The following is a 56651-nucleotide window of genomic DNA, read 5'->3' on the forward strand; positions in this document are numbered from 1 at the left end:
CCGCCCCTGCCCGCGCCGGCCCGCCCCCGGCGCCTCCCGCCCCTGCCCGCGCCGGCCCGCCCCAAGATTTAGGGATTGTTGTCGCGTACGCCCGCGGATTTATGCGGCATTTACGGCCCGGTTTCTACCATCGACACAACGCGCGACACCGTCACCCCTCCCAGTGTCCGGGAGGGAGCAGTGATCGCGCGGAGGTTCAGCCGCGGGATTCGGCTGGGCAGCAACAAGCGTTCGCGGTCGGCCCGACCTGGCGCCCTTGGAAGGGCCGGCCGCGATCCGCACAACGAGGCGGAGTGGGGGCGGCTCCCAGAGCTGCGCCCGGCAACCCAACGCGGGGGTTCGGGAATGTGTCCCCGCGATCACCCCGGCAGGCGAGCGTCGCGATTCGGCGTGACGAAGTCCCGGCCTGGTGAACGGATGCCCGGGCCGGCCGCCCCCCTCCGCCTTCGGCGCGCGCTCCGCAACTGCGTCCGCCCGCTCCGCCCCGCCCACCTGCTCCACCCCGAGCCCACCGCCCGGGGCCGAGCCCGCCACCCGGGGGTTCGCGCAGCCGCACCTCGGTAGGGTAGTTGCGGTCGCATCACCAGCGCCGCCCGTCACCGCTCCCTCGAAAGGTCCTGATGACAAGCCTTCCCCGCCTGCTCGCGTTCGACCTCGACGACACCCTCGCGCCCTCCAAGTCGCCGATCCCCGCGCCGATCGCCGCGCTCCTCACCCGGGCGACGAGCGTCACCGAGGTGTGCATCATCTCCGGCGGCGACATCAGCCAGTTCACCGCCCAGGTCATCAGCCGCCTCGACGCGGCGACGGATGACCAGCTCTCGCACCTCCACCTCATGCCCACCTGCGGCACCCGCTACTACCGCCACCGCGACGGCGAGTGGGCCCAGATCTACGCGCAGGACCTGACCGACGACGAGAAGTCGCGCGCGCTCGCCGCAACCGAGAACACGGCGAAGGAGCTGGGCCTCTGGGCCGAGCAGACCTGGGGACCGATCCTCGAGGACCGCGGCTCGCAGATCACCTTCTCCGCCCTGGGGCAGCAGGCGCCCGTCGACGAGAAGGTCACGTGGGATCCGACCGGCGAGAAGAAGGGCCGCTTGCGCGACGCGATCCAGGAGCTCCTCCCCGATCTGGAGGTGCGCTCCGGCGGCTCGACCTCCATCGACATCACCCGCAAGGGCGTCGACAAGGCCTACGGCATGACCCGACTGGCCGAGGTCACGGGCATCCCCTTCGCCGACATGGTGTTCGTCGGCGACCGCCTCGACGAGGGGGGCAACGACTACCCGGTGAAGGCTCTCGGCGTGCCCTGCGTGGCCGTGGACGGCTGGGAGGAGACGGTCGAGTACCTCACGGAGCTGCTGGGCTGAGCGGCGCGGCCCCGCGCTCGCGTAGTTTCGTCTCATGAGCGACAACGAGGATCCGCAGATCCAGTTCCAGGTGAACCTGCCCGACGAGCTGGAGCTCGGCGTCTTCGCCGACTTCGCGAGCGTCTGGCACACGCCCAACACCTTCGTCATCGACTTCCTCGCGGTGAAGGCCCCGCAGCATCCGGCGATCGACCCGGCGACCGGCCAGCTGCACCCCGAGCAGCCGGTGCTCGAGGCTCGCGTCGCGTCGCGGGTGCGCATCCCCTCGGAGCAGATCTTCCCGCTCATCCAGGCGCTGCAGCAGCAGGGCGAGCAGTGGCTCGTCGAGTCGGGCCGCGAGGAGCCGCCGGCCGACTGGGTGACCAACCGATGATCTCGCGCCGTGAGGCGGCGCAGCGACTCGACATCCCGCTGCAGATGGCCACCCGCCACGGCCTGCCGACCCGGATGACCGAGCAGGAGCTCGAGCGCATCGACACCGACCCGCCCCCCTGGTTGCGCCAGTCGCGCGAGAACCGCACGGGTCGCACCCCGGTCTGGGTCGAGCTGGTCTGCTCCGTGTGCGGCTACCACGAGGCGGTGCGCCCCAAGAAGTGGTGGCCCGAGTACCGCTACCTGAGCTGCGACCACCACGGCGCCGACGAGCTCCCTGCGCCCGAGCCGGGACTCGCGCGCACCGAGGTCGACGGTCTCGGCAGTCGCTTCATCGCCATCGTGGACGCGCCCGCCTGAGCGAGGGGCGTGCCGGCCATCGCGCGGCGCCGGGGTGGGGAGCGCGGCGCGCGCCGGGGGAGCGGCACAGCCCTGAGCATCCATTCAGGCTCGACGGCGCAGACTGGCGGTATGCCCGACCCTGCCGCCCCGCTCGACTCCCCGTCGGGTACGGGAGCGGCACGCGAGGCGGTGGCACCGCCCCGCCGCTCGGCCGTCGGGCGCCTGCTGTCGCGCCTGCTCGGGCCGTCGCCCGAGCCCGCCGACTGGAACAAGGCGATCGCGCACGGCGAGGGCGAGGGGCTGTTCGGCCCGGGCAGCGCCGTGTGGGCGGTCAACGGGGCGAACTCGACCATGGTGGCGGGCATCCGCGCCCTGCTCCTGCAGACGCTGCACCCCGGGGCGATGGCCGGCGTGCACGACTGGTCGCGCTACCGCGAAGACACCATGGGCCGGCTCGACAACACGGTGCGCTGGGTGCTCACGACCACCTTCGGCGACCGGGAGGCCGCCGTCAGCGTCTCGCGGTGGGTCGGCGGGATGCACCGCAAGGTCGTCGGCGAGTACGAGGATGCCCGTGGTGCCGTCCAGCCCTACGCCGCGGCCGACCCGCGCCTGCTCACCTGGGTGCACGTCGCCTTCACCGAGGCCTTCCTCGGCGCCCACCTCATCTGGGGCGGCCCCATCCCCGGCGGCCCGGACGCCTACGTGCGCGAGTGGGCCCGCTCGGGCGAGCTCCTGGGTGCGACGGACCTCCCCACGACCGTCGCCGAGCTGCGCGCCGCGATGACCGGGTTCGGCCGCGAGATGAAGTCCGACGAGCGCGTGCGCGAGGCCGTCGTGTTTCTCTCGAAGCCGCCGCTCCCCGCGAACTGGCGCTTTCCGTACCGCATCCTGTTCGCGGGGGCCGTCGCCTCACTGCCGCGCGACTACCGCCGGCTGCTCGGCCTCCGTCGCCCGGCGTGGCCCGCGATCACGGTCACGCGGGTCTTCCTGTGGCTCGTCGCCCAGCTCACCGGACCGGTCTCGCAGAGCGAGCGCTTCGCCCGGCAGCGACTCAGCCGAGCTCGATGATCACCTTCCCGACCGCGTTCTGCTCGACCGCGCGGTGGGCATCGGCGGTGTTCTCGAGGGGGTAACGGATGATCGGCAGCCCGCTCCCGTCCCCGACGCTCAGCGCGCCATCCTCGACCGCTGCGCTCACCGCCTCCACCGCGTTGTGCTTCTGCTCGGGCGTCGTCGTGTAGGTGAGCACGAACTGGATCCTCGCGTTCTTGACCATGCTGGCGCGGACGGGGACCGCCAGGTGGCTGTGCTCATCGGAGGTGTAGATGGCGATGGTGCCGCCCTGGGCGAGAGCCCGGACATCCGTGTCGATGTTCGCGGTCGCGTTGACCTCGACGACCGTGTCGATGCCCTCGGGGGCCAGCTCGGCGAGGCGGGCGTCGACATCGTCGCGGCGGTAGTCGAGCACGTGGTGCGCGCCCGCCCGCCGGGCGAGTTCTGCCTTCTCCGGGCTCGACACGGTGGTGATGACGGTGGCGCCCGCCCAGACCGCGAGCTGGATCGCGAAGTGTCCGACGGCGCCCGCGCCGCCCGTCACCAGCACGGTGTGCGAGTCGAGCGCGCCGGGGTAGAGGAGGTCTGGCCCCGACTCCGAGGCGGTGAGCGCCCGATGGGCGGTGAGGGCGGGGATGCCGAGAGAGGCGCCCAGCTCGAACGATGCCTCGTCGGGCAGCGGCACGACCTGGTGGTCGGGGATGACGACGAGCTCCTGGGCGGTGCCGTCGGTGCGCTGGTAGGCGGCGTCCCAGAGCCAGACCCGGTCGCCGGGTTCGTGGTCGGTGACGCCGGGGCCGACCGCATCGATGACGCCGGCGCCGTCCTGGTTCGGAACCTGGGGTTCGTCGAGCCGGGTTCCGGCGGTCGAGCCCTGGCGCGACTTCCAGTCGGTCGGGTTCACGGCCGAGACGTGGATGCGCACCCGCACCTCCCCGGGCCCCGGCGTGCGCGCGGGGCGGTCGACCAGCTGCAGTACCTCGGCCGGGCCGTTCTCTTCGTAGACGATCGCTCTCATGGCACTAGTCTGCTCCGCCGTCCGTCCCCTCCGCCCCCTCCGCCCCTCCGCCCCCTCCGCCGAGTTGCACAAAAAGTGCCAACTCGCGGGCGATTAGGGGTGCGCGCCGACAACGGCGCGCCGATCATCCACAAAGTTGGCACTTTTTGTCGCACCAAAGTGGCGCGCTGTCGATCTCTGCGGGCGCGCCGCGTGACTCGAACGGTTCGAGCACCCTCGTGCCCGCGTGGCCCGCCCAACCGCTGCCTGAGCGACTGCACCCTCGTTCTCTGCGACAAAAAGGTGCAACGGATCGCGCTGGGCGCGATCCGTTGTCACTTTCGGCTCTCGGGCGCCGCAAGTTGGACAAAAAGTGCCAACTCGCGGGGCGCGAGTGCCAACTCGCGCAGGGGAGAGGAGAGCGAGGGCCCGCCCCCTACCCGTTGCCGCCGGCGCGGGCGCCGCCGGGGAGCGCCGTCAGGTCGCCCTCGGTGATGGTCGTCGCGGTGACGTTGCCCGAGCTGTCGGTGGTGCCGATCACCCGGATGGTGTCGCCCGCGGCGAGGTCGGAGACGGAGGCCTTGCTCGACTTCGTGACGCTCGTCGTTCCGCTCGTGGTGACGGTCACCTGGGTGCCGTTCGCCTCCTTGAGCACCACCGTGTTGCCGCTGACCGAGACGATCGTGCCGGTGGTGAATCCGCCGAAGCCCCGCCCCGCACCGTCCTGGCCGCCGGTTCCGCCGGCCGCGCCGCCGGGGAAGCCGCCCTCGCCGAACCCTCCCGCGCCGCCGATGCCGCGCTGGAAGCCGGTCGCCTGCGTCGACGCGGTCGAGTGGCCGATGAGGATGCCCGCGAACAGTCCGATCGCGAGCGCCGCCACGAGCGCGAGAATCGGCGTGACGATCCGCGCGGCACCCCTCTTCGCGGGCGCGGGCGCGGGCGCGGGCGCGGGGGCGGTGGCGACAGCGGGGGCCGCTGTGAACGCGGCGCCGGAGGGCTCTGCGGGAGCGCCGGCCGGCGGGGGCGCCGCCCGGTACCCCTGCGGAGTGGAGGCCTGCTCGCTCGGGATGCCGCCGCGGGCGTCGCTGGACTCCGGCGTTCCGCCGGGTGCTTCGTTACTCATGGTCTTCTGCTTTCGTGTTCGGTTCGATGGATGAGAGTTGATGGATGGATGAGAGTCGGTGGATGGATGAGAGTCGGTGGAGAGGAGTGGATGGATACCCGTCGGTGGAGGAGAGTCGGTCGATGGGAGACGCCTGATCAGATCGAGCGCAGCGCCTGGATGGGACGCATCCCGGCGGCGCGCGCGGCCGGGTAGACGCCGAAGAAGACCCCGATTGCGACGGAGACCCCGAGCGCGAGCGGCACCGAGTAGCCGATGACGACCGGCTGAGTGCCGTTGATGGGGTACTGCGCGGCGAACAGCGCCACGGCGACGCCGATGATGCCGCCCAGGAGGGTGAGCGTGGCCGCCTCCGTGAGGAACTGCCCGAGGATGGCACCGCGGGTGGCGCCGAGCGCCTTCCGGATGCCGATCTCACGGGTGCGCTCCGTGACGGTCACCAGCATGACGTTCGTCACGCCGATCCCCCCGACCAGCAGGCTGATGGCGGCGACGGCCGCGAGGAGAACCGTGAAGCTGTTCGCGCTCGCCTCCTGGGTCTGCAGCAGCGAGCTCTGGTTCGTGATCGTGTAGGGCAGGCTCGAGCTGGAGCCGAACCCACCGGCACCCCCCGCACCGCCGCCGAAGCCGCCCGCGCCGCCCGCGCCGCCCGCCGAGAAACCGCCAGAGGGGAAGCCGCCCGCCGAGAAACCGCCAGCCGGGAAACCGCCCGCCGCGAATCCGCCCGAGCCCGGGGATGCCGCCGACGCCGCCGTGCTCGCGCTCACTTTGAGCAGCTGGTTGAGTTCGACCCCGACCTCGCCCTCCGCGGCCGTGACGTCGTCGGAGCTCGTGGCTTGCACGAGGAGCGAGTTCAGCCCGCCGAAGCCGGTGTACGAACGCTGCACGCGGGTGACCGGCGCGATGAGCTCGGAGTTGGGGTCGATGAACCCGACGCTGCTCTGCGTGGCGAGGATCCCCACCACGGTGAACGGCGTGCCCGCGACGGAGATCGACTGGCCGAGCGCCGAGCCGGTGGGGAACAGCTCCGTCGCCAGCGTGGAGCCGATCACCGCGACCTTCGCCGCACTCGTGACGTCGGCGGCGGTGAAGGCGCTGCCGCTCGCGACCTTCGCGGTGGACACCGTGAAGTAGTCGGCGCTCGTGCCGATGATCGAGATGCTGTCCTCCGAGGTCGTCGTCGACGACACCGTCAGCGAGGTGGTCGCCTGGGGCACGACGGCGCTCACGTGACCGAGTCCCGCCGATCCCAGCGCGTCGGAGACCGCGAGGGTGAGCGCCGAACTGCCGCCGTTCTGGCCGCCGGTGGCGCGCACGGTGATGGTGTTGGTGCCGAGCGAGGTGATCGCCGCCTTGATGGTGGCCGCCGATCCGTTGCCGACCGCCATGAGGAGGATCACCGAGGCGACCCCGATCAGCACGCCGAGCATGGTGAGGATGGAGCGCAGCTTGTTGGCCGTGACCCCGCGCAGCGCGGAGCGGATGATGTCGAAGAAGCTCATCGTGCCGACCTCCGGGCGGCGATCCCGGATGCCCGGCGCGCCGCCTCCCGCACCCCCGCGTTGATGCGGTCCGACACGATCAGCCCGTCGCTGATGGAGAGCACGCGATGCGCCCGCTCCGCCACGTTCTCCTCGTGCGTGATGATGACGATCGTGCGGCCGGAGGCGGCGAGCTGGTCGAAGATCGCGAGGATCTCGTGGGTGGATTCGGAGTCCAGGTTTCCGGTGGGCTCGTCGGCGAGCACGAGGGTGGGGTTCGTGACGAGGGCGCGCGCGATCGCGACGCGCTGCTGCTGCCCGCCCGAGAGCTCCTGCGGGTGGTGGTCGGCCCGGTGGCTGAGCCCCACCATGTCGAGGGCGGCCAGCGCGCGGGCGCGGCGCTCGCGGCGGCCCACCCCGCCGTAGGCGAGGGGCAGCTCCGTGTTGCCGAGCGCCGTCATGGTGTTGACGAGGTTGAACGACTGGAAGATGAAGCCGATCTCGCGGTTGCGCACGCGGGCGAGCTGCTTCTCGTCGAGGTCGCCCACGTCGGTTCCGGCGAGCGTGTAGGTGCCGCTGGAGGCCACATCGAGGCAGCCGAGCAGGTTCATGAGGGTCGACTTGCCCGACCCGGAGGGGCCCATGATGGCGACGTAGTCGCCCGCCGAGACGGCGAGGTCGATGCCGCGGAGGGCGTGCACGGCGGCGTCTCCCGCGCCGTACACCTGGTGGATGCGGTCGAGGGCGAGCACCGGGGGCGCGCTCGCGAGGGTGGCGGGCATGGTCATCCGTTGCCCCCTCGCGTGCCGCCGAACCCGCCGGTGCCGGTGCCCGGGAACCCGCCGGTGCCCGTGCCGAATCCGGTGCGGCCCGTAGTGCCGGTGGTGCCGCTCGTGCCGGTGGTGGCGGAGACCGATCCGATCACGATGGTCTCGCCGGCGGTCAGGCCGGAGGTGATCTCGGTGCCGGCATCGCCGACGATGCCGAGCGTGACGGTGGTCGCCGTCGTCACGCCGTTCTTCACGACCTTGACCGTGGAGACCCCGCCCGAGGTGGTGATCGCCGCCGCGGGCACGTAGAGGGCGTCGGCCGCCGAGCTCTGCGTGGTGATCGTGACGTCGGCGGTCTGGCCGAGTCGCAGTCCGGAGGGCGGATCGACGAGGGTGATGGTCGTCGCGTAGGTGACGACCGAGTTGCTCGCGGTCGCGGTGGGGGCGATCGCCGTCACCGTCGCCTTCGCGCTCGCTCCGGTGATCGCCGGGAAGCTCACCGTGGCCGCCTGGCCCACCTTGACCTGCGCGATGTCGGCCTCGGCGATGGCCGCGGTCACCGTGTACTTCGAGGTGTCGGCGATCGTGACGAACGACGAGGAGGAGCCCGAGGAGGAACTGCTCGACGACGCGCCCGACGCGCTTCCCGACCCGCTCGACGAGCCGGATGCCGAGCTCGCCCCGCTCGCCGAGGAGGTGGTGCCGGCCGAGACGCTGCCGCCGACCGCGCCGTTGACCGCGACCACGAGCCCCGAGATCGGTGCCCGGAGCGTCGCGTCGGCGAGGTTCTCCTCCGCCGTCTTCACGCTCGCGGCCGCGTTCGCGACGTTGTCCTGTGCGGAGTAGAGCTGAGAGAGGGCGGAGCTGACCGAGCTCGTTCCGCCGCTGCCCCCGCCGGAGCTGGACGAGGAGGAGGCCGCGGTCTTGGCCGCCGTGTACGCGGTCTCGGCGGCGGCGAGCAGGGTGTAGTCGTGGCTGAGGGTCGTCTCGGCGTTGCTCAGCGCCGTCTTCAGATCCGTCGTGTGCAGCGTGCCGAGCACCGCCCCCTTTTTGACCGTCTGCCCGAGGGCGACCCGCACGCTCGCGATCGTTCCCGAGGCGGCGAACGCGACGGAGACCTCGCTTTTCGGATCGATCGATCCGCTCGCCGTGATCGTGGTGCTCACGGCTCCCTGCTGCACCGTGCCCGTCAGCTGTGTCGTCGCCGCCGTCGAGGAGGAGGCGAAGGGGTTGAAGACGAGCAGCGCGGCGACGGCGGCGGCGACGATCACCACGGCCAGCGTGACGTTGACGATCACGGGTCGGGAAAGTTTCATGGCGGCATGCTGGCCGGTGTTCCTATCAAGTTCGTAAGGACAGCCTTGGGGGGTGCTGCATTTCGGGCACCGGGTTAGGCTCGACAGCACAGAGCGAGGATGCGATGAGCGACAACCAGACCCCCCGGTTCGACCCGAGGTTCAACCCGGCCTTCCAGCGGGGATTCGACGGCGACGGCGAATTCGAGCCGGAGGCCGACGCGGGCGGCGCGGATGCCCGGCGCGAGCCCGAGCGGCGGTTGGCCGAGCCCACCGCCCCCGCGCAGTCGTCGCGGATCGTGCATCCTCGGGCCCCGGCGACCGCGTACGGGCGTGCCGATGTGGACCCCTTCGCCGCCACCCCCGATCCCTGGGGCGCCGTCGTCGAGGTGGAGGAGCAGGGACCCGAGCCGCAGTCGTCCCGGGTGGGGGCGGGTCCGCAGCCCTGGACGCGAAATCCCTTTCTTCTGGCACTCGCGGTGATCGCGGTGGTGCTGGTCGTGGCCGGGATCGGACTCTTCGTGCGCTCCGGTGCCGCCTTCAACAGCGCCGACATCACCTCGCAGGGCGACTACGTCACGATGACGTCGCTGCTGCAGGCCGCGCCGATCGTGGTGCTACTGGGGGTCGCGACCGCGATCGGACTGCTGTTCGTGCTCGCGATGCGGTGGGGGCAGCGCTCGCGCTAGGGTGGCTCGGCGCTGTCACCGCGCCCGCCTGGCCCGCACGCTGAGCGCCCGAACCGGCCGCACGCTCAGCGCTGGCACACCGGGCAGTAGTACACCTGTCGCTCGGTGAGCTCTGAGTCGCCGAGCGCGCCCAGCGTGATCGGCGTGCCGCAGCGCAGGCACGGTTTGCCCTCGCGCCGCTGCACGTAGCTCTGGCGACCGCGGCGCAGGTCGCCCGTCGTGGTGCGCTCGGTGCGGTCGCGGTTCGCGAGGACGAGCCGGTGGGCGAGCTCGATCATCCCCGCCGGGTCGGCCACCTCGCCGACCGGGCGCGTGGGGAGCACCCCGCGCAGGAAGCACAGCTCGTTGCGATAGACGTTGCCGAGGCCGGCGATGACGCGCTGGTCGAGCAGTGCGAGACCGATCGGGCGGGCGGGGTCCGCGGTGAGCCGGCGCAGCGCCTCGGCCGGGTCCCAGGCGGGGGAGAGGATGTCCGGGCCGAGGTGCCCGATCACCTCGTCTTCGCGCTCCCGCGGCACCACCTCGAGCACGCCGAGCGAGAACCCGACCGTCACGCGCTCGCTCGTCGCGAGCACCGCGCGGGCCTGCCAGGCGGGGCGGCGCCAGGGCGAGCCGGGCAGGTAGAGGTGCCAGGAGCCCTCCATCTTGAGGTGGCTGTGGATGGTCATCCCGCCGATGCGGTGCAGGATGTGCTTGCCCACCGACACCACCTCGTCGACCGTCTGGCCGCTCAGGTCGACGGTCGCGAAGGCCGGCACCCGCAGATCGCACACCTCGAGCACGTGCCCCGCGAGCGCCTCGTTCAGCGCCCGCGCGGAGCGGTAGACGGTGTCGCCCTCAGGCACGCGCGCCCTCCCCGCTCACGCGCCCGGTGCTCGCGCGGCTGCCGCTCACGCCGCCGGCACGCTCCCCGCTCACGCGCTCAGCGCCCGACCGCGTAGCCCTGCATGCCGCGCGGGTTGGCGGCCGCCCAGAGGGTGCCGTCGGCGCCGCGGCCGACCGCGGAGAGGCGGCCGAGCGACCACGGCCCCGCGACGGTGACGTCGTGACCGCGCAGGATCAGCTCCGCGATCACCTCCTCGCCGAGCCGGGACTCGACGGTCGCCCCCGCCGGCACGCGCCCGCGCGGCCAGAAGGACTCGTTCGCGGAGGTGCTGTGGAAGCTGGGGGCGTCGATCGCCTGCTGCGGCTCGTAGCCGCCGACGAGGAGGCGCAGCAGGAACGGCAGCTGCCACTGGTCCTGCTGGTCGCCGCCGGGGGTGCCGAGCGCGACCCGGCCGCCGTCCGCGCCCAGCACGAGGGTCGGGCTCAGGGTCGTGCGGGGGCGCTGCCCGGGGCGGAGGGTGGAGGCGTGCCCCTCCTCGAGCCAGGTCATCTGCAGGCGCGACCCCAGGCAGAAGCCGAGCTCGGGGATATGCGGGGAGGACTGCAGCCAGCCGCCCGAGGGGGTCACCGAGACGAGGTTGCCCGCCGCGTCCACGACATCCATGTGGCAGGTGTCGCCGCGCGTGACGCCGTCGCGACCCACGGTCGGTTCGCCGGAGCCCGCGGTGGCCTGAGCGGGGGGCGCCGGGGGCACGGGGATTACCGGCGCGCGGTCATCCGGAGCCCCCGGGCGGAGCCCGCTCTCGGCGAGCACGCCGATCAGGGTCCGCCGTGCCGCCGCGTAGTCCGGCGAGAGGAGGGTGTCGAGCGGGGTGCTGCCGTCATCGCCGTACCAGGCGTCCCGGTCGGCGAGCACGAGCGCGAGGGTCTCGAGCTGGGTGTGCGCGCCGAGCGCGGTCGAGGGGTCGAGCGCCTCCTCGGCGACGCCGTCGAGGATCGCCAGCGCCTGCAGCAGCGCGGGCCCCTGCGTCCACGCACCGGCCTTCAGCACCGTGTGCCCGCGGAAGTCGAGCCGCACGGGCTCCTCCCAGGTGGCCTCGTAGTCGGCGACGTCCTCCGCGGTCAGCACGCCCGCGTGCCGCTCTCCCGACGAGTCGCGCCACTCCCCGGTGGCGAAGCGGCCGATGGCGTCGGCGACGAATCCGTGTCGCCACTCCGCGCGCATCGCGTCGATCCGCGCCTCGCGGCTGTCGCCCTGCGCCGCCTCCAGCAGACGCCGCAGCGTCGCCGCCCACTCGGGCCGGGTGTGGAGGCTGCCCGCCGCCAGCGGCGCGCCGCCCGGCAGCCACTGCTCGGCCGAGGTCGACCAGTCGTCCGCGAAGAGCCCGGCGACGGTCTCGATGGTGCGCGTCACGGCGGGGAGCACCGGGTACCCGTTCTCGGCGTAGTGCAGCGCGAACTCGAGCGCGCCCTCCGGGTGCCAGGTGCCGCGGTCGCGCAGCAGCAGCAGCCAGGCGTCGACGGCTCCGGGGGCGGTCGCCGCGAGCAGTCCCGCCCCGGGCACCAGGTCGAGCCCGAGCTCGCGATAGTGCTCCGCGGATGCCCGGCGCGGGGCCGCCCCGAGCCCGGCGAGCACGCGCGGCTCCCCGTCCGCCGGCGCGATGAGGCCGACGAGGTCGCCGCCCGGCCCGTTGAGGTGCGGTTCGACGATCTGCAGCACGAAGCCCGCGGCGACGGCGGCGTCGAAGGCGTTGCCGCCCCGCTCCAGAACCGCCATCGCGCTCTGCGAGGCGAGCCAGTGCGTGGTGGCCGCCATTCCGAACGTCCCCCGGAGGGTGGGGCGGGTGGTGAACTCTGGTGCGGGGTGGAACGACATGTATTCAAGCATCTCAGGCCCCGGCCGATCGGGCTGCACCGGGCCCCGCCGGCCCACATGGCCCGGCGATGAGGAAGCTCTCATTATCGGCCAGGGGGGTTGAGGCTGTCCCCCGTTCGGGGTTAGGTCGAAGTACGCAGTTCGCTGCCGTCAGTCGCATCGTCGCTGTTGACGCGGGTGTTCTCCACCCGCAGTCCCCGACGCCAATGATGCCGTTTCCCGTCGCCCCGAGCCCGAACCCGATCGTGCTGGGCACGACCAGAAAGGTCCATTACGCATGTCCACCATCGGAAAAGAACGGCCGTACTCCGGTCCGCGTCGCGGCGAGGTCAACCCTCTCGCCCGCCGCGTCGAGAACTCCGCGGTGCACTCGCCGACCCTGTTCCTGTTCGTCATCATCGCCACGATCGGCGTGCTCGCCTACACCGCGTTCCTGTTCAACCCCAGCAACCGCGGGGACTGGCTGCCGTACGCCCTCGTGATCACTGCGGAGGTCATCCTCGTCGCCCAGGCGCTCGTCTCGATGTGGACGATCCTCTCCGGCGGCCACGACCCCCGCACCTTCACCTTCCACCACGCGCAGGAGCGGCTGTTCGATGCCGAGCAGGTCGAGTCGAACCGCCTCGAGTCCTCCCCGCGCGACTGGGGCATGTACCTGAACGACCGGATAGTGGGCGTCGACGTCTTCATCACGGTCTATGGCGAGAGCCTCGAGACCATCGCGAAGACCGCCTCGGCTGCGCTCGCCATGCGGGGCGCCCACACCACCTGGGTTCTCGATGACGGCGGCTCGGATGCGGTGCGCGACCTGTGCGCGGATCTGGGCGTGCGCTACGTGCGCCGACTCACCAGCAACGGCGCGAAGGCCGGAAACGTGAATCACGGGCTCACCGTGTCGAGCGGCGAGTTCTTCGCGATCTTCGACGCGGACTTCGTGCCGCACGAGGATTTCCTCTACGAGACGGTGCCGTTCTTCATCGACGACAACGTGGCCTTCGTGCAGACCCCGCAGACCTACGGCAATATGCACAACCTCGTCTCGCGCGGGGCCGGCTTCATGCAGTCCGTGTTCTATCGCTTCATCCAGCCGGGACGCAATCGCTTCAACGCCGCGTTCTGCGTGGGCACCAACGTGATCTTCCGTCGCACCGCGATCGAGGAGGTCGGCGGCATGTGCACCGACTCCAAGTCGGAGGACGTGTGGACCTCGCTGCGCCTGCACGAGAAGGGCTGGCGCAGCGTGTACATCCCGGTGACGCTCGCCGTGGGCGACGCACCCGAGACGATCGAGGCGTACACGAAGCAGCAGATGCGCTGGGCATCCGGCGGCTTCGAGATCCTCATGCAGCGCAACCCACTGAGCCCGCGCACGAAGCTCACGATGGACCAGCGCCTTCAGTACTTCGTGACCGCGACGCACTACCTCGTGGGCATCACACCGCTCCTGCTGCTGCTCGTGCCGCCGCTGGAGATCTACTTCGACCTGCGACCGGTCAACCTCACGGTGACCTGGACCACCTGGCTGCTGTTCTACCTGGGCTTCTACGGCCTGCAGGTGCTGCTCGCGTTCCACACGATGGGCTCGTTCCGCCCGGAGACCTTCATCATGGCCGCCGTGTCGTTCCCGATCTACATCGCCGCCTTCGTGAACGTCTTCGCGGGCAAGGAGCAGAAGTGGCACGTGACGGGGGCGAAGGGCAAGCACTCCTCGCCGTTCAACTTCATCATCCCGCAGGTGCTCACCTTCGCCTTCCTGTTCCTCACCTCGCTCGTCGCCGTCGTGAAGGACTACGGCCACCAGACCGTGACGCTCGCGACGGCGTGGAACGTCACCAACACAGTCATCCTCGGAGTCTTCGTGGTGACCGCCTTCCACGAGTCGCACCTCGCGCGCATCGCCGAGAAGCCGCGACCGACCGTCTACCCGACGTTCGGGCGCAACGCGACCCTGCACACCCGGCGCACGGCGGGAACCGCCGCCCCCGCGCCCGCCTATCGCACCCCCGTCGCGGCGACACCCGCCCGCGCCGCCGCACCGACCGCGTCGGCCCTGCTGCAGGCGATGCCCGCCCCGAGCGGCCCGCCCGTGCGCCGCCCCGCTCCCGCCGAAAGGATCGCCTCATGACCTGGGCCAACCGCCTCCGACTCCTCGTGGGTCTCATCGTCGTCGCCGCCGTCGCCCTCGGGGCGACCCTCGTGCTGAGCCAGCGCGAGACGCAGGTGGCCAGCCGCACCGCCTCGATCAAGGCGCTCACCTACACGGTCGGCTCCGACTACGCGGGCACCGTCATCAGCGCGAAGGTCGCCGAGGGCGACACCGTGACGAAGGGCGAGCCGCTGCTCACCATCCAGAGCGCGACGGCGCTCGCCGACCTGAAGTCGAAGCAGGGCGTCTCCAAGAGCCTCGGCTACCGCGTCTCCAGCACGGGCGTCGTCACCCTGCTCGCCACGCAGCCCGGGGTCGTCTCCCGACTGAGCACCGACGTCGGAAGCTTCGTCGGCGCCGGGGTCCCCGTCGCGACCATCGACCGGGCGAACTCGCTGTACGTGCTCGCCGACTTCAAGCTCGACCCCTACGACTTCTCCCGCATCGCCAAGGGTGCCACCGTCGACCTCGTGCTCCCCAACCAGCAGCTGCTCGAGGGAACCGTCACCGACATCAGCAGCGTGACCACGACGGCGGGGCGAGCCGACGCGACCATCAAGGTGAAGAGCAGCGCGCTCGTGCGCGGCCGCGACAACGGTCTGGTCGTGCCGGGAACGCCGATCAATGCCACGCTGCACCTGCGCGACGACGGCCCGCTCGCGGGGATCAAGCTCTCGATGGTGACGCTGCTGCGTCAGATCGGCCTGTGATCGCTATCACGCGCTCGCGCACGCTCCGGGCGATGCTCGCCTCGGCCACCGCCATCCTGCTGCTCGCGGGGTGCGCGGCGGCGGGGCCGGCGCGCCCGGCCCCGTCCGGGGGCGCGCCGTCGGCGGGGTCCGCCGGCACCTTCGATGACCCGGCGCTCGTGGACGGCTCGGGAGCGCCGGCGTCGACGGGGCTTGCGGCGGGCATCCGTGGGCTGGCACAACGCTCGCCCGGGGCGATGCCCGCACGCCGCCTTGCCCCCGGCCTCGTGCCACCCACCAACAAGTGGTTCTCGGGGCTCGTCTTCGGCACGCAGCCGCAGCCGGTGTTCCCCCTGCCGCTCTCGTTCGCGCTCACCGCGGACGGCTTCGCCTTCGGCAAGCCCGCCGTCACCACCTCCGCCGACACCATCACGGGAGCCTTCCTGCCGGCCGTGACCGTGGGCGTCGGCGCTCGCCGTCAGCTCGTCACCGGCTACGACGACGCCTCGGTGACCATCGCCCAGCAGGATCCGTCCGGCCGGATGATCGGCTCCACCACGATCGCGGAGGGCTCACCGGTCGTCGGCTTCACCGCCGCGCGCGCCACCACCCTCACCCTCGCCCAGCCGTTCGCGGCCGACGGCACCGGCCTCTACACGGCGCGGATCGCGGGGGCGGACTACGGGCTCGTCACGAAGGGGCACGTGGCAGGGTCATCCCTTCGCCTCGCCGCCGGACAGACCGCGAGCTGGTTCGTCGCGCCCGCCGGCGTCGCCCCGCGCACCCTGGCCTCGAAGGTGTCGCCGGTGCGCTCGGTAGCGCTCGCCTACCGCGTGGGTTCCCGCACGGCGAGCACCAGCCTGCGCTACCGCTCGGCCGGGCCGACCACGCTCATCGCGGCGATGCCGCACCAGCGCGCCGGGCTCACCTCCCCCGCCTCCTGCGCGCTCGGCCACTACGCGACCGTCTACGGCACCATGTCGCTCTGCGCGGGAGGGACGCTCTCGTGGACCGTTCCGCGCACCGCACCCGACGACGCCCTCCAGCTGGGCGGGCTCGCAGCGGCGCAGAAGGCGCAGCTGCGCACACAACTCGGGCGCGACATCGCCGCAACGAAGCCGGTGCCCGCCGACAGCTACTACGGCGGCAAGGCGCTCTACCGCATGGCCAACCTCCTTCAGCTCGCCCGCGGGCTGGATGACCGCGCGGCGGCCGCACGAGTCTCCACGATGCTCGACCGCGCCCTCCTCCGCTGGACCGCGCCCGGCGGCTGCACGAGCGGGCGCACCCAGTGCTTCGTGTACGACCCGCACGCCCGCGGCGTCGTGGGGCTCACGCCGTCCTTCGGCTCGGAACTCTTCAACGACCACTACTTCCACTACGGGTACTTCCTCTACGCGGCCGCGGTCGCGGTCGGGGGGTCTGGCTCCGGGAGCGGCGCGGGTTCCGGGGCCTCGGGTTCCGGCGCCTCGGGTTCCGGCGCGGATGTGGGTTCCGCTGGCGCCACTGCGCTGCGGGCGCGCCTCGCGCCCGTCGTGAACCTCCTCGCCGCCGACATCGCCTCGCCCACCCCCTCCACCGTGCTACCGGTGCGCCGCGTGTTCGACGCCTACGCCGGCCATGCCTGGGCTTCCGGGTATGCCCCCTTCGCCGACGGCAACAACCAGGAGTCCACCTCCGAGGCGGTCGGCGCCTGGAACGGGCTCGCCCTGTGGGCCGCCGCAACCGGCAACGGCACGCTGCGCGATGAGGCCGAGTGGATGCTCTCCGCAGAGTCCCAGAACGCCCGGCTGTACGGCCTCGGCTTCGACACCGCGCAGCCCGTCTACCGCGGCTTCGCCCACAGCATCGTCTCCCTCAGCTGGGGCGGCAAGCGGGACTACGGCACGTGGTTCAGCGCCGACCCGAGCGCGAAGCTGGGCATCCAGCTGATCCCGATGAGCCCGGTGTCGCGGTATCTCGTGGCGGGCGCGGGCGCGGGCGCGGGCGCGGGTGCGGCGTCGCCGTCGGGCGCCGGCGACGCGTCGGTCTCGGCCGCGGCCCGGGCCCGCGTGGTGCGCAACATTGCGGGGGTTCCCTCCCGGTTCCGCGGACCACTGGGTGACTACATCCTGATGTACTCGGCGCTCGGGCGCGCGGCCTCCGCCTCCTCGCTCGCGGAGGCGGCCCGCGCCCTCCCGGGCGCGACCATCGATGACGCCGACTCGCGCAGCTACCTCCTCGCCTACGTGCTCACCGCGGGCCGCTGACCCCCGCCCGCCCCACAACTCGAGTTGGCACTTTTTGTGCAACTTCTGGGGCTCAGGGCCCGAGATCGCCAACTCCTCGGCCCCCGCGGAGGATGTTGCACAAATGTGCCGCACAAAACGAGGGTGCAGGCGCCGATAGGCTGCGATCGATCCCGAAAGGAACCGATGAACGACCCGACCCCCACCGAGCACCCCGCAGCGCTCGAGGATCCCGCGATCACCGAGCTGGATCGCGCCCGCCTCGCGGACGCGATCGCCGTCTCCAATCGCGCGCGGCTCTCCGGCAACCACCCTTTCGGCGCGGTGCTGGTCGATGCGACCGGGGCCGTCGTGCTCGAGGCGGAGAACTCCGTCACCACCGAGAACGACTGCACCGGGCACGCGGAGACCAATCTGGTGCGACTGGCGTGGCGTGCGTTCGGCCCTGATGCACTCGGCGGCTACACGCTCTACACGAGTTGCGAGCCCTGCGCGATGTGCTCGGGCGCGATCTACTGGTCGGGGATCGGCCGCGTCGTCTTCGCCATGACGGAGGCCGACCTCGCCTCGCTCACGGGCGACCACCAGGAGAACCCGACGATGTCGCTCTCGAGTGCGCTCGTGCTCAACTCGGGCACCCGCGCGGTCGAGGTGCGCGGCCCCGCGCTGGCCGCCCAGGCGATGCAGAGTCACGCCGACTTCTGGGTCTGACCCGGATGCCCGGCGGCACCATCACGCGCGCAGCCGCAGCCCCTGCGGCGTGGGCGCGAACCCCGCCTCGGTGAGCGCGTCGCCGAGCGCGGTGCCGATGGCGAAGTCCCCGTCGACGCGCTCGATCCGTAGCCGTCGGAGCGCGGTGCGCACGGTGCCCGCGAGCGACTGGGCCGCGGCGGCGAGCCTCGCGGCATCGTCGGTGAAGGTGAGCACGGTCTTGCCGCCGCGCTCGACGTAGAGCGTGAGGAAGCCGTCAACGAGCACGACGAGCGCGCCCGCCTTGCGCCCGGGGCGGTGACCCCGCGCCGCCGTGCCGCCCGAGTCCGCCCCCGCACCGCTCGCGCCGGCCGCGCCCCCACCCGAGTTCGCCGCCGCACCACCCGCCTCGCTCGCGCCGGACGCCCCCGCGCCACCCGCCTTGCTAGCGCCAGGCGCGCCCGCCGCGCCCGCCGCGCCCGCGCCCGTCGCCCCCGCGCCCCCGTCGGCCGCCGGCGCCCCGGGCCACGGCAGCGCGGCGCCGTAGGGGTTCGCGGGGTCGGTAGCCGCGAGCGTGATCGCGGAGGGCGGCGTCGTCGTATCCGGGTCGCGCAGGAACGATCGAAGCCGGTCGACGGTCGGCCCGGTCGCGAACTGCGCCGCCCCCAGCCCCTCCACGAAGTACCCGCGCCGGGTCCGCCCGGTCTCCTCGAACGACGAGAGCACCCGATAGCTAAGGGCGAAACCACCCCGGATGCCCTCCGCCCCCACAGCGCCCCGGGTCACGATCCCGTGCCGTTCCAGCAGCAGCTCCGCCGTCGCCTTCGCCCGCACGGTCGTGTCGCCCTCGGCGAGCGGTAACAGCGACCACCGTCCGGCGACGCTCGGCGGACCGGACTGCGTCGGAAGGCTGGGTCGCGCATACCCGTGCCGAGCCCGCACGCGGGGCGCGCGCTTCGGCGCGGCCGTGCCGCCCAGGAAGGCGCGGAGCGGCGCGAAGGTGTCGTTGGTCACGAGCCCCGCCCAGACCAGGTCCCAGAGCGCGGTCGCGAGTTCGCGGTCATCCATGGAGCCGACGGCCGCGCCGAGCTGGCGGAAGAAGTACGCGCCGCCGCCGCCGAGCGCGACCATGATCTCGCGCTGGAGATCGGTGAGCTCGCCGTCCTCCGTCACAGCGAGGGTGAGCGGGGCCGACTCGGCGAGGTGGAGCCGCACCCAGCCGTCGCTGCCGGGGAGGGATCCGGCGCCCGACCAGAGCACCTCGCCGGTGACCGTTAACTCGTCCAGCCAGGCGGGCGTGTAGTCGCGGAGGCGCGAGGGCAGGATGAGCGTCTCCCAGGCCGAGGCGGGGAGCGCCACCCCGCCCAGCTGTTCGATGACCTGCACGAGACCGTCGATTCCGCGCAGGCTGCCGCCCACGTGCTGCCAGACGGGCAGGAAGCGGGCGAGGGCGTCCTGCGGAACCGGCTCGACCTCGTGGCGCAGTGCGGCGAGCGACCGGCTGCGGAGGCGACGGAGGATCTCGGCGTCGACCCACTCGTTGCCCGTGGCGCCGGGGCGGAACTCGCCCTCGACGACCCGTCGGTCGCTCGCGAGCCGCCGGAGGGCATCCACGACCACGGCCACACCCAGGCCGAATCGCTGCGCGAGGTCGGCGGCCGTGAAGGGACCGTGGGTGCGGGCGTATCGGCTGACCAGATCGCCGACCGGGTCCGGCACCGGCTCGATGAAGGCGGCCGGCACGCCGATCGGGAGCGGCACGCCGAGCGCGTCGCGCAGGCGACTCGCGTCTTCGATGATCGCCCAGCGTTCCTCGCCGGCGATGAAGGCACGAAGCACTCGGTTCGCGCGCGCGAGCTCGCCGAGGGGGCCGGCGAGGGACGCCGCGCCCGACTCCGCCCCGCCCGGCTCAGCCGGTCCGCCCTCGGCCCCGGACGCCGCCCCGCCGCCGTGCTCCGCCGCGCCTGACTCCGCCAGCCAACTCCGCGCGACGATCTCCTCCACCGTCAGCGGACCGAGCACGCGCAGCACGTCGACGACCCCCTCGATGTCGCGGGCGCGCCGATCGGGGGCGAGCCGCTGCAGCTCGGCCTCCGTGCGGGCGATGACCGCGGGATCCAGCAGCTCGCGCAGCTCGGCCCGGCCCAGCAGTTCGGCGAGGAGCGTCGGGTCGAGGCTGAGGGCGGCGGCGCGGCGCTCCGCGAGCGGCGAGTCGCCCTCGTACATGAACGCGGCGACGTATCCGAACAGCAGCGACCGCGCGAACGGCGAGGGGGTCTCCGACTCCGTCTCCAGGATCCGCACCTCGCGCCGCGCGATCCGCCCCGTGAGCGCCATGAGCGCGGGCAGGTCGTAGACGTCCTGCAGCACCTCGCGCACCGTCTCCAGCACGATCGGGAAGCTCGGGAAGTTTCGCGCCACCTCGAGCAGCTGCGACGCCCGCTGCCGCTGCTGCCACAGGGGCGAACGGGTGCCCGGGTTGTACCGGGGAAGCAGAAGCGCCCGCGCCGCGCACTCGCGGAATCGCGCCGCGAACAGAGCCGACCCGCCGACCTCGTCGGTCACCAGCTGCTGCAGCTCGTCGGCCTCGAAGAGGAACAGCTCCGCTCCCGGCGGCTCGGAGTCCGTGTCCGGCAACCGCACGATCACCCCGTCGTCGGCCGCGATCGCCGCGCCGTCGTAGCCGAAGCGCTCGCGCACGCGGGCGGTCACCGCGAGCGCCCACGGCGAGTGCACTTGCATGCCGTACGGGGAATGCAGGATCACCCGCCAGTCGCCGAGCTCGTCCCGGAAGCGCTCCACCACCAGGGTGCGGTCGGTCGGGACGTGGCCGGTCGCGGCTTTCTGCTCGGCGACGAAGGCCACCAGATTGGCGACGGCGCGGTCATCCAGACCCCCGGCTCGCACCCGCGCGAGCGCCACCTCCGCCTTGGCCGTCGACACCTCGCGGATGAACGTTCCGATCGCTTCGCCCAGCTCGGCCGGCCGCCCCAGCCCGTCGCCCTTCCAGAACGGCACGCGACCCGGCTGGCCGAAGGCGGGGGAGACCAGCACTCGGTCGTGCGTGATGTCTTCGATGCGCCAGCTCGTCGCGCCGAGCGCGAACACGTCGCCCACCCGCGACTCGTAGACCATCTCCTCGTCGAGCTCGCCGACGCGACTGGCCTTCTCGCCGACCATGAAGACGCCGAACATGCCGCGATCGGGGATGGTGCCGCCGCTCGTCACCGCCAGCCGCTGCGCCCCGGGTCGGCCGGTGAGGGTACCGCCCACGCGATCCCAGACGATGCGCGGGCGGAGCTCGGCGAACTGGTCGCTGGGGTAGAGCCCGCTCAGCAGGTCGAGGGTGGCCTCGAAGGCGCTGCGGGGGAGGGTGGCGAAGGGGGCGCTGCGGCGCACGATCTGCCACCACTCCTCGATGTCTATGGGCTCGAGCGCGACCGCGGCGACGGTCTGCTGGGCCAGGATGTCGAGCGGGTTGGCGGGCACGGCGATCGCCTCGATCGCTCCCTCCACCATGCGCTCGGCGACGACCGCGGTGTGGATGAGGTCGGCCCGGTGCTTGGGGAACAGCACGCCGCGCGACACCTCGCCCACCTGGTGACCCGCGCGACCGACCCGCTGCAGCCCGCTCGCGACCGAGGGCGGCGCCTCCACCTGCACGACGAGATCCACCTCGCCCATGTCGATGCCGAGCTCGAGCGAGGAGGTGGCGACCACGCAGCGCAAGCGCCCGCTCTTCAGGTCGTCCTCGATGAGGGCGCGCTGATCTTTCGAGACCGAGCCGTGGTGGGCGCGTGCGAGCAGGCCCTCCTCCGCCTCGCCGACCCGCTCCGCGTGGATCTCGTTGAGCCGCCCGGTCAGCCGCTCGGCCAGCCGCCGCGAGTTCGCGAAGACGATCGTCGAGCGGTGCTCCAGGATGAGGTCGACGATGCGCTCCTCGACGTGCGGCCAGATCGATCCCTGGCTGGGCACACCGGCCGACGAGCCCTCGAACACCGCCGTCGTGCCCAGCTCGGTCATGTCGTCCACCGGCACGACCACCGTGAGGTCGAATCGCTTGCCCGAGGGCGGGTTCACGATCGTGACGGGGGCGCGACCGCCGAGGAACCGGGCCACCTCCTCGCGCGGGCGCACGGTGGCGGAGAGGCCGATGCGCTGGGCGGGGCGCTCGAGCAGGGCATCCAGCCGCTCGAGGGAGAGCGCGAGGTGCGATCCGCGCTTGGTGGCCGCGACCGCGTGCACCTCGTCGACGATGATCGTCTCCACCCCGAGCAGCGTCTCGCGCGCGGAGGAGGTGAGCATGAGGTACAGAGACTCCGGGGTGGTGATCAGGATGTCCGGCGGGGTGCGCGCGAGCAGCCGGCGGTCTTGCGTGCTCGTGTCGCCCGACCGCACGCCCACCGTGACGTCGGGCGCGGGGAGCCCGAGCCGCTTCGCCGTCTGGGTGACCCCGACGAGCGGAGACCGGAGGTTGCGCTCGACATCGACCCCGAGCGCCTTGAGCGGCGAGATGTAGAGCACGCGGGTGCGGCGGCGCGGATCGGCCTCGGCGGTCGGATGCGCGATCAGCCGGTCGATCGACCAGAGGAACGCCGCGAGCGTCTTGCCCGAGCCGGTGGGGGCGACGACGAGCGCGTGCGAGCCGGAACTGATCGCCTCCCAGGCGCCCAGCTGGGCGGCCGTCGGCTCCGGGAAGGCGCCCGTGAACCACTCCCGCGTCGCGGCGGAGAAGCGGTCGATGACGGGCACCATCGCACCATCTTCCCCCGCGCCGCGGACATTCGCGCGGGAGGTGCGGCCACCCGCCCGGGCTCGATCCCCACTCAGGCGAGCGCGGCCCGCAGGAACCCGTTCACCTCACCGAGCTCGCCGGCCGAGATGCCGTGCGCGAGGTTCTCGTAGATGCGCACCGTAGCGTCGGCGTGCGCCGGCAACCACTCCTCGGTGCGGGCGATGGCCGCGGCCGTGATCACGCGGTCCTCGGTGCCCCGGCCCCAGAACACCGGGATGCCCTGCGCGAGCAGCGCCTCATCCCCGCTGTGCCGCCCGCCCTCGACGAACCCCGAGAGCGCCACGACGGCGGCGAACCGCTCCGGCGCGAGCCGCATGAGCTGGAGCGCGATCGCGGCGCCCTGCGAGAAGCCGAGCAGGGCGACGCTCGCGTAGTGCTGCTCGTCGAGCCAGTCGAGCACGGCCTGAGCGGCGGCATCCACCCGGCCCTGCTCGGGATTGCCGGGCTCGCTGCCGCGCAGGGAGAACCACGCCCAGCCGGCGCTCTCGGCGACCGGCGCCCGAAGCGAGGCGACGACCGGCCCGAGCGGCAGGTGCGGCGCGAGCGAGAAGAGGTCGCCCTCGTGCGAGCCGTAGCCGTGCAGGAGGACGAGGAGCGGGCGTCCGGCGCGCTCCCGCTCCGGGGCCGACCAGATGACGGCCTCGGAATCGAGCTTCATGGCACCGGGCCTCTCTGGGGGTGCGCGGGCAGCGCGGGATCGACCTCCCAAGGCTACCCGGGTGCGCCCGGCCGCCGCCGGGTCGTGCTCGTCCGTCACACGGGTCGGGTAAGAATGGAGCATGAGTTCCGTAGGCACGCCCGACCCCAACCCCGGCTGGCTCTCCGAGGAGGAGTTGGCGGAAGCCCGCCGGCGCCTCCCACTGCTCTACGTGGAGGCGGTCCCGGTGCGGGTGGACGGCATCGGCCGGGTCACGGAGGTGGGCATCCTGCTGCGCGCGAACGCCTCGGGCGACATCACCCGTACGCTCGTCTCCGGCCGGGTGATGTTCGGCGAGGGCCTGCGCGACGCCCTCTACCGTCACCTCGAGAAGGACCTCGGCCCGATGGCCTTTCCGTTGCTGCCCGCCTCGCCCGTGCCGTTCTCGGTGACCGAGTACTTCCCCTTCCCCGGTGCGCAGTTCACGGATGACCGCCAGCACGCCGTCTCGCTCGCCTACGTGGTGCCGGTCACGGGCACCTGCGAGCCCCGCCAGGACGCCCTGGAACTCACCTGGATGTCGCCGATCGAGGCCGCCACCGACGCCGTGGCCGCGGAGATGGAGGGCGGACGGGGTGCACTCCTGCGCGCGGCACTGGCCTCCGTCGGGCGACTCTTCTAGCTCTTCTCGCCCCGGTCGCTCTTGTCCCTGCGGCCCGTCGCGCCGCGCGGCGTCGTGGCCCGTGCCGCGGGAAGGGTGACGCGCGCCTCGGTGCCGCCACTCTCGCGACGCGCGAGCGCGACGCTGCCACCGCTCGCCGCAGCGAGCTGCGCGACGATCGCGAGCCCCAGGCCGCTCCCACCGTCGCCCTGCTGCCCGGCCGCGCGCCAGAAGCGGTCGAAGGCGCGGGCCAGCTCCTCGTCGCGCATGCCGGGTCCCTCGTCGCGCACCGCCACCGTCACAGTGCGGCCCTCCTCGGTGACGACGACCTCGAGCAGGCTGCCCTCGGGGCTCACCGAGAGCGCGTTGTCGATGTAGTTGTCGATGATCTGCTGGGCGGCGGTCGGCACGGCGAGCGCGGGCGCACGGTCCGGTCCGCGGTAGCTCATCCGCACGCCGGAGTCCTGGGCGAGCGCACTCCACTCCTCGACGCGCTCGCGCGCGACGGCGGCCACGTCGACCACCTCGGTGGGGATGTCGGCGGCCTCGGCGCGGCTGAGCCGCAGCAGCCCCTCGATGATGTCGCTCAGCCGGTCGACCTCGGTCTGGGCGGCGGCGAGACGCTCGGCCGATCCCGCGGGGTCGACGCTCGCGAGCTCCTCCGCGCGTTCCAGGCGGAGCCTCAGCGCGGTGAGCGGGGTGCGCAGCTGGTGCGACGCATCCGCCGCGAAGGCCCGCTGCTGGTCGATGAGGGTGTGCAGCCGGTCGGTCATCGAGTTGAACGACCGGGCGAGCGAGCGCAGTTCACCGGCCCCCTTGGCGGTATCGGCCCGGTCGCCGAGCGACCCGTCCGCGATGCGCTCGGTGACCGACCGCAGGCGGCCGAGACTCTGCGTGATGGTGGTCGAGAGCAGGTAGCCGACGATCCCCGCGAGCAGCACCGAGGTGAGGGCCGCGACGACGAGCAGCTGCAGTTGCGAATTGACCGCGTTCGCCACCACCGACTCCGGGTAGGTCAGTCGCACGGCGCCGTACACGTTGGTGCCGCTGAGCACGGGCACCGCGACGTACAGCAGCGACTGCGCGAGCGTGTGCGAGTAGCGGGTGCCCGTCGCGATCTGCCCGGTGAGCGCGGTCGCGATCTCGGGTCGGCTCTTGTACGAGGAGCCGACCACGGTGTCGTCGGCGTCGCCCGAGAAGATCGCGGTTCCGTCGGCATCGGTGATGATGACCCGGGCCCCACCCGACTTCTGGTACGTGCGCGCCATGGTGGTGATCGCCGCGTAGTCGCCCGTCGTCCCCGACTCGAGCGCCTGCTCGCCGCGGCCCGCGAGCAGGAAGGCATCGCGCTCGAGCGAGGTCGTGATGCGGTCCTGCTCCGACTGGCGGAGGTAGGTGCTGAGCGGGATGTCCTGCACGAGCAGCACAAGAAGCGTGACGGCCATCAGCACCGCCATCACGCGCCATTTCACGCGGGCTCTCCGAACCGGAATCCGACGCCGCGCACCGACTCGATCCACCGCGGGTCGCCGAGCTTGCGACGGATCGCCGCGATGTGGGCGTCGAGCGTCTTGGTGGTGCCGTACCAGTTGGTCTGCCAGACGTCGCGCAGGATCTCAGAGCGGCGGAACACCGCGCCGGGATCGCGGGAGAGGTACACGACGAGGTCGAACTCCTTGGGCGTGAGATGAACGATCTCGCCCGCCAGCTGCACGCGCTGCGACCGGATGTCGATCACGAGCGCACCGAAGCGGCGCTCGGTGATCGGGCCGGAGCTCTCCGGGGGCTCGGGCGCGCTGGCGGTGCCGGGCCGCGGTGCGGTGGTCCCGCCGGGCGAATCCGAGGCGGTTCCCGCGGCACCCGCGGCCCCCGCCTCGCCGGGTGCGCCCGCCGCGTCGCCGCCGACGGTCCGGATGCTGTCGGTTCCGGTGCGCCGGGTCACCGCACGGATGCGGGCCACGAGCTCGCGCATCCCGAACGGTTTCACCAGGTAGTCGTCCGCCCCGATCTCGAGCGTGACGATGCGATCGATCTCGTCGTCACGCGCGCTCACGATGATGATCGGCACGGCGGAGCTGCGGCGCACCTCGCGGCACACGTCGGTGCCGTCCATGTCGGGCAGGCCGAGGTCGAGCACGATGAGGTCGGGCTGGAAGCCGGGGAGCTCGGCGAGGCAGTCGCGCCCGCGCGAGACGAGCATGGTCTCGATGCCCACCGCCGAGAGGCCGTCGACGATGCCGTCCGCGACGGAAGGATCATCCTCGACCACCATCACGCGCATGGCTCAATTGTGGATGCCGGGGCCGCGCGGCCCGCGCATATCGGCCCCGGCGCGGCATTCTTGGACGTTTCTTGGATATTCGTGCGCGCCACCTTTACCGAGCGCTCCGTAGCGTGGGGGCTATGAAGTCGCAGGCCATCATCATCCTCACCGTCGTCGGGGTCCTCGGGACGGCGTCCGCCGCCATGGCGGTCAACACGGGTGCCCTGAACGCGAACCACGCGCAGGTGGTCTCGACGGTGCCCGCGGTGCTCGTGCCGACGCCCACGGCGCAGCCGACCGAGGCCGCGCCCGAGCCGGAGGCGACCGAGACCCCGGAGCCGAGCCCGACGCCCACGCCCAGCCACAGCTCCGAGCCGGTGAAGCCTCCCGTCACCCACCACTCCACCGCGCCCGCGCCTGCCCCCTCCCACAGCGACGGCGGCAGCAGCGGCGGCAGCGACGATGGCGGCAGCGACGGCGGTAGTTCGAGCGACGGCGGCAGCGGCAGCGGTGGAAGCGACGACGGCGGCAGCGACGGCGGCAGCGGCGGCAGCGATGACTAATCCGCACCCCGCCTATCGCGCCCGCCAGGTGACCGGCGCGCTCTCGGTGATCGCGGTCGTCGGCATCGTCGCCGGATTCGAGATGTCCGCCGCGGCAGCCGACACGACCAACACGGCCGCCGCGGGAACGGCGACCCCGGCTCCCACCGCGACGCCGACCGCGCCGCCGGTGACCCCGCATCCGACCGCGACTCCCGCGGCGAAGAAGCCCAAGACCGTGACCAAGCCGGTGGCGAAGAAGCCCATCGCCCCGGTGCGTCACACCACGACGGTGACGAAGCCGAAGACGGTGACGAAGACCGTCACCAAGCCGGCCCCGGCGCCGGTCACGAAGCCCGCACCCCCGACGGGAACCACCAAGCCGTCGGGCGGCTGAGCGCGTGTCGCAGACCGAGGACGCGATCGCCCGGTCGGCGGTGCGCGCCGCGCTGGGTGCGACGGGTACCGCACCCCGCGTTCTCAGCGAGCGCCGCCCGCTGATGGGCGGCACCGCAGGGGTGACCCTCGTCGGAGGCGACGAGACGATGCTCGATCGGTGCTTCGAGCTGGCCGAGGAGTGCGAGCGCCGCTGGACCAGGTTCTCGCGGGACAGCGATCTCTCGCGGCTCGCCTGGGCCGAGGGTGGTTGGGTGACGGTCGATCCGCTGACCGTCGGGCTCATCGAGGCGATGCAGTTCGGGGCCGCCCTGACCGACGGTGACTACGACCCGACCCTGCTCCCCGACCTCCTGATGGCGGGCTACGTCGCGTCTCGCGTCGACCCCGCCCGCATCACCGAACTGCCGCCCGGTGCGCGCTCGCGCGGCGACCTGGCCCAGATCGGAATCGATGGCGACCGGGTGAGCCTGCCCTACGGGATGACCCTCGACGCCGGCGGCATCGGCAAAGGACTGGCCGGCGACCTCATCGTCGCGCTGGCGCTTCGGCTGGGCGCGTGGGGGGCGCTCGCCGACCTCGGCGGTGACATCGTCGTCGCGGGAGACGCCCCCACCGAGGCGGGCTGGACGCTCGCCGTCGAGAATCAGGGCGACGGCACCGAACCCGCCGCCACCGTCGCGCTCGCCGACGGCGCGATCGTGACCTCGAGTCGGATGCAGCGCCGGTGGTCGACGCCGGAGGGCGAGCGGCACCACGTCATCGATCCGCGCACGGGCGGCAGCGCATCCACACCGGTGCGCACCGCCACCGTCATCGCGGCGACGGGTGCGCGCGCGGAGGTTCTCGCGAAGCCGGCCTTCCTGCGCGATCCCGCGCACTACCTGGCCTGGCTGCCCACGATCGGGGCGGCCGCACTGCTGCTGATGGAGGACGGCGCGCTCGTCGCGTCCGACAACTGGGGGGACTACCTGTGACCGATCCGCACTTCTGGTGGTACGTGACGAGGGCGAGCGCGCTCGTCGCGTGGTGCCTCATGACGATCTCGGTGCTGTGGGGAATCCTGCTGTCGACGCGCGTGCTGCGCCGATTCGACAACCCCTCCTGGCTGAACGACATCCACGCCTACGCGAGCGGGATGTCCATCCTCATGGTGCTCCTCCACATGGTGTCGCTCATGCTCGACGGGTGGCTGCGGTTCTCCATCACCGAGGTGCTGGTTCCCTTCTCGGCGCACTACCGGGCGTTCCCGGTCGCGCTCGGAGTGATCGCTTTCTACCTGCTGATCGCGGTGGGCGGCACCTCGCTGCTCATCAAGCGGCTGCCGCGTCCGTTCTGGCGCACCATCCACTACTCCAGCTACGGCGCGCTCATCCTGATCTCCTTCCACGCCGGTTTTACCGGCACCGACGTCGGCTCGCCGTGGTACCGCTGGCTCTCGCTGACCCTCATCGGACTCGCCTCGCTCGCGATCGTCACGCGGGTGCTCGTCGGTCGCAGCGTCAACCGGGCGGCGCGACCGCGCCGTGACGACGTGATCGTGCCGCGCACGGCTCCGGCGGCCACGGCATCCAGTACGGCGGCGGCCGCGGCAGTGCCCTCGTCTCCCCTGGGCGGTCCGGCGACGCCGGTGGTGTCGCTCGACGGCCTCGATCTCGTGGTGGTCGCGCGGCGTCGGGTTGCGGAGGGGGTCGTCGGGATCCGTCTCGCGCGGGCGGACGGTCATCCCCTGCCCGTCTGGCACCCCGGCGCGCACCTCACGCTGCGCCTGCCCGGTGGTCTGGAGCGGCAGTACTCGCTCACGAGCGACCCGGCCGATCGGCAGTCGGCCGAGATCTGCGTGCGGCTGAGCCCCACCTCCGAGGGCGGCAGCAGCTGGATCCACTCGACCCTGCACGAGGGCATGCGCATCTCGGCGGTCGGCCCCAGCAACCACTTCGAGCTCGAGCCGGCGCCCAGCTACCTGTTCGTCGCGGGAGGCATCGGCATCACGCCGATCCTCGCGATGATCGAATCCCTTCCCGCCCGCCGCGACTGGTACCTGCTCTACATCGGGCGCAGCCGGGCCACGATGCCGTTCGCCGCCGAGCTGCTGCGGCAGTACCCGGAGCGCGTGACGGTCTTCCCGAGCGACGAGCACGCCCTCCCGGCCGACCTGCACGCCTTCCTCGCGCGCGGCGCCGACCTCGTCTACTGCTGCGGGCCCGAGAGCCTGATGGATGCCGTGGCCGCCTACGTCTCGCCCGAGCGTCTGCGCATCGAGCGCTTCGTCGCCGTGGTGCGGCAGTCCCTCGCCGGCCTGCACTCGACCGAGGTGACCTGCCGCAGGTCGAAGGTGAGCTTCACCGTGCCGGCGACCAGCAGCATCCTGGAGGAGATGGAGCGCCACAACGTTCCGATCATCGGCTCCTGTCGCAAGGGCGTCTGCGGAACCTGCGAGGTGCGGGTGCTGGGCGGCGTGCCCGAGCACCTCGACTCGGTGCTCGACGATGACCGCAAGAACGACCTCGGGATCATGTACCCCTGCGTCTCGCGCAGCAGCTCCACCGAGCTGATCCTCGACGTCTGAGGCCCGCCCCGCCTCAGAGCAGGCCCAGCTCCATCGCGCGCGTCACGGCGCGGGTCCGATCGCTCACCCCGAGCTTCTCGAAGACGTGCAGCAGGTGCGTCTTCACTGTCGCCTCGCTCACGTGCAGCAGCGCGCCGATCGCCGGGTTGCTGTTGCCGGCCGCCACGAGCGCGAGCACCTCCGTCTCGCGCGGGCTGAGCGCGGGCGTCGTCGGCGCCTTCACACGGTTCACGAGCATCGCCGCGATGCTCGGCGCGAGGGCGACCTCCCCGCGCGCGACCGAGCGGATCCCCGCGAGGATCTCCTCCTGCGGGGCCGCCTTCAGCAGGTACCCGCTCGCTCCCGCCTCGATCGCGGTGAGAATGCTCGCGTCCGACTCGTAGGTGGTCAGGATGATCACCCGCCCGCCCGGCTGAGCCGCCAGTATCCGCGCCGTCGCCGCGTCGCCGTCCAGGCCCGGCATGCGCAGGTCCATGAGCACGAGGTCCGGCTGGAGCGCGGCCGCGAGCTCGACGGCCTCGAGACCGGTGGTGGCCTGGCCGACCACGTCGACGTCGGGCGCGGATTCGAGCAGCGCGACGATGCCGCCGCGCACGATGGGGTGGTCATCCGCCACCAGCACCCGGATCACGCGGTCGCCCCCGCGGGCAGTCGCACGCGCAGGGTCGACCCCGCCCCGGTCGCGCTCTCGATCTGGAGCTCACCGCCGGCGAGCGCGAGTCGCTCGCGCATGCCGGCCAGGCCGAAACCGGGTGCGGCCGCCGCCGGGTCGAAGCCGACGCCGTCGTCGCGCACGCTGAGGGTGACCCCGTCGTCGCCGCCCGCGAGACTGAGCTCGACGCGGCGCGCGGCGGCGTGCTTGCGCACATTGGCGAGGGCCTCCTGGGCGCACCGCAGCACGACGACCTCGTGGTCGCGGTCGAGGGCGGGGGAGTGGTCGACGGTGACGCGCACGGTCATCCCGGTCTCGCGCTCGAATCGCTCCGCGAGGTGGCGCAGCGAGGCATCGAGTCCGGAGCCGTCGATCCCCACCGCGGCGCCCGAGGCGACGAGGGCGCGGGTCTCGGCGAGGGCGTTGCGGGCGATCTCCTCCAGCACCTCCAGCTGTGCCTCCGCCGCCGTGGGGTCGCCGCCGCGCAGCTCGCGCAGTCCGCGCTGGGCGGTCAGCACGAGGCCGGTGAGGTCCTGGGCGATCGTGTCGTGGATCTCCCGCACGAGCCGCTCCCGCTCCTCCACGGCCCCGGCGTCACGGCTGAGCGCCGTGAGCTTCTCCTGAGCCGCCTCGAGTTCGAGGAGCAGGCGGTGGCGTTCGTCGCTGCGGTTCGCGATCGAGGTGATCCACAGGCCGAGCGAGAGGCTGAACACGAGCGAGAGGCCCTGCACCACGATCGCCTGCACGAGCGAACCGGTGCTCAGGTAGAGGCCGATGCCGACGGCGGCGGCGAGCGCGATGTCGGCGGAGACCGCGTGGCGCAGCCGCTCCAGGAAGGTCCAGACCAGGGGGTAGGCCAGGCACTGGGCGGTCGCCATCGTGGGCGAGAAGGCGGTCGCCGTTCCGACGATGAGGATCACCGCCGCCACGAACGGCACCGCGAGCGCGGGGTTACGCCGGCGGGCCCGCTGACCCACGGCGAACCACGCGATCACGAGCAGCGCGTTGCACGCGGCGACGCCCGCGACCCGCCACGCGGCGGTGTGGCCGACCGCCACCAGCACGCCCAGAACGAGCGCCGTCGCGACGACGGCGACGTGCCACCAGCGTTGGTCATCCATGGTCAGCCATCTTTGCGGATCCACCGGAAGGTGAGGCGACACACGACGAGTCCCACCACGAACCAGATCCCGCAGACGAGCGCGATGGAGCCGAGGTCCCAGCTGCCGCCGACCTCGGCGGTCTTGAACGCGTCGGGCAGGAAGACCGAGCGCATGCCCTGGGCCATCCACTTGAGCGGGAACACGCTCGCGACGTTCTGCAGCCACGTGGGCAGCTGAGAGAAGCCGATGTAGACGCCCGAGATGAACTGCAGCACGAGGGTGATGGGGATGATCACCGCCGTCGCGCTCTTTCCGCTGCGCGGTATGGCGCTCAGTCCGATGCCCAGCACCGCGCTCGTGGTCACTCCGAGCAGGAACACCCAGGCGAAGGTGGCCCATTTGGCGCCGTCGGTGGGGAGAGCGACGCCGAACACGAGGCCGGCGAACGCGATGAGCAGGGCCGCCTGCAGGATCCCGGTGACGATCACCTGGCCGATCTTGCCGATGAAGTAGCTCACGACGGGCAGTGGAGAGCCGCCGAGCCGCTTGAGCGTGCCGTCGCTCTTCTCCCCGGCGATGTCGATCGACATATTCTGCAGGCCGCTGAGGAGGAGGCCCGCGCCGAGCATCGCGGGCAGGTAGAAGTCGGCGGCGGTGACGGCGTCGCCGTTCGGGAAGCGGCCGAAGGTGGCCTTGCTGAACGCGACCGAGAAGATGGTCAGCATCACGAGCGGGAACAGGAACACGAAGAACACGCCGTCGCCCTGGCGGAAGTAGGCGCGCACCTCGTAGCGGATCCGGCTGATGCCGAGTCGGATCACCCGGCCGGGATCATTCGCGCTGACACGCGGGGCGGTCGTGGCGCTGGTCGTGGCAGTGGTCGTTTCGGCGGTCATCGCACGGGCTCCGTTTCGAGGCTGGTGGTGGTCGAGTGCTGGGCGACGAGGGTGAGGTAGACGTCCTCGAGGCTGGGGCGCACGATCTCGAGTCCGCCGGGTTCGGGCCCGTCGGCCAGGAGCCGCGCGACGAACTCGCCGGGACGCGCCGTCCGCTGCTCGCGGGGAATGCCGTCGGCATCCGTCCAGCGCACGATCGGCACCCGGGCCTCGGCGCCGCCGATCTCGTCGATCCGTCCGATGTCGATCAGGCGGCCGCCCGCGATCACTCCCGCCCGGTCGCTGAGCTGGGCCGCCTCGTCCAGATAGTGGGTGGTGAGCAGGATGCTCGTCCCCTCGCTCTTCAGCAGGCGGATCAGCTCCCAGAAGCTCCGCCGCGCCTCCGGGTCGAACCCGGTGGTGGGCTCGTCGAGGAAGAGCAGCTCCGGGCGCCCGATGACGCCGAGCGCCACGTCGACGCGACGCCGCTGCCCGCCGGAGAGCCGGCGGATCAGCGTCTTCTCCTGGCGCTCGAGGCCGACCATCCTGATCACCTCGTCGACGCCGCGCGGGTTCGCGTACATGCCGGCGAAGTGGGCGAGCTGCTCGCGCACCGTGACGTTGCCGGTCTCGCCCGTGTTCTGCAGCACGATGCCGAGGCGGGCCTTCCACTCGACGCCCCCGTGCTGCGGATCGACTCCGAGCACCCGGGCTTCGCCGCCGCTGCGCGCGCGGTAGCCCTCCAGGATCTCGATGGTGGTGCTCTTGCCCGCCCCGTTCGGCCCGAGCAATGCGAAGGTCTCGCCCCGCGCGATGTCGAAGCTCACCCCGTCGAGGGCGGTGAAGGCGCCGTAGCTCTTGCGGAGGTCGCGCACCTCGACGACCGTGTCGGTTCCCCGTGTCTCTGCCATGCCCTCCATGGTGGTCGCCCACGGCCGCGCGCGGTAGCGATGCACCGGATGACCGTGCCCTCCACCGATCGGTGGATGCCGTTCTGCCCCGGGCGCTGCCCGCGCGCGCCCCATGTCCCGCGCCCCCAGCTTTTCTCCCGCGCGACCATGACGTACACTGGGACGCGGTGGTTGAATTCTGCCAAGCTTTTGCATGCCCGGAATTGGGCGAATCCCTCGTGGTTTTTCGCGCTATCGGTGTGCCGGGGCGAGGCTGATTCTCCCGTCTAGGGCGGTGGCTCAATTGGTAGAGCAGCGGTCTCCAAAACCGCAGGTTGCAGGTTCGAGTCCTGTCCGCCCTGCATGTTGCCCGATGCGCGAGCGTCGGCAGCTGACGGTGAAAGGTAGTGAGCGTGGCAAGGAAAGTGATCGACGAGCCCAGCGAGGACATCGTCGCCAATGCCCGTCAGGAGCGCGCCGAGAGGCGCAGCCCCTTTGCGCGCTCCGCACTCTTCATCCGTCAAGTGTGGATCGAGCTTCGGAAGGTCGTCACCCCGACCCGCAAGGAGCTCATCAGCTACACGGGCGTCGTGCTGGTCTTCGTGATCATCATGATGGGCCTCGTGGCGTTGCTCGACTGGGGCTTCGGCTACGCGGTCAACTTCGTCTTCGGCTGATCGAATCCTCGGGGCAGCGAATCCGCTGACTTTCCCGGTGCCCGTCACCGGTCTTCGTAACAAGTAATGGAAAGAGATCCAAGTGTCTGAGTCTGACCGCCGGGATATCGACCTCGCCACGGCTGCCGAGCAGTCGTCTGAAGAGGACGAGGCCCAGGAGGGCAACACGCTTTCCGCCGACGAGCTTTCCGTCGAGAGCGCCGAGCACAGCGCCCTCCACATCGCCGACGAGGATGGCGACGACGAGAACGGCGACCTCGCCGGCCTCCTCGAGGCCCTCGATGCCGCGATCGACCCGGAGGCCGACCGCATCGTCGACGACGCCCTCGACATCGACTCCCTCGACGAGGCGGAGGCGGCCGTCGCCGCAACCGACGACGAGGAGGAGCTCGAGGAGGAGGACGAGGCGGCGCAGCCGGCCGACGTCACCCCCTACGACGGCCCCGAGCTGGGCGACGACGAGCAGGAGCCCGCGGAGGTCGACCCCTACGAGGCGTTCCGTGCCGAGCTCCGGTCGCAGTTCGGCAAGTGGTACGTCATCCATTCCTACGCCGGCTTCGAGAAGCGTGTGAAGCAGAACATCGAGAACCGTCGCGTGTCGATGGCCATGGAGGACTTCGTCTTCCAGGTCGAGGTGCCGATGGAGGATGTCGTCGAGATCAAGAACGGGCAGCGCAAGCTCGTCAACCGCGTTCGCATCCCCGGCTACGTGCTCGTGCGCATGGACCTCAACGAGGACAGCTGGTCGGTCGTTCGGCACACGCCGGGCGTCACCGGCTTCGTCGGCAACTCGCACAACCCGACCCCCCTCCGCTTCGAGGAGGCCTTCAACATGCTGAAGAGCCTCGTTCAGATCGTGGAGACCCCGGCGACCAAGTCGTCGGGCGGCAAGGGCAAGACCGCGGCGCGCGTCATCCCCGCCGAGGTCGACTTCGAGATCGGCGAGACCATCACGATCAAGGAGGGCTCGTTCGCGGGTCTGCCGGGATCGATCAGCGAGATCAAGCCGGAGAGCGGCAAGCTCACGGTTCTCGTCTCCCTCTTCGAGCGGGAGACGCCGGTCGAGCTCAGCTTCGAGCAGGTCACCAAGCTCTAAGCCCCAGAAACCACCGCATCCACCCTGGATGTCGGGAGCGTCACCCCCGGGTGGCACGAAACAAAGGAAAAAAGTATGGCAGCGAAAAAGAAGGTCACGGGTCTGATCAAGCTTCAGATCCAGGCCGGCGCCGCGAACCCCGCACCGCCCATCGGGCCTGCGCTGGGTCAGCACGGCGTCAACATCATGGAGTTCTGCAAGGCGTACAACGCGGCGACCGAGGCCCAGCGCGGCAACGTCATCCCCGTTGAGATCACCGTCTACGAGGACCGCTCGTTCACGTTCATCCTGAAGACCCCGCCCGCCGCGGAGCTCATCAAGAAGGCCGCCGGCATCCAGAAGGGGTCGTCGACCCCGCACACGGTGAAGGTGGCGAAGCTCAGCAAGGAGCAGGTCCGCGCGATCGCCGAGCAGAAGCAGGTCGACCTCAACGCGAACGACATCGAAGCAGCAGAGAAGATCATCGCGGGCACCGCCCGTTCGATGGGGATCACGGTGGAGGCGTAATCATGGCGAAGTCAAAGGCATACCGCGCCGCCGCAGAGAAGATCGAAGAGGGCAAGTTCTACACCCCCGCGGAGGCCGTCACGGTCGCCAAGGAGACCGGGTCGAAGAACTTCAACTCGACCGTCGAGGTGGCCCTCAAGCTCGGGGTCGACCCGCGCAAGGCCGACCAGATGGTTCGTGGCACCGTCATCCTGCCGCACGGCACGGGCAAGACCGCACGCGTCGTCGTGTTCGCCACCGGCGCTGCGGCGGAGGCCGCGCTCGCCGCGGGCGCCGACGAGGTCGGTGGAGCTGAGCTCATCGAGAAGGTCGCCGGTGGGTACACCGCGTTCGACTCGGCGGTCTCCACCCCGGAGCTCATGGGCCAGGTCGGTCGCCTCGGAAAGGTGCTGGGCCCGCGTGGCCTCATGCCCAACCCGAAGACGGGCACCGTCACGACCGACGTCGCGAAGGCTGTCACCGACATCAAGGGCGGCAAGATCGAGTTCCGTGTCGACAAGCACTCCAACGTGCACCTGATCGTCGGCAAGGCGGGGTTCACCTCCGAGCAGCTCTCCGACAACATCAAGGCCGCGATCGACGAGGTCGTTCGCGCCAAGCCGAGCAGCTCCAAGGGCCGTTACATCACGAAGGGCACGGTTTCGACCACCTTCGGCCCGGGCATCCCGCTCGACATCAACGTTCTGTAGAACACCACCATCGGGAGAGGGTCCGCTTCGGCGGGCCCTCTTTCGTCGTTAGTCCGGGAGCACGTATGTCGCACCGCATCCGCCTCGCCACCGCCCTCGACCCCGCGGCGCTGCACGAGGTGGCCGCCGCCACCTTCCCGCTCGCCTGCCCGCCCGACACCCTGCCCGCGAGCATCGCGGCCTTCATCGCCGAGCACCTCTCGGAGGAGTCGTTCGCCGGCTACCTCGCCGACCCGACCCGCCGCCTCCTCGTCGCGGAGCCCGAGCCATCCGCGTCACCCGAGCCCGAGTCGGCGCGGGTGCCGGCGCCCGACACCGCCCCGCGCCTGGCCGGCTACACCATGCTCGTGCTGGCCGAGCCGCGGGATCCCGACATGCGGGCGGCGCTGAGCATCCACCCCTCCGCAGAGCTCAGCAAGGTCTATGTGCGCCCTGAGCACCACGGTTCGGGTCTCGCCGCCGCGCTCGTCGCCGCGACCGTCGAGCTCGCGCGTGCGGAGGGGGCAGCCGGGCTGTGGCTCGGCGTGAATCAAGAGAACGCCCGCGCGAACCGCTTCTACGAGAAGCAGGGCTTTGCGCGCGTGGGCAGCAAGAAGTTCCTCGTCGGCGCGCGCTACGAAGACGACTTCGTGCGCGAACGCGCGCTCTGACCGCGCGTCACCGCGGCCGCACGCCCGAACCGCACAGCCCCGACCGGCAGAGCCCCGACCGGCAGAGCCCCGACCGGCAGAGCCCCGACCGGCAGAGCCCCGACCGTGATCAGCGGTCGCGCACCGTCAGCACGATCTTGCCGCGGGTGTGCCCCGTCTCAAGCGCGCGGTGCGCATCGGCCACGTGGTCGAGGTCGAAGACCTGGTCGACGAAGACCCGCACATCGCCCGACTCCAGCAACCGCGAGATCACGGCGAGCGTCGATCCGTCGGGCGCCGTCTTGTAGCCGGTCGACCGGATGCCCGCCGCAGCGCACTCCGCCTGCATGGTGGGCCAGCTCCCGGTCGGCGCGTTCACGAGCAGTCCCCCGGGGCGGAGCACGCCGAGCGACCGCGTGCCCGTGTCGTCGCTCGCGTTGCCGATGAGATCGATCACGACGTCCACGTCGCTGACCTCCTCCTCGAAGCGGCTGGCACCGTGATCGATGACCTGGGAGGCGCCCAGCTCGCGCAGCCAGGCCACATTGCGCTGCGACCCGGTGGCGATCACGTGGGCGCCGAAGTAGGCGGCGAACTGCACCGCGAAGTGGCCGACGCCGCCGGCCCCGGCATGGATGAGGATCCGCTGGCCCTCGTGCGCCCGGGCCACCTCCACCACCATGCCCCACGCCGTGAGCGCGGCGAGCGGGACGCCGGCCGCCTCCACGTGCGAGAGCGCTTTGGGCTTGCGGGCGAGGCTGATGCTCGGAACGGCGGCGTACTCGGCGTAGCTTCCGGTGAACCGCGGGTTCATGATCATGCCGTACACCTCGTCGCCGGGCTGCAGCGGGTGCGACTCGTAGGGCGACTCGACGACGATGCCGCTGAAGTCGGCGCCGAGCACGGCGGGCCAGTCATCGATGGCCGTCGCGACGCCGCGGCCGGCGCGGGTCTTGGCGTCGATGGGGTTGACCCCGGCGGCGACGATCTGCACGAGAAACTCGGCGTTCACACGCACGGGTCGCTCGATCTCGGCGGGAAGGAGAACCTCCGGTCCTCCGGGCTTCTCGATGATGATGGCCCGCATAGTGCTCATAGAAACTGGCCTCCCCGCCGTGTCCCTCCAGTCAAACCTGTGAATAATTCCGCGTTGTTACGGTGGTGTCACTTGGATGCAAACTCTGGGTGCCGCCGATAGCATTCGAGTGGCGCAGCGCCGCAGTCGACGAGGGGGAGCCTGACGTGAAGCTCGTGTTCGCGGTGCTCAGGGTCGTGGTCGCCATCTCGATCCTCGCGGCGATCGTGGCTCAATTGCAGCTGAGCCTGCACGTCTGGCAGACCCAGGGCGTGCGCAATGTGGCCCTGCAGGTGGTGAACTTCTTCAGCTTCTTCACCATCGATTCGAATGTGGCGAGCGTGGTCATCCTCGCCATCGGGGCAGGGCTGCTGCTCGCGGGTCGCACCGACGTGCCGCGCTACACCCTGCTTCGGGCGATCGTCGTGAGCTACATGGTGGTCACGGGAATCGTCTACAACCTTCTGCTGCGGGGCATCGAGCTTCCGCAGGGGTCGACGGTGCCGTGGTCGAACGAGATCCTGCACGTGGTCGGCCCGCTGTATCTCCTCCTCGACTGGCTCTTCGCGCCCGGGCGTTCCCCGCTGCCGTGGCGCTCGATCCGCGCCATCGTGGTGTTCCCCATCGTCTGGGTCGTCTACACCCTCGTGCGCGGGCCCTTCACCATCAGCGAGATCACGCACAAGCCGTGGTACCCGTACCCGTTCCTCGACCCCGCGACCTCGCCGGAGGGCTACGCCTCGGTCGCCTTCTACGTGATCCTCATCGCCGTCACCATCGGTGCGACGGGGGCCGGCGTCGTCTGGGTGTCCCGTCGCGTGCCGGCGACCCCGGCGGCCCCGGCCGTCCCCGCGTGAGCCGTCGGCACGCGCTCGACGCCGGGCTGGCGCTGGCGGGGGCGGCGCTCGTCCTCATCGCGCTCGCCATCATCTGGGCGGCCCGGCTCTCCGATCCCGCCAACGCGGTGTACGTGAGCGAACTGGGCGCGACCGGGGCACCGACCGCGCGCGAGTTCGAGGCGGCGCTCATCCTCATCGTCGCCGGTGGCAGCGCGATCGCCTGGGCCGCGCGCGACGTGCGGTCGAGGGTGCGGATGCTCGCCGCCTGGTCGCCCTCGGTGTCGCTGTGGATCGCCTGCGGTTTCTTCCTCGTCGCGTCGCAGGTGACCTGCACCGCGGGCTGCCCCCTGCCGTACGGGCCCAGCTTCGACTGGCAGGATCTGACCCACATCACAGTGGCCGTGCTCGCCTTCGCCGCGGCGTGCTGGGCGATGCTGCAGACCTCCTTCGCGCGTGAGCGCCGCGTGATCGCCTGGTTCTCGCTCGTGATGGGCGCCTCGGTCGCGACCATCGCGGCGGCGGGTGGCCTGCTGTCGCTCGCTCAGGTGGCGACCGACGTCGGCAGTCGCTTCGAGCTCATCGCGACGACGCTCGCGATCGGCTGGGTGGCGACCTTCGGCAGCGCGGTCGCGGTCGGCCGGCTCCGCGGTCAGCGCGCCGAGATGACGTCGAGCAGCCGGTTGGCGAGCCCCACCAGAATGTGAATCTCGTTGTCGTCGCGCTCGATCCAGCGGAACTGGGGTTCCGGGGCGACGGGAACGAAGTCGCGGTGCTGCTCCCACACGAAGAGCGTGCGCTCGGCACCGAGCACGTACTGCTGCCACCAGACCTGGCGGAGGTAGGAGCGGGGGATCGACCGCCACGCGTGCGAGGTCGTCTTGATCTCGCACAGCACGACCGACCCGGCCTGCACGCTGAGGCCGTCGGGGGTCGCGAGGTGCAGGGGTTCCCCGTGCGCGTGGTACAGCGCGCGCGATGGCGCGATGCCGTACTGGGCCGAGACCCAGCGGGCGATCTCCGGCTCCCGGGCCTGCCCGTGATCGGTGTAGACGTTGCCGCCGAAGCCGCTTCCGTTGAGCTTCTCGTAGGCGATCGCCTCGATGGCGCGGATGCTCGACAGCCGTGCCACGTCGGTGGCGGTCACCCCGCGGCTCCGCGCCCGCAGCCACGCCACCCGGTCGTCGGAGTGGGCGACGACCCGCGCGGTGTGATCCGGCGCCGGCTCATCCCACAGGGAGAGCATCGGCTGGGTGAACGTCACCGCACCATTCTCCCGCGCGAGGCGGACACGATCGCGCGCGACGGGGTACAGATTCTGCGTTTCTGTTCCTTTCGGGGGACGAAATCTCAATTTGTACCCCTATCACTGGGGGCGGGTCCCCCCATTGACCGACATTTTCTGTACCCGTTAGCCTCGGTTGTGGGGGCGATCTTCCCGTTGCTCCCGCCCGCATCATCAGTGGCAGGACCCGAAAAACCGGCCACGGGAGACATCATGAACACTCGACTGCGTGCCCTGATCGTGGTCATCAGCATCAGCGCGACGGCCGCGCTGGGGCTGCTCGCGGCTGCCCCCGCGACCGCCGCGCCGCCCGCCGCCTCCACCAGCTCGATCGGTCTCGTCCGTCACGCCGAGGCACCCGCATCCGACAGCACCGCTCCCGGCGCACAGTCGGGCGGATCGACGGATTCCGTGCAGAAGCCCGCGAAGCAGACCGTGCAGGCCTCTGACGACGGCTTCCCGATGCCGCTCGTCCTGCTCGTCGGTCTCGGCGTCGTCGCGGCGTCGATCCTGGCGATCTTCCTCTCGGGCACGAGCCAGCGGCGCCGGGAATCCTGACACATCTGATCCTTCGTCGGCTCACAGACGCTTCATAGATATCTCCCAATACTGGGAGTATGACTTCATTTCCCGTCGAGTCGCGCCACGCGAATCCCAGCGTCTCCCAGCCGCGCCTCCGCCGCCCGGACGGCTCGCCCATCCGCGCCGTCGTCGTCGACGACGAAGACAGCCTGACCGATCTGCTCTCCATGGCGCTGCGCTACGAGGGGTGGGATGTCCGGCTCGCGTCCGACGGGCAGAAAGCCCTCAGCGTGGTCCGCGAGTTCCGCCCCGACGTCATCGTCCTCGACGTCATGCTCCCCGACATCGACGGGCTCCAGGTGCTCCAGCGCCTGCGCACCGACGGCAATCAGACGCCCATCCTGTTCCTCACCGCCAAGGACTCGGTCGATGACCGCGTCGCCGGCCTCACGGTCGGTGGCGACGACTACGTCACCAAGCCCTTCTCCCTCGAGGAGCTGGTCGCGCGACTGCGCGGGCTCATCCGTCGCTCCGGTCTCACGGTCGACGACTCCGACGACTCGCACCTCGTCGTGGGTGACCTCGAACTCGACGAGGAGAGCTACGAGGTGCGTCGCGACGGCGAGCTGATCGAGCTGACCGCGACGGAGTTCGAGCTGCTGCGCTACCTCATGCGCAACGCCCGTCGCGTGGTGAGCAAGATGCAGATCCTCGACCGGGTGTGGAGCTACGACTTCGGCGGCAAGTCGAGCGTCGTCGAGATCTACATCTCCTACCTGCGCAAGAAGATCGACGCGGGCCGCACGCCGATGATCCACACGGTTCGGGGAGTCGGCTACATCCTCAAACCCTCCCGATGACCCGCTGGCGGGCCCTCGCGTCGTGGGCGCCGACGCGCTGGCGGGCCCGAGCGCCGTGGACCCTGCGTCGTCGGCTGGTGGTCAGCGTCGTCGGCCTCTTCACCCTGCTCAGCATCGTCGTGGGCGGCGCGAGCGTGCTCTCGCTCTACGGCAACCTCGAGTCGCAGCTCTCCGGGCAGCTGAACCGCATCACGAACATCGCCCAGCGGCCGTCCGACGGCGGTGGCGGCGACTCCGGCCCGGCCAACCTCTTCAACGCACCGGGACTCCAGTCGGGGTCGATCATCGCCTTCTCCCAGGGCGCGGTCTCGGCCGGGGCCATCCGTCCCGAGTTCGGCGGCACGCTGAAGCTGCTCACCTCCGCGCAGTCCGCCGCGATCGTCGCGCACGTCACGTCGACGAGCCCCACGACGGTGAGCGTCGACGGCGTCGGGCAGTTCCTGTTCATCCGGGTCGATGTGTCGGGGGTCTACTCCAACGTCGACTACGAGTACTTCGGCCTTCCGCTTGCCGCCGCGCAGGGCACGGTGGCGCGATTCGGCGCCGCGGTCGCGGGTATCTCTCTCGCGGGCATCCTCATCGTCGCCTTCGCGACCTGGGGCATCGTCTCCTACGCACTCAGGCCGCTGCGGCGCGTGGCGGCGACCGCGACCGAGGTGGCCGCGATGGAGCTCGACCGCGGCGAAGTTGATCTCTCCGTGCGCGTGCCCGAGGCCGACACCGACACCCGCACCGAGGTGGGTCAGGTGGGCGCGGCGCTCAACAGCATGCTCGGTCACGTCGATGAGGCGCTGCGGGCCCGGCAGAACAGCGAGAGCAAGGTGCGCCAGTTCGTCGCCGACGCGAGCCACGAGTTGCGCACGCCGCTCGCGTCGATCCGCGGCTACGCCGAGCTGACCCGCCGCGGCGACTACGAGCTCCCCGCCGACGTCACCCACTCGCTGGGGCGGGTCGAGTCCGAGGCGGTGCGGATGACCTCCCTCGTCGAAGACCTTCTGCTGCTTGCCCGGCTCGACGCGGGCCGCGACATCCAACTCGCGCCCGTCGACCTCACGACCCTGCTGGTCGACTGCGTCAGCGATGCGCACGTGGCCGGCGACGACCACGACTGGGAACTGGATGCGCCCGAGGAGCCGGTGCGGGTGCTCGCGGATTCGCAGCGCATCCATCAGATCATCGCCAATCTCCTCGCCAACGCCCGCGTGCACACCCCCGCGGGGACGCACGTGAGGATCGGGCTCGCGACGGTGGGGGAGTCGGCCGTCATCACCGTGGAGGACGACGGCCCGGGTATCCCCGCGGAGTTCCAGGGCGAGCTGTTCGAGCGGTTCGCCCGCGGTGACTCGTCCCGCGCCCGCGTGACGGGGAGCACCGGACTCGGGCTCGCGATCGTGAAGGCGGTGGTCGACGCTCACGAGGGCGAGGTCACGCTCGAGAGCGCGCCGGGTCGAACGGTGTTCCGGGTGGAGCTGCCCGGCGTCCTCGCCGCGGACTGACCCCCGCGCCGCGCGTGCGGCGGCCCTGGCCCGGCTCGCCGCGCCCGGGCTCGCCGCGCCCGGCTCGCCGCGCGTTCCCGCGCCGCGGCCCGACGCGCGTTAGCGCTCACCCTCAGTGTGGGAAAATGGAGACTCGCGACGGCCCGGATGGTCTGGCCCGCGGGAGGGAACATCGTGCACATCGCAGTGACCGGATCCAGTGGCAAGCTCGGCTCGGCCGTCGTCAGGGGTCTCACCGAGGCGGGCCACGACGTGCACGCGCTCGACATCGTCGGCACCCGCGGCCCCGGCTTCACGCGCATCGACCTCACCGACTACGGTCAGGTCGTCGACGCCTTCCACTCGGTGAACGATCGCTACGACCGCCTCGACGCCGTCGTGCACCTCGCGGCCATCCCGGCGGGGGGCATCGAGCCCGATTCGGCCACCTTCCACAACAACATGAACGCGACCTTCAACGTGTTCCAGGCCGCGCGCCGGGCCGGCATCACGCGCATCGTGTACGCGTCGAGCGAGACGCTGCTGGGTATCCCCTTCGACATCGACCCGCCCTACCTCCCGGTCGACGAGGAGTACCCGTCGCGACCCGAGTCGATGTATTCGCTCACCAAGCACCTCGAGGAGGAGCTCGCCACCAAGCTCGTGCGCTGGGACCCCGAGCTCAGCATCACCGGTCTGCGGTTCTCCAACGTGCTCGACGCGAGCGACTACGTGCACCAGCCCGAGTGGGACACCGACCCGAAGCTCCGCCGCTGGAATCTCTGGGGCTACATCGACACCCGCGACGGAGCGCTCGCGGTGCTCCGTGCGCTCGAGAACGCGAAGCCCGGGTTCGAGACCTTCGTCATCGCGAACGCCGACACCGTCATGTCGCGGCCCTCGGCCGAGCTCGCAGCCGCCGAGTTCCCCGGGGTGACGATCACGGGTTCGCTCGAGGGGCGACAGACCCTGCTCTCGATCGAGAAGGCGCGGCGACTGCTCGGCTTCGAGCCCCAGCACTCCTGGCGCGACGCCGACTGACCGGGCGGATGACCGGGGTCCGGGCCGCGCGCCCGACCCCGGTCCCGCGCCCCACCGTCTGTCGCGCGCCCCGGCCGTCGACCACGCGTCGACACCCGCGCCCGCGTTTGCGCTCGCCCCGCGCTTCCCGTACTCTTATCGAGGCCAAAGACCGCTGGTTTTCGTCGTGCCTGCTGAGCTCCGAGCGAAGCACATCGATGAACGAAGGTTTGCCACTCCCGCCAGGGAGCGGCAGCATCCCGCGCAGGTGTGTGTAGAAGTTCAGTTCGAGTTCGCTCGTCCCGCTCAGCTCCGCCGCTTACGCGCCGGAGCTTTTTTGTTGCCCACGCGGGAATCCGCCGGGTCGCGGGAAGCGCCTGAGGCCGAAGAATACGAAACCAACTAGGAGCACCATGGCGAACAAGGAAGCATCGGTTGCCGAGCTTACGGACAAGTTCCGTACCTCGAATGCCGTACTGCTCACCGAGTACCGCGGACTCACGGTCGCTCAGCTCAAGCAGCTGAGGAAGTCGATCGCCGAGGACGCAACGTACGCCGTTGTGAAGAACACGCTCACGAAGATTGCGGCCAACCAGGCCGGCATCGCGTCATTCGACGCGGAGCTCGCTGGTCCCTCCGCTCTCGCATTCGTGCACGGCGACACCGTCGCCGTCGCGAAGGTGCTGCGTGACTTCGCCAAGGCGAACCCGCTGCTCGTGGTGAAGGGCGGTTACTTCGACGGTAACTCCCTGACCGCTGCAGAGGTCAACAAGCTCGCCGATCTCGAGAGCCGTGAGGTGCTGCTGGCCAAGCTGGCCGGCGCATTCAAGGCATCGCTGTTCGGCGCCGCATATCTCTTCAACGCTCCGCTGTCGAAGGCCGTTCGCACGGTCGACGCGCTGCGTGAGAAGCAGGAATCCGCGTCCTGATCAGGCCGCTGAGCACAACCACGGGGGCCGCGCGCACGCGCGATTCCCAGACTGAATCACAGAAACACTAAGGAGAACATCATGGCGAAGCTGACCACTGACCAGCTGCTCGACGCGTTCAAGGAGCTCACCCTCATCGAGCTCTCCGAGTTCGTCAAGGCATTCGAGGAGACCTTCGAGGTCACCGCTGCGGCCCCCGTTGCCGTTGCCGCCGCCGGCGCCGGAGCTGCTGCTCCCGTCGAAGAGGTCGAGGAGAAGGACTCGTTCGACGTCGTCCTCGAGTCGGCCGGCGAGAAGAAGATCCAGGTCATCAAGGAGGTGCGCGCACTCACCAGCCTCGGCCTGGGTGAGGCGAAGGCTCTTGTTGACGGCGCCCCCGGCGTTGTGATCGAGGGTGCAAACAAGGAGAACGCCGAGAAGGCGAAGGCTCAGCTCGAAGAGGCTGGCGCCACCGTCACCCTCAAGTAGTCGAGGCCCCACGGGGCAGCACTGCTCTGGGCGTCGCCCCCTCACGGGGCGGCGCCCTTCGTGCAACCTGGGGCCGCGCGAACCGCGCGCACGGCGCCGGCGACCCGACGCGCACGGTGCCGCCTACCCGACGCGCACGGTGCCGCCTACCCGACGCGCACGGTGCCACCGACCCGACGCACACGGCGTCGCCGACCCGACGCACACGGCGCCGCGAACCGCCCGTACACCAAGTGAATCCCGCTCACAAGATACTTGTGCGAGTGCAATCGTGTCCGCCATAATGGGGACGTTCAGCCACAGCAATCCCGACCGGCCGAATGATGTCCTGGCACTGCAGCCGCCCGCCCCCGCACTCGAACTAGACGGTCTTACCCTTCGCCTAGCTCCCCCGCCGTGCGTCCGGCGCGCAGTTCACCCCCGGACGTGATGTGCACCGCAAACCGTTGGTCGCGCGGGGCCTCGCATGAGGCCTCGCGCGATCTTTTTTATGGTCCGTGGGGCGCGTCGTTAATGAGTCATTGATGTTTTCGGTTCACTTCGGCCGGGCTCGCGCCTATCGTGTTTCTGCACACCCCGAAGGGGGACTGCGACCGCCGTCCCTGCCGCCGATAGTCTCGGGGAACACGTGCGTCCGTGCTCCGGGGGGAGAACATGAAGTCATTGCCGCTGCGCCGCGTCCTGATCACAATCGGGGTGCTGGCCACAACGGCGCTCCTCGCGACGGGGTGCTCGTCGACCAGTCCGGTCGCGGCCGAGCACGTCGGCGTCGCCGACGGGGTCGTCACGATCTACGGCTCCACGACGGGGGCCGACGCGATCCTGCTGCAGAAGTCGTGGGAACCGTGGGCCACGGCCCACAACATCACGATCAAGTACCAGGGCAGCGCCACCTTCCAGGGCGACATCGGCGGTGAGGCCCAGAAGCAGCAGGCGCCCGACCTCGCCATCTTCGATCAGCCCGGCCTCATGCGCGACCTCGCCCGCCTCGGCTATCTGAAGCCCGCGCCCGCGAGTGTGAAGGCGGCCGTCGCGCAGCACTACACCAAGGAGTGGGCGCGCGTCGCCTCGCTCGGCTCCACGCTCTACGGCTCGCCGTTCCTCGCCACCATCCACGGCTACATCTGGTACTCGCCCAAGATGTTCGCCAAGTACGGCATCACCTCTCCGCCGACGACCTGGCCGCAGCTCAAGGCGCTCACCCAGACGCTGTACGAGAAGGCCGGCCGCTCGCCCTGGTGCGAGGGATTCGACTCCGCGTCGACGAGCGGCGCCGCCGGCACCGACTGGATCGAGGACGTGCTGATCCGCGAGAGCGGGCCCAAGGTCTACGACGCCTGGGCCACGCACCGCATCCCCTTCACCGACGAGCACGTCGCTCAGGCGATGTCCGACGCGGGGCAGATCGTGATGAGCCCCACCTACACGAACTCCGAGTTCGGCGGCGCGGGCTCGATCGCGACGACGTCACAGGTGCAGATCGCGAAAGCGCTCGTCGCCGGCAAGTGCCTGCTCACCCACCAGCCGAGCTCCTTCGAGAGCGTGCTTCAACTGCCGAACGTCGGCAACCCCACCATCGCTCCCACGAAGGGCATCTGGGCCTTCATGATGCCGTCGGTGACGGGGGATGCGACGCCGATCATCGGCTCGGGGTCGGTTCTCGCCGCCTTCTCCAACGACGCGCAGACCAAGGAGGTGCAGGCCTACCTCGCGAGCCCGGAGTGGGCCAACAGCCGCGCCCGGCTCGGGGGAGTCATCTCGGCGAACCTCGGACTCAACCCGGCCAACACCAACGACCTGCTCGCGAAGTTCGCGATCCAGCTGCTGCAGAAGCCGTCCACGGTGTTCCGCTACGACGCCTCCGACCAGATGCCCGCGATCATCGGCTCGGGAGCCTTCCTGACCGGGATGATGGAGTGGGCCAAGGGGGCACCCGTTCCGAAGGTGCTCAAGGAGATCGACTCCTACTGGCCCGACAGCCCGTAGCGCGTGCACCCAGGCGGAAACGCTTAGGGTGAACGGGTGAGTATGCGGGGCGGCCACGGTCGCGGAGGTCGACTGGGCAGCGCCGACGTGTCGTCGCAGCGCGCCCAGAACGCGACCGCGCCGAGAGTGGAGCACCTGCTCGGCCGCATCGGCGAGCTGTTCCGGCCCTACCGGGCGAAGCTCACGCTCACGATCATCCTCGTGCTCATCAGCGCGGGTCTCAGCGTGCTGCCGCCCCTGCTCACCCGCGAGGCCTTCGACGTGGGCCTCTTCCCGCCCTCCCGAACGCCCAATGTGCCTGTGCTCCTCGCCCTGGTCGGCGGGATGATCGGCCTCTGGGTCACCTCGGCCGGCCTCGGCGTCTGGCAGACCTACCTCACCGCGACCGTCGGCAACAACGTGATGGGCCGGCTGCGCATCCGGCTCTTCAGCCACCTGCAGTCGATGGAGCTCGCCTTCTTCACGAAGACCAAGACCGGCATCATCCAGTCCCGGTTGCAGAACGACGTGGGCGGGGTCGCCGACGTGCTCAGCAACACGATCTCGAGCGTGATCGGCAACACGGTCACCGTGCTCGCGGCGCTCGTGTCGATGATCGTGCTCAGCTGGCAGATGACGATCGTGGCGGTGATCCTGCTGCCGGTGCTCGTGCTCGCGCAGCGCAGGGTCGGGCAGGTGCGGGCGCGGATCGCGACCAAGACGCAGGAGTCGCTGAGCGACATGACCGCGATCACGCAGGAGACGCTCAGTGTGAGCGGAATCCTGCTCGCGAAGAGCTTCAATCAGCAGCCCACCGAGATCGCCCGCTATCAGGCCGAGAACCGCACGCAGATCGCGCTGCAGGTGAGGCAGCAGATGAGCGGCCAGTGGTTCTTCGCCATGGTCGGGATCTTCCTGTCGGTCATCCCCGCCGTCATCTACCTCGTGGCCGCCTGGCTCATCACCCACGACGTCGCCGTGACCGCGGGGACGATCGTCGCCTTCACCACCGTGCAGTCGCGGTTGACCTTCCCGCTGCTCGGGCTCCTCCGGGTCGCCCTCGACCTGCAGACCTCGCAGGCCCTCTTCGCCCGCATCTTCGAGTACCTCGACCTGCACCCCGCGATCGCCGACCGCCCGGGTGCCCACGATGTCGATCCCACGCGCCTCGGCGAGGTCGAGTTCGACGACGTCACGTTCCGGTATCCGGATGCGGGGGCCGACTCCCCGGCGACCCTCCAGTCGGTCTCGTTCACCATCGACCCCGGGCAGTACGCCGCGTTCGTGGGACCCTCCGGCGCCGGCAAGACGACCATCTCCTACCTACTCCCGCGCTTCCACGAGGTCACGGGTGGCGCGGTGCGATTCGCGGGCACCGATATCCGTGAGCTTCGCCAGGAGAGTCTCATCGACAACATCGGCATCGTGTCGCAGGAGACCTATCTCTTCCACGCGACCATCGCCGAGAACCTGCGCTACGCGAAGCCGGGGGCGACGGATGCCGAGCTCGAGGTCGCGGCGCGGGCGGCCAACATCCATGACACGATCATGTCGTTCCCCGACGGCTACGGCACGGTCGTGGGCGAGCGCGGATACCGCCTCAGCGGAGGCGAGAAGCAGCGCGTGGCCATCGCGCGCGTGCTGCTGAAGGATCCGGCGGTGCTCATCCTCGATGAGGCGACCAGTGCGCTCGACACGATCTCGGAGCGCATCGTGCAGTCGGCGCTCGACGAGGCCTCCCGCGGCCGCACGACGATCGCCATCGCCCACCGCCTCTCCACCGTCATCGGCGCCGACGTGATCTTCGTCGTCGTCGCGGGTCGCATCGTCGAATCCGGCAGTCACGCCGAGTTGCTCGCACGGGGTGGCGAGTACTCCCGCCTGTTCGCGGAGCAGGCCGGCACGCTCGCGTAGTACGCCCGCGCGCGCGTCCGGCGACCCGGAACGCGTTCGTACCACGCCGGCGCTCCCGTCCGGCGACCCGGTGCGCTCGGGGAGCGCGCCCAGGTGCCGGCCCAGCCGCGCCCCCTTCCTCGCGCCCCAAAACGCACGCTTTCCCGAAAAAGGATGGCGTCGTCAGTAAGTTGCGTGCTACAACATACGTGTACAAGCAATAAATGGTGTATCACGCAAATCGTGTTCGACAGATCGTTGGGGCCACCCACCCCGACCGTTGAACGACCGTCCCATCCCCCCAAAGGAGATCAGCCTGTGAAGCGTCTGTCCGCTCTCGTGACACGCCGGCCCTGGGTGGTCATCGGTGTCTGGATCGCGATCGTGGCCGGTGCGGCCGTGATCGCCTCCGGCCTCGATGGCAGCCTGAAGGCCGGCGGGTTCACGAACCCGCGTGCGGAAGCGCTTGTCACGCAGGCCACTCTCCGGGACGCGTTCGACGAAGCCCCCGGCCAGCTCGTGGTGGCGCTCGACTCGACGAAGCCCGTGACCGACGGCATGGTCCAGACCGTCATCACGGAGCTGCGTCGGGCGGGCGCCACCACGACGCAGGACGCGAGCACCCACCCCGACTGGCGCTCCTCCTCGGGTTGCACCACGCTCGTCGTCGGCGGGTTCGATGCGGATGACACGACCGTGCAGAACTCGGTCCCGGATCTTCAGCGACGCTTGGAGTCGGCGCTGCGCGGGCAATCGGCCTCCGGCTCCCACTCGGCGGTCTATGTGACGGGCCAGCCCGCGCTCGACTACCAGCTCAATGTGCACTCGAAGGCCGATGCCACGCGGGCCGAGATGATCGTCTTCCCCGTCCTCATCATCGTCCTGCTGCTCGTCTTCGGATCGGTCACCGCGATGATCGTCCCCCTGCTCATCGCGGGCTCGGCCCTCGCCCTGGGGAGTGCCGCGGGAGCACTGCTCGGGCGCGGCATCGACCTGTCGATCCTCTACTCCAACATCGTCTCGATGATCGGTCTCGCGGTCGCGATCGACTACTCCCTCTTCATCATCAAGCGCTTCCGCGAAGAACTCGCGATGGGCGCCGAGGTCCGGGCGGCGGTGCAGACCGCGATGCAGACCGCCGGGCGCTCCGTCTTCTTCAGCGGCATCGCCGTCGCCGTCGCACTGGCGGCGCTCTTCATTCCGCGCGTGATGGCCTTCACCAGCATCGCGCTCGGCGGGATCGTGGTCACCACGGCGGCACTTCTCGTGACGCTCACGGTGCTTCCCGCCGTCCTCACCGTCCTCGGTCGCCGAATCGACTGGGGATCCATCCGTGGGCGTCGTCGTCTTGCGTCGGCTTCGACGTCCACCCACCTGGGTGCCGGAGCATCATCGGGTTTGTTCCGGCACCCAGGACTCGTCACCGTCGTCGGGGTGGTCGCGCTCGTGATCGTGGCGCTCCCCATCTCGGGTATCTCTCTGCAGTCGCCGGTCGCCAGCGCGACGGTGCTGCCTTCGACCGATCCTGCCCGGAAGGGGCTGGACGTGCTCGCCGCGAAACTGGGGGATCGCGCGCTGTTCCCCGTGCAGGTGGTTATGACGGCGAGCCCGCGCCAGGGCGGTGAGGCCCTGTTGCGCGACGTCGCGACCGTGAGTGAGTTCGCCGCTGACCAGCGGGGTGCCGGCGATCTCACCTCGGTCGCGACGCTCGGCGCGCCGAATGCCGCCATCATCGCCGCGGCGGATGCTCCCGAGTCGTCGTCTCCGCTCGCGGCCGCGGTCCACCGCCTGTGGTCGACGCACAACGGCCGGACGGTCACGAGAATCCTCATCGACCCGTCCGAGGGGCCGGACTCGGTGAGCGCTCACCGGCTCGTGACAGCGCTTCGCGACCGATTCGGTGCCACGGCGAACGGCTCAACGGGGATCAGCGCGTCGCTCGCGGTCGCCGGTGCGACGGCCCAGGGGGTCGACTTCGACTCGACCCTCGTCGACTCGATGCCGCTCATCGCGCTCCTCGTCTTCGCTCTCACCTTCGGAATGCTGCTCTTCGCCTTCCGCTCGGTGCTGCTCCCCGTGCTCGCGCTGGCGTTCAACGGCCTCGTGGTCGCCGCGTCGCTCGGCATCCTCACCTTCCTGCTCGATCGCACAGGCAGCGCCCCCATCAACTCGGTCACTCCCGTGCTGCTCTTCGCCGTGCTCTTCGGGCTCAGCATGGACTACATGGTGATCATCATGGCGAGGATCACCGAGGGATTCCGATCAGGGCTCGACTACCGCGCGGCGGTCGGGCAGGGGGTTCACGCGACCCGCACGATGGTGAACAGCGCGGCCATCATCATGATCGCGGTGTTCGCCTCCTTCGCCACCGCCGAGATCAGCATCGTGCGCGAGATCGGCATCGGCCTCGCGGTGGCGGTGGCGATCGACGCGCTCGTCATTCGCGCGGTCATCCTGCCCGCGACGCTCCTGCTCCTCGGGCCGCGCACCCTCGGGGCGAGTGCCCAGCGAGCGAACGCCCGCGCACGCCAGCGGCCCAGCGTGGCACCGCGTCAACTCGACCTCGTGCACTGACGACCCCCGAGAGGCAGACCCAGCCGTGACGATGACAGCGAGCGCCACAGCGATGCAGCACTTCCACGATGTCGATCACGCTCTGGGCGACAAGAAGTGCCGCTACTTCGGCGAGGGGCACCGCGCGGTGCGCCGCGTCGTCGAGGCCACCGGGCCGGCGGGATCCCCAGAGCTGAGGGCGAGACTCGCCTACCCCGAGCGCTGGTCGGTGAAGCGCCACGCGAGCCTGGTTCCCCACGTCAGCACGATCGACGCACTCGCCATCGCCGGGCGCATCGCGGGGGACTACCTCCGGCGCGAGTGCGACCACAGCGAAGAGATGGTGCGGCGAGCGTGGATCCGCAGTTTCGAGGTGCGGGCGGGGTCGACCCCCGTCGAATCCCTCGACGACATTCCGGTGCAGGTGCAGCGAATGGAGGCGAGTCCCAGTCGCCACTGCCCCACCGATATCGTGCTCGCCTTCGACATCGGCAACATGCGCGCAACGATCGCCGTCGTCCCCTCGCCGTCCCCGCCCCAGTCCGAACTCACCGACGCGCCCTCGTCCGGCCATCGCGAGCGGCCCACGGCGAACGACCGACGTGCCGAGCGAGATTTCTGGCTGCACCACTCGGAGCACCGGGAGCACAGCATCCGCTCGGTCACCGTCGACGGCGGCGGGTACAGTGCGGATGCTCTCGCGCGGGTCATCGCGACAGAGCCGCACGACCCGTTCTCCGGGCTCGGTGCCGCCTACTCCGGCTCCGTCTCCATGATCGACACGCTCGTGATCTTCGCGCAGCTCGCCCAGGTGCTCGCCTACCAGGTCGACGGAATGTCTCGGGACGAGAGCTCCACCTTCTGGATGCGGCGCGTTCATCTCACCACTGTCTCGCCCGAGCAGCCCCACGGCATGTGGAACGGGGTCGAAGTGTCGGTGCTCCGATCGCGCCTGCTCACCCTGGGCGGCGCCAACTGGCGCTCGCTCGCGCTCACCGGCAGAACCATGGGGTACAGCTGCGACGGCGACGTCGCACACGCGCTCCCCGATCGAGGAGAGAACGATGACGACTACTGAGCAGCACGGCACCACCGGGTCCCCTCGAGGGCTCGTGATCTCGGGCACCTACTCCAGCGGCAAGACCACGACCTCCACCGCGCTCGCCATCGCGACGGGCCTGCCCCGTGCCGACGGCCAGTCGGCGCGGGAGATACTGACCGAGCTCTACCCCGGGCGGCAGTTCGCGCACATGGACCTGACCGAACTCATCGCGCTCGGGCTCCGACGCTTCGAGGAGCGCGTCACGAACGAGCAGGCACTCAGCGGCGTCGACTTCATCTCCGACGGATCGGTGCTGCACGAGTGGGTGTACGGCACGACGCGGCTGCGCACCGGCATCAACCCGGGGGCGCCACTGTGGCAGCGGCTGACGAAGGCGGTGATCGGCCTTCCCGCGCTCCCGTTCCTGCGGCGCTACCTCGCTGCCTACGGAACAGTTGCCACACTGCACGCGCGGGCGGCGTATCGCGCCTTCGTGCACCTCCCCGTCGAGTTCCCCATGAACCCCGACGGCCACCGGCCCGTGTCCGAACGGTACCGCCACATCGCCGATGAGAAACTGCGCCGAGTCGTGCATCAGCTCGACCTGCCGCTCGTCACCGTGCGGGGCACCGCCGTCGAACGCGTGCAGGAGATCATCGACATCTTCCACCTGCCGCAGCGCATGAGCAGCGAAGAGGCGGTCGATCGAGCTCACCGTCAGATCGCCCGCAGCCGGGAGACGGTGGCACAGCGCATCCTCTCGCAGCACCGCGAACTGGGGGTGACCGAGAAGCTCAAAATCGCGACCCGATTCTGACTGGCGCCGTGCATGAGCGGTATCGATGACGTATCATGTAAATCGCCGGACGCCACCGCGGCACCAACCAGACTGACCGGGAGACCTGCTCATGGGTGACGCGACCATCGCCGAGCGGGGCTCCGACGCCGCGGAGGCGACTGCCGCCGAACCGCACTCTGCTCCTTCGCACTCTGCTCCTTCGCACTCTGCTCCTTCATTCTCTGCCCTCCCACTCCAGCCCAACGAGCTGCGCTACCTCGTGCTCGCCGCGCAGCGCGAGGGCAACCGGGCGCTCGCGCGTCGACTCGAACCGCTGGGACTCACGCCCAGCCAGGCAGAGATCCTCCTCGTGCTCGCCGACTTCGGTCCGCTCAATCTCGTCGAGCTCGGCCGCTACATCGTCTGCGAGACGGGCAGCCCGAGCAGGGTCGTGGATGCGCTCGTCGGCCGTGGGCAGGTGACGCGCGAGACCTCACCGAGCGACCGCCGCGCGGTCGATGTCGCCCTCTCCGAGGCGGGGCGTGCACTCGTCCCGCAGCTGCGCGCCATCGAAGACGAGATCGATGCCGCGACAGCGGGACAACTGAGCGAGACCGAGGCCGCCTGGATCGCCGGCGTCATGCGGCGGTTCCTCGCCGGCACGAACAGCGCCGACGCGCTGGCCCGACGCTTCCACGGCGTCACCGGCTGAGCGCCGTCCGGCTGAGCATCCACGGGCGGGGCGTCCACCGGCTGAGCCTCCACCAGCTGCAGCGCGGCGCGCGCGGGCGCAGTGCCGAACGACCGACCGGCCTGGCCGCGGCGCTCGCGGGCACAGCGCCGACGATCAACCGGCCTTGCCGGAGTGCTCGCGGGCGCGGCGCCGAACGATCAACCGACCTTGCCGGGGCCGTCGAGCCCGCCGGTGCAGGGTGCGGTCGGCTCGGGTGACGAGGCGGAGCGCCAGTACTTCGTCACGAACTGGGCGAGCCGGGCATCCGACACCCCCGACAGCTGCACCTGGGCACCCCACGCCGAGGCGACCACCGGGGTCGGGAGGCCGGGGTACGGAGAGACGGTCACGTAGGTGCTCGGAAGCTTCGCCACAAGGGTCGAGACATCGGCCGCGCTGAGCTTCGCCGGGTCGTAGGTGATCCAGAGGGCGCCGTGCTCCAGATCGTGCACCGCGTTCTCGTTGCGCTGCGGCTGGTTGTAGACCCCGCAGTTGAGCCAGACCGACCAGTGCTCGCCGCCCGCCGGCGGATCCATGCCGTACAGCTTCTGGTAGTCGACGGTGGTGCCGTCGACGTGAGTCTGGGGCAACTTGGGGTACAGCTTGAGCCCGCGGATCGCGCTCGAGGTCGTGCTCGCGGTCGGTTTGCCGGCACCGGAGACGACGAAGCCCAGGATGACCGCCACGACGGCGACGGCGGCGACCGCCGCGACCACGATGCCGATCGTGCGCCGCCGACGCTGCTGCGCCTGCTGCTTCTGAAGGGCGGCGACCTTCTCGGCGCGGCGCGTGTCGCGCTCCTGCTTGCTGGTGGGCTCCGAAGGCATGTGGGGTCCCGTCGTGGAGAGTGGTTGACTGGTGACATCCTGACAGCAGACGGCTGGCAGGACGCCGGGACCGGCCGGGCGAGGGCGGACTGTGACGAAATGCGGCATGGGGGTGGGGGCGTGAGCGCGGTCATCCGTATCGTCGCCGGGATCGTCACCGACCGCGCCGGTCGCTTCGCGCTCGTGCGGAAGCGCGGCACGGTCGCCTTCATGCAGCCGGGCGGAAAGTTCGAGCCTGGGGAGACGGCGCGTCAGGCGCTCGTGCGGGAACTGCGCGAGGAGCTCGGATTCGAGCTCCGCGAGGACGAGCTCGTGCCCGTGGGGCGCTTCGCAGCGCACGCCGCCAACGAGGTGGGGCACACCGTCGATGCGGACGTCTTCGAGATCGTCGTGGAGGCGGAGGGCGTGGCGGCGGCGGAGATCGAGGAGCTGCGCTGGGTCGCGCGCGACGAGATCGAGTCGCTCGTGCTCGCCCCGCTGACCCGTGACGTGCTGCTTCCCCTGCTCGATGCGCGGGCCACCGGCAGCGCGTAACACGGGAGGGGCGCCGAGGCCCCGCTGGTAGATTGGGCCACCATGAAGTACGCGAATTCCATCCTCGAGCTCATCGGCGACACCCCGCTCGTGAAGCTCGGCCCGCTCGCGGAGGGGCTCGCGCCGACCATCCTCGTGAAGGTCGAATACCTGAACCCGGGCGGCTCGTCGAAGGACCGCATCGCCTCCCGCATCATCGACGCGGCGGAGGCGGAGGGCAAACTGAAGCCCGGCGGCACGATCGTGGAGCCCACGAGCGGCAACACCGGCATCGGCCTCGCGCTCGTCGCCCAGCAGCGCGGCTACCGCTGCGTCTTCGTCCTCCCCGACAAGGTCGGCGAGGAGAAGCGCAACGTGCTGCGGGCCTACGGCGCCGAGGTCGTCGTCACGCCCACCTCGGTCGCTCCCGACAGCCCGGAGTCCTACTACAGCGTCAGCGACCGACTCGCCCGAGAGATCCCGGGAGCCTTCAAGCCGGACCAGTACTCCAACCCGAACGGGCCGCTCAGTCACTACGAGACCACCGGTCCCGAGATCTGGCGCGACACCGAGGGCCGGGTCACGCACTTCGTCGCCGGCGTCGGCACCGGCGGCACAATCTCCGGCGTGGGCCGCTATCTCAAGGAGGTGTCGGAGGGTCGAGTGCAGATCATCGGCGCCGACCCCGAGGGCTCCGTCTACTCGGGCGGCTCGGGCCGCCCCTACCTGGTCGAGGGCGTCGGTGAAGATTTCTGGCCGAGTGCCTACGACGGCAGTGTCGTCGATCGCATCATCGCCTCCTCCGACGCGGAATCCTTCGACATCACCCGCCGGCTGGCGCGCGAGGAGGGTCTCCTCGTGGGCGGGTCGAGCGGACTCGCCGTCTCGGCGGCCCTCAAGCTCGCCGCCGACCTCGGGCCGGACGACATCGTGGTCGTGCTGCT

Annotated in this window: 53 protein-coding genes and 1 tRNA gene (1 of these 54 running past the window's edge); 36 read left to right on the forward strand and 18 right to left on the reverse strand. The window is 70.8% G+C overall.

The genetic code is table 11. The features are described 5' to 3' along the window. Positions 1–620 precede the first annotated feature (620 nt). The 4 genes from G3T37_RS11970 (at position 621) to G3T37_RS11985 (ending at position 3158) form a co-directional block, all read left to right on the forward strand. Complete coding sequence (locus G3T37_RS11970) at positions 621–1373, forward strand: HAD-IIB family hydrolase (RefSeq protein ID WP_163474139.1); 753 nt, start codon at positions 621–623, stop codon at positions 1371–1373. Between the two features lie 34 nt (positions 1374–1407). Next, positions 1408–1746: a DUF3467 domain-containing protein gene (locus G3T37_RS11975; RefSeq protein WP_163474140.1), complete on the forward strand. Its 339-nt coding sequence runs from the start codon at positions 1408–1410 to the stop codon at positions 1744–1746. Continuing rightward, positions 1743–2105 carry a hypothetical protein gene (locus G3T37_RS11980; protein ID WP_163474141.1) on the forward strand — a complete coding sequence of 121 codons (363 nt, stop codon included), beginning with the start codon at positions 1743–1745 and terminating at the stop codon, positions 2103–2105. Before G3T37_RS11975 ends, G3T37_RS11980 begins: the two co-directional genes overlap by 4 nt. Positions 2106–2216: 111 nt before the next feature. Further along, positions 2217–3158, forward strand: a complete 942-nt coding sequence (locus tag G3T37_RS11985) for an oxygenase MpaB family protein (RefSeq protein ID WP_163474142.1) — start codon at positions 2217–2219, stop codon at positions 3156–3158. Here the strand turns inward: G3T37_RS11985 and G3T37_RS11990 are convergent. The 5 genes from G3T37_RS11990 to G3T37_RS12010 form a co-directional block, all read right to left on the reverse strand. Beyond that, entirely contained in the window at positions 3142–4161 is a 1020-nt protein-coding gene (locus tag G3T37_RS11990) for an NADPH:quinone reductase (RefSeq protein WP_163474143.1), read from the reverse strand. The two genes, G3T37_RS11985 and G3T37_RS11990, sit on opposite strands and share 17 nt — an antisense overlap. A gap of 415 nt (positions 4162–4576) precedes the next feature. Beyond that, positions 4577–5263, reverse strand: a complete 687-nt coding sequence (locus G3T37_RS11995) for a DUF5666 domain-containing protein (RefSeq protein ID WP_163474144.1) — start codon at positions 5261–5263, stop codon at positions 4577–4579. Positions 5264–5400: 137 nt separating this feature from the next. After that, positions 5401–6765 (reverse strand): ABC transporter permease, encoded by a 1365-nt coding sequence (locus tag G3T37_RS14595; protein WP_179465149.1) that lies wholly within the window; start codon positions 6763–6765, stop codon positions 5401–5403. Beyond that, the gene (locus G3T37_RS12005; RefSeq protein WP_163474145.1) at positions 6762–7532 is read right to left on the reverse strand and encodes an ABC transporter ATP-binding protein; all 771 of its coding nucleotides are present in this window, start codon (positions 7530–7532) and stop codon (positions 6762–6764) included. Before G3T37_RS12005 ends, G3T37_RS14595 begins: the two co-directional genes overlap by 4 nt. Further along, the gene (locus G3T37_RS12010; RefSeq protein ID WP_163474146.1) at positions 7529–8830 is read right to left on the reverse strand and encodes an efflux RND transporter periplasmic adaptor subunit; all 1302 of its coding nucleotides are present in this window, start codon (positions 8828–8830) and stop codon (positions 7529–7531) included. Before G3T37_RS12010 ends, G3T37_RS12005 begins: the two co-directional genes overlap by 4 nt. A gap of 104 nt (positions 8831–8934) precedes the next feature. Here G3T37_RS12010 and G3T37_RS12015 point away from each other — a divergent pair, with 104 nt between their 5' ends. Continuing rightward, positions 8935–9498 carry a hypothetical protein gene (locus tag G3T37_RS12015; protein WP_163474147.1) on the forward strand — a complete coding sequence of 188 codons (564 nt, stop codon included), beginning with the start codon at positions 8935–8937 and terminating at the stop codon, positions 9496–9498. Positions 9499–9563: 65 nt separating this feature from the next. On the opposite strand, the gene G3T37_RS12020 is transcribed toward G3T37_RS12015, so the two are convergent. Continuing rightward, entirely contained in the window at positions 9564–10343 is a 780-nt protein-coding gene (locus G3T37_RS12020) for a DNA-formamidopyrimidine glycosylase family protein (RefSeq protein ID WP_163474148.1), read from the reverse strand. 77 nt (positions 10344–10420) lie between these two features. Further along, complete coding sequence (locus G3T37_RS12025; RefSeq protein WP_163474149.1) at positions 10421–12199, reverse strand: gamma-glutamyltransferase family protein; 1779 nt, start codon at positions 12197–12199, stop codon at positions 10421–10423. A gap of 277 nt (positions 12200–12476) precedes the next feature. Between G3T37_RS12025 and G3T37_RS12030 the strand changes: the two genes are divergently transcribed. From G3T37_RS12030 to G3T37_RS12045, 4 genes are all read left to right on the forward strand, one after another. Continuing rightward, positions 12477–14324 (forward strand): glycosyltransferase family 2 protein, encoded by a 1848-nt coding sequence (locus tag G3T37_RS12030; RefSeq protein ID WP_163474150.1) that lies wholly within the window; start codon positions 12477–12479, stop codon positions 14322–14324. After that, complete coding sequence (locus G3T37_RS12035; protein ID WP_163474151.1) at positions 14321–15055, forward strand: HlyD family secretion protein; 735 nt, start codon at positions 14321–14323, stop codon at positions 15053–15055. The genes G3T37_RS12030 and G3T37_RS12035 overlap by 4 nt, the downstream gene beginning before the upstream one ends. Further along, positions 15052–17283 (forward strand): glycosyl hydrolase, encoded by a 2232-nt coding sequence (locus G3T37_RS15335; protein ID WP_163474152.1) that lies wholly within the window; start codon positions 15052–15054, stop codon positions 17281–17283. The genes G3T37_RS12035 and G3T37_RS15335 overlap by 4 nt, the downstream gene beginning before the upstream one ends. A gap of 165 nt (positions 17284–17448) precedes the next feature. Further along, positions 17449–17973, forward strand: coding sequence for a nucleoside deaminase (locus tag G3T37_RS12045; protein ID WP_163474153.1), 525 nt, complete (start codon positions 17449–17451; stop codon positions 17971–17973). A 21-nt stretch (positions 17974–17994) separates the two neighbouring features. Here G3T37_RS12045 and G3T37_RS12050 read toward each other — a convergent pair whose 3' ends face one another. Then, positions 17995–22707: an Lhr family ATP-dependent helicase gene (locus tag G3T37_RS12050; RefSeq protein ID WP_163474154.1), complete on the reverse strand. Its 4713-nt coding sequence runs from the start codon at positions 22705–22707 to the stop codon at positions 17995–17997. Between the two features lie 71 nt (positions 22708–22778). Beyond that, on the reverse strand, positions 22779–23405 hold the full coding sequence (locus G3T37_RS12055) for an alpha/beta hydrolase (RefSeq protein ID WP_163474155.1): 627 nt from the start codon (positions 23403–23405) through the stop codon (positions 22779–22781). A 121-nt stretch (positions 23406–23526) separates the two neighbouring features. On the opposite strand from G3T37_RS12055, the gene G3T37_RS12060 reads away from it, so the two are divergent. Beyond that, positions 23527–24066, forward strand: a complete 540-nt coding sequence (locus G3T37_RS12060) for an NUDIX hydrolase family protein (protein WP_163474156.1) — start codon at positions 23527–23529, stop codon at positions 24064–24066. Here G3T37_RS12060 and G3T37_RS12065 read toward each other — a convergent pair. Together G3T37_RS12065 and G3T37_RS14990 are read right to left on the reverse strand one after the other, a co-directional pair. Beyond that, positions 24063–25517 carry an ATP-binding protein gene (locus tag G3T37_RS12065; RefSeq protein WP_338401252.1) on the reverse strand — a complete coding sequence of 485 codons (1455 nt, stop codon included), beginning with the start codon at positions 25515–25517 and terminating at the stop codon, positions 24063–24065. The genes G3T37_RS12060 and G3T37_RS12065 overlap by 4 nt on opposite strands. Next, entirely contained in the window at positions 25514–26326 is an 813-nt protein-coding gene (locus G3T37_RS14990; protein WP_163474157.1) for a response regulator transcription factor, read from the reverse strand. Before G3T37_RS14990 ends, G3T37_RS12065 begins: the two co-directional genes overlap by 4 nt. 122 nt (positions 26327–26448) lie before the next feature. Between G3T37_RS14990 and G3T37_RS12075 the strand changes: the two genes are divergently transcribed. Genes G3T37_RS12075 through G3T37_RS15340 form a run of 4 tightly spaced genes read left to right on the forward strand, consistent with a single transcriptional unit; the run spans position 26449 to position 29815 of the window. Next, complete coding sequence (locus tag G3T37_RS12075; RefSeq protein ID WP_163474158.1) at positions 26449–26871, forward strand: hypothetical protein; 423 nt, start codon at positions 26449–26451, stop codon at positions 26869–26871. After that, complete coding sequence (locus tag G3T37_RS12080; protein ID WP_163474159.1) at positions 26864–27247, forward strand: hypothetical protein; 384 nt, start codon at positions 26864–26866, stop codon at positions 27245–27247. Before G3T37_RS12075 ends, G3T37_RS12080 begins: the two co-directional genes overlap by 8 nt. A 4-nt stretch (positions 27248–27251) precedes the next feature. After that, entirely contained in the window at positions 27252–28223 is a 972-nt protein-coding gene (locus G3T37_RS12085) for an FAD:protein FMN transferase (RefSeq protein ID WP_163474160.1), read from the forward strand. Continuing rightward, positions 28220–29815, forward strand: a complete 1596-nt coding sequence (locus tag G3T37_RS15340; RefSeq protein WP_206673832.1) for a 2Fe-2S iron-sulfur cluster-binding protein — start codon at positions 28220–28222, stop codon at positions 29813–29815. The genes G3T37_RS12085 and G3T37_RS15340 overlap by 4 nt, the downstream gene beginning before the upstream one ends. A gap of 13 nt (positions 29816–29828) precedes the next feature. On the opposite strand, the gene G3T37_RS12095 is transcribed toward G3T37_RS15340, so the two are convergent. Genes G3T37_RS12095 through G3T37_RS12110 form a run of 4 tightly spaced genes read right to left on the reverse strand, consistent with a single transcriptional unit; the run spans position 29829 to position 33356 of the window. Next, positions 29829–30446, reverse strand: coding sequence for a response regulator (locus G3T37_RS12095; RefSeq protein ID WP_163474161.1), 618 nt, complete (start codon positions 30444–30446; stop codon positions 29829–29831). Further along, complete coding sequence (locus G3T37_RS12100; protein ID WP_163474162.1) at positions 30443–31588, reverse strand: sensor histidine kinase; 1146 nt, start codon at positions 31586–31588, stop codon at positions 30443–30445. Before G3T37_RS12100 ends, G3T37_RS12095 begins: the two co-directional genes overlap by 4 nt. A gap of 2 nt (positions 31589–31590) precedes the next feature. Next, positions 31591–32466, reverse strand: a complete 876-nt coding sequence (locus G3T37_RS12105; RefSeq protein ID WP_163474163.1) for an ABC transporter permease — start codon at positions 32464–32466, stop codon at positions 31591–31593. Next, positions 32463–33356, reverse strand: coding sequence for an ABC transporter ATP-binding protein (locus G3T37_RS12110; RefSeq protein ID WP_163474164.1), 894 nt, complete (start codon positions 33354–33356; stop codon positions 32463–32465). The genes G3T37_RS12105 and G3T37_RS12110 overlap by 4 nt, the downstream gene beginning before the upstream one ends. 268 nt (positions 33357–33624) lie before the next feature. Between G3T37_RS12110 and G3T37_RS12115 the strand changes: the two genes are divergently transcribed. The 6 genes from G3T37_RS12115 to G3T37_RS12140 all read left to right on the forward strand — a co-directional run bounded on the left by G3T37_RS12115 (position 33625) and on the right by G3T37_RS12140 (position 36954). After that, positions 33625–33697, forward strand: a tRNA-Trp gene (locus G3T37_RS12115). A 51-nt stretch (positions 33698–33748) separates the two neighbouring features. Further along, positions 33749–34012 carry a preprotein translocase subunit SecE gene (secE, locus tag G3T37_RS12120; RefSeq protein ID WP_163474165.1) on the forward strand — a complete coding sequence of 88 codons (264 nt, stop codon included), beginning with the start codon at positions 33749–33751 and terminating at the stop codon, positions 34010–34012. An 82-nt stretch (positions 34013–34094) separates the two neighbouring features. Beyond that, the gene (gene nusG, locus G3T37_RS12125) at positions 34095–35108 is read left to right on the forward strand and encodes a transcription termination/antitermination protein NusG (protein ID WP_163474166.1); all 1014 of its coding nucleotides are present in this window, start codon (positions 34095–34097) and stop codon (positions 35106–35108) included. A gap of 75 nt (positions 35109–35183) precedes the next feature. Then, the gene (rplK, locus tag G3T37_RS12130; protein ID WP_163474167.1) at positions 35184–35615 is read left to right on the forward strand and encodes a 50S ribosomal protein L11; all 432 of its coding nucleotides are present in this window, start codon (positions 35184–35186) and stop codon (positions 35613–35615) included. 2 nt (positions 35616–35617) lie between these two features. Continuing rightward, positions 35618–36304 (forward strand): 50S ribosomal protein L1, encoded by a 687-nt coding sequence (gene rplA, locus G3T37_RS12135; RefSeq protein WP_163474168.1) that lies wholly within the window; start codon positions 35618–35620, stop codon positions 36302–36304. Between the two features lie 65 nt (positions 36305–36369). Beyond that, complete coding sequence (locus tag G3T37_RS12140; RefSeq protein ID WP_163474169.1) at positions 36370–36954, forward strand: GNAT family N-acetyltransferase; 585 nt, start codon at positions 36370–36372, stop codon at positions 36952–36954. 109 nt (positions 36955–37063) lie between these two features. Here the strand turns inward: G3T37_RS12140 and G3T37_RS12145 are convergent, their stop codons facing one another. Next, positions 37064–38020: an NADP-dependent oxidoreductase gene (locus tag G3T37_RS12145; protein WP_163474438.1), complete on the reverse strand. Its 957-nt coding sequence runs from the start codon at positions 38018–38020 to the stop codon at positions 37064–37066. Positions 38021–38118: 98 nt separating this feature from the next. Here G3T37_RS12145 and G3T37_RS12150 point away from each other — a divergent pair, with 98 nt between their 5' ends. After that, positions 38119–38865: a Pr6Pr family membrane protein gene (locus G3T37_RS12150; protein ID WP_338401253.1), complete on the forward strand. Its 747-nt coding sequence runs from the start codon at positions 38119–38121 to the stop codon at positions 38863–38865. After that, complete coding sequence (locus G3T37_RS12155; RefSeq protein WP_163474170.1) at positions 38862–39551, forward strand: DUF998 domain-containing protein; 690 nt, start codon at positions 38862–38864, stop codon at positions 39549–39551. Before G3T37_RS12150 ends, G3T37_RS12155 begins: the two co-directional genes overlap by 4 nt. Here G3T37_RS12155 and G3T37_RS12160 read toward each other — a convergent pair. Further along, complete coding sequence (locus G3T37_RS12160; protein WP_163474440.1) at positions 39497–40090, reverse strand: YqaJ viral recombinase family protein; 594 nt, start codon at positions 40088–40090, stop codon at positions 39497–39499. The genes G3T37_RS12155 and G3T37_RS12160 overlap by 55 nt on opposite strands. Before the next feature lie 252 nt (positions 40091–40342). On the opposite strand from G3T37_RS12160, the gene G3T37_RS12165 reads away from it, so the two are divergent. The 12 genes from G3T37_RS12165 to G3T37_RS12220 all read left to right on the forward strand — a co-directional run bounded on the left by G3T37_RS12165 (position 40343) and on the right by G3T37_RS12220 (position 54346). Beyond that, entirely contained in the window at positions 40343–40687 is a 345-nt protein-coding gene (locus G3T37_RS12165; protein ID WP_163474171.1) for a hypothetical protein, read from the forward strand. A gap of 59 nt (positions 40688–40746) precedes the next feature. Next, entirely contained in the window at positions 40747–41511 is a 765-nt protein-coding gene (locus G3T37_RS12170) for a response regulator transcription factor (RefSeq protein ID WP_163474172.1), read from the forward strand. Further along, positions 41508–43007, forward strand: coding sequence for a sensor histidine kinase (locus tag G3T37_RS12175; RefSeq protein ID WP_163474173.1), 1500 nt, complete (start codon positions 41508–41510; stop codon positions 43005–43007). Before G3T37_RS12170 ends, G3T37_RS12175 begins: the two co-directional genes overlap by 4 nt. Positions 43008–43181: 174 nt before the next feature. Next, positions 43182–44027: an NAD-dependent epimerase/dehydratase family protein gene (locus G3T37_RS12180; protein WP_163474174.1), complete on the forward strand. Its 846-nt coding sequence runs from the start codon at positions 43182–43184 to the stop codon at positions 44025–44027. 392 nt (positions 44028–44419) lie between these two features. Beyond that, the gene (gene rplJ, locus G3T37_RS12185) at positions 44420–44935 is read left to right on the forward strand and encodes a 50S ribosomal protein L10 (protein WP_163474175.1); all 516 of its coding nucleotides are present in this window, start codon (positions 44420–44422) and stop codon (positions 44933–44935) included. An 81-nt stretch (positions 44936–45016) separates the two neighbouring features. Continuing rightward, positions 45017–45403: a 50S ribosomal protein L7/L12 gene (gene rplL, locus G3T37_RS12190; protein ID WP_163474176.1), complete on the forward strand. Its 387-nt coding sequence runs from the start codon at positions 45017–45019 to the stop codon at positions 45401–45403. Between the two features lie 654 nt (positions 45404–46057). Next, entirely contained in the window at positions 46058–47389 is a 1332-nt protein-coding gene (locus tag G3T37_RS12195; protein WP_163474177.1) for an ABC transporter substrate-binding protein, read from the forward strand. A 42-nt stretch (positions 47390–47431) separates the two neighbouring features. Continuing rightward, complete coding sequence (locus G3T37_RS12200) at positions 47432–49282, forward strand: ABC transporter ATP-binding protein (RefSeq protein ID WP_163474441.1); 1851 nt, start codon at positions 47432–47434, stop codon at positions 49280–49282. A 297-nt stretch (positions 49283–49579) separates the two neighbouring features. Continuing rightward, positions 49580–51835, forward strand: coding sequence for an MMPL family transporter (locus tag G3T37_RS12205; RefSeq protein WP_163474178.1), 2256 nt, complete (start codon positions 49580–49582; stop codon positions 51833–51835). Between the two features lie 31 nt (positions 51836–51866). Next, complete coding sequence (locus tag G3T37_RS12210; protein ID WP_241732442.1) at positions 51867–52892, forward strand: AvrD family protein; 1026 nt, start codon at positions 51867–51869, stop codon at positions 52890–52892. Next, positions 52879–53673 carry an AAA family ATPase gene (locus tag G3T37_RS12215; protein WP_163474180.1) on the forward strand — a complete coding sequence of 265 codons (795 nt, stop codon included), beginning with the start codon at positions 52879–52881 and terminating at the stop codon, positions 53671–53673. The genes G3T37_RS12210 and G3T37_RS12215 overlap by 14 nt, the downstream gene beginning before the upstream one ends. Positions 53674–53764: 91 nt before the next feature. Beyond that, entirely contained in the window at positions 53765–54346 is a 582-nt protein-coding gene (locus G3T37_RS12220) for a MarR family winged helix-turn-helix transcriptional regulator (protein ID WP_163474181.1), read from the forward strand. A 179-nt stretch (positions 54347–54525) separates the two neighbouring features. On the opposite strand, the gene G3T37_RS12225 is transcribed toward G3T37_RS12220, so the two are convergent. Further along, positions 54526–55194: a DUF3105 domain-containing protein gene (locus tag G3T37_RS12225; RefSeq protein WP_163474182.1), complete on the reverse strand. Its 669-nt coding sequence runs from the start codon at positions 55192–55194 to the stop codon at positions 54526–54528. 120 nt (positions 55195–55314) lie between these two features. Between G3T37_RS12225 and G3T37_RS12230 the strand changes: the two genes are divergently transcribed. Both G3T37_RS12230 and G3T37_RS12235 read left to right on the forward strand, forming a co-directional pair. Next, complete coding sequence (locus G3T37_RS12230; RefSeq protein ID WP_163474183.1) at positions 55315–55728, forward strand: NUDIX domain-containing protein; 414 nt, start codon at positions 55315–55317, stop codon at positions 55726–55728. Positions 55729–55770: 42 nt separating this feature from the next. Then, a protein-coding gene (locus G3T37_RS12235; protein ID WP_163474184.1) for a cystathionine beta-synthase crosses the window boundary here: on the forward strand, positions 55771–56651 show its 5' portion. It continues 484 nt past the right edge of the window; 881 of the gene's 1365 nt are visible here — the first part of the coding sequence; its start codon is at positions 55771–55773; the stop codon falls past the right edge of the window.

Origin of the sequence: Galbitalea soli, from assembly GCF_010686725.1 — a bacterium.
Taxonomy (GTDB): Bacteria; Actinomycetota; Actinomycetes; order Actinomycetales; family Microbacteriaceae; genus Galbitalea; species Galbitalea soli.

Excerpts from the sequence above, each read along its gene's own strand:
- G3T37_RS12140 (WP_163474169.1), top strand. The coding sequence starts at position 36,370 with ATGTCGCACCGCATCCGCCTCGCCACCGCCCTCGACCCCGCGGCGCTG.
- G3T37_RS12170 (WP_163474172.1), top strand. The coding sequence starts at position 40,747 with ATGACTTCATTTCCCGTCGAGTCGCGCCACGCGAATCCCAGCGTCTCC.
- G3T37_RS12160 (WP_163474440.1), bottom strand. The coding sequence starts at position 40,090 with ATGCTCTCCCTGTGGGATGAGCCGGCGCCGGATCACACCGCGCGGGTC.
- G3T37_RS11995 (WP_163474144.1), bottom strand. The coding sequence starts at position 5,263 with ATGAGTAACGAAGCACCCGGCGGAACGCCGGAGTCCAGCGACGCCCGC.
- G3T37_RS12165 (WP_163474171.1), top strand. The coding sequence starts at position 40,343 with ATGAACACTCGACTGCGTGCCCTGATCGTGGTCATCAGCATCAGCGCG.
- rplA (WP_163474168.1), top strand. The coding sequence starts at position 35,618 with ATGGCGAAGTCAAAGGCATACCGCGCCGCCGCAGAGAAGATCGAAGAG.
- G3T37_RS12225 (WP_163474182.1), bottom strand. The coding sequence starts at position 55,194 with ATGCCTTCGGAGCCCACCAGCAAGCAGGAGCGCGACACGCGCCGCGCC.
- G3T37_RS11980 (WP_163474141.1), top strand. The coding sequence starts at position 1,743 with ATGATCTCGCGCCGTGAGGCGGCGCAGCGACTCGACATCCCGCTGCAG.
- rplK (WP_163474167.1), top strand. The coding sequence starts at position 35,184 with ATGGCAGCGAAAAAGAAGGTCACGGGTCTGATCAAGCTTCAGATCCAG.
- G3T37_RS12110 (WP_163474164.1), bottom strand. The coding sequence starts at position 33,356 with ATGGCAGAGACACGGGGAACCGACACGGTCGTCGAGGTGCGCGACCTC.
- G3T37_RS12220 (WP_163474181.1), top strand. The coding sequence starts at position 53,765 with ATGGGTGACGCGACCATCGCCGAGCGGGGCTCCGACGCCGCGGAGGCG.
- G3T37_RS12005 (WP_163474145.1), bottom strand. The coding sequence starts at position 7,532 with ATGACCATGCCCGCCACCCTCGCGAGCGCGCCCCCGGTGCTCGCCCTC.
- G3T37_RS12175 (WP_163474173.1), top strand. The coding sequence starts at position 41,508 with ATGACCCGCTGGCGGGCCCTCGCGTCGTGGGCGCCGACGCGCTGGCGG.
- G3T37_RS14990 (WP_163474157.1), bottom strand. The coding sequence starts at position 26,326 with ATGCGCGTGATGGTGGTCGAGGATGATCCTTCCGTCGCGGACGGCATC.
- G3T37_RS12100 (WP_163474162.1), bottom strand. The coding sequence starts at position 31,588 with ATGGATGACCAACGCTGGTGGCACGTCGCCGTCGTCGCGACGGCGCTC.
- G3T37_RS12210 (WP_241732442.1), top strand. The coding sequence starts at position 51,867 with ATGACAGCGAGCGCCACAGCGATGCAGCACTTCCACGATGTCGATCAC.
- G3T37_RS12200 (WP_163474441.1), top strand. The coding sequence starts at position 47,432 with ATGCGGGGCGGCCACGGTCGCGGAGGTCGACTGGGCAGCGCCGACGTG.
- G3T37_RS11985 (WP_163474142.1), top strand. The coding sequence starts at position 2,217 with ATGCCCGACCCTGCCGCCCCGCTCGACTCCCCGTCGGGTACGGGAGCG.
- G3T37_RS11990 (WP_163474143.1), bottom strand. The coding sequence starts at position 4,161 with ATGAGAGCGATCGTCTACGAAGAGAACGGCCCGGCCGAGGTACTGCAG.
- G3T37_RS12035 (WP_163474151.1), top strand. The coding sequence starts at position 14,321 with ATGACCTGGGCCAACCGCCTCCGACTCCTCGTGGGTCTCATCGTCGTC.
- G3T37_RS12145 (WP_163474438.1), bottom strand. The coding sequence starts at position 38,020 with ATGCGGGCCATCATCATCGAGAAGCCCGGAGGACCGGAGGTTCTCCTT.
- rplJ (WP_163474175.1), top strand. The coding sequence starts at position 44,420 with ATGGCGAACAAGGAAGCATCGGTTGCCGAGCTTACGGACAAGTTCCGT.
- G3T37_RS12060 (WP_163474156.1), top strand. The coding sequence starts at position 23,527 with ATGAGTTCCGTAGGCACGCCCGACCCCAACCCCGGCTGGCTCTCCGAG.
- G3T37_RS12075 (WP_163474158.1), top strand. The coding sequence starts at position 26,449 with ATGAAGTCGCAGGCCATCATCATCCTCACCGTCGTCGGGGTCCTCGGG.
- G3T37_RS11975 (WP_163474140.1), top strand. The coding sequence starts at position 1,408 with ATGAGCGACAACGAGGATCCGCAGATCCAGTTCCAGGTGAACCTGCCC.
- G3T37_RS12030 (WP_163474150.1), top strand. The coding sequence starts at position 12,477 with ATGTCCACCATCGGAAAAGAACGGCCGTACTCCGGTCCGCGTCGCGGC.
- G3T37_RS12025 (WP_163474149.1), bottom strand. The coding sequence starts at position 12,199 with ATGTCGTTCCACCCCGCACCAGAGTTCACCACCCGCCCCACCCTCCGG.
- G3T37_RS12055 (WP_163474155.1), bottom strand. The coding sequence starts at position 23,405 with ATGAAGCTCGATTCCGAGGCCGTCATCTGGTCGGCCCCGGAGCGGGAG.
- G3T37_RS12015 (WP_163474147.1), top strand. The coding sequence starts at position 8,935 with ATGAGCGACAACCAGACCCCCCGGTTCGACCCGAGGTTCAACCCGGCC.
- G3T37_RS12195 (WP_163474177.1), top strand. The coding sequence starts at position 46,058 with ATGAAGTCATTGCCGCTGCGCCGCGTCCTGATCACAATCGGGGTGCTG.
- G3T37_RS14595 (WP_179465149.1), bottom strand. The coding sequence starts at position 6,765 with ATGAGCTTCTTCGACATCATCCGCTCCGCGCTGCGCGGGGTCACGGCC.
- G3T37_RS12045 (WP_163474153.1), top strand. The coding sequence starts at position 17,449 with ATGAACGACCCGACCCCCACCGAGCACCCCGCAGCGCTCGAGGATCCC.
- G3T37_RS12010 (WP_163474146.1), bottom strand. The coding sequence starts at position 8,830 with ATGAAACTTTCCCGACCCGTGATCGTCAACGTCACGCTGGCCGTGGTG.
- rplL (WP_163474176.1), top strand. The coding sequence starts at position 45,017 with ATGGCGAAGCTGACCACTGACCAGCTGCTCGACGCGTTCAAGGAGCTC.
- G3T37_RS12050 (WP_163474154.1), bottom strand. The coding sequence starts at position 22,707 with ATGGTGCCCGTCATCGACCGCTTCTCCGCCGCGACGCGGGAGTGGTTC.
- G3T37_RS11970 (WP_163474139.1), top strand. The coding sequence starts at position 621 with ATGACAAGCCTTCCCCGCCTGCTCGCGTTCGACCTCGACGACACCCTC.
- G3T37_RS12080 (WP_163474159.1), top strand. The coding sequence starts at position 26,864 with ATGACTAATCCGCACCCCGCCTATCGCGCCCGCCAGGTGACCGGCGCG.
- G3T37_RS12215 (WP_163474180.1), top strand. The coding sequence starts at position 52,879 with ATGACGACTACTGAGCAGCACGGCACCACCGGGTCCCCTCGAGGGCTC.
- G3T37_RS12105 (WP_163474163.1), bottom strand. The coding sequence starts at position 32,466 with ATGACCGCCGAAACGACCACTGCCACGACCAGCGCCACGACCGCCCCG.